The sequence below is a fragment of the Paenibacillus hunanensis genome, from assembly GCF_034055775.1.
Classification (GTDB): domain Bacteria; phylum Bacillota; class Bacilli; order Paenibacillales; family Paenibacillaceae; genus Saccharibacillus; species Saccharibacillus hunanensis.
On sequence record NZ_CP139194.1, the window covers coordinates 308015 to 365685 of the forward strand.

The window sequence follows — 57671 nt, forward strand, 5'->3', positions numbered from 1 at the left end:
TGAAGCGTTGGAGGAGGAAGCTTATGAATTCAAGGTATTTAGCGAGTATTTCGCTTGCGGTGATGGCAGCCGGATTCATCGTGACGCTGTTTCTGCCGCAGACGACACTCGTTTTGCTGATTCAGGGCGGCTTTGAAGCCGGACTGGTCGGTGGGATTGCCGACTGGTTTGCAGTAACCGCGCTGTTCCGGCATCCGCTGGGATTGCCCATCCCGCATACATCGCTGTTAACCCGTAATCGCGAGAAGATTATCCGCTCGCTCATCTCGGCGATGGAGAACGAATTGCTTAACAAGGAAAGTATTGAAAATAAACTGCGTCAGTTCAAGCTATTCCCGTTTGCACTGTCTGCCATCACACGCCAGCTAGGTAAAAAGGCGATTCGACGCGAGCTGGTAAATCTGGTTATTCCACCTGTCCAACGGATGGATATGAAGCCGATCGCCCATTTTGTCACCTCCGGTCTGACAGATTATATGCAAAAAGCCGACCTGCAAGCGGCAGGCAATAAGGTGCTAACCCATATGCTGACCGAGCGCTACGATGAAAAAGCGCTGGATCATATTCTCAAGCAGGTGCATAACTGGGCAAGCAAGCCGCAAAATCGCGACACGCTTGGTAAGCTGGCACTGGAGCAATTAGAAAATATTAACCTCGGCGGCTTCAAGGGCTTCGCCTTTCAAGCATTCGCCGGTATGATCAACGAGGAAATGGTCGGCGGTATTTTGCAAAATGCGATCACATCCGCGATGGATAATTTACAGGAACCAGGCAATGAATACCGTGAATCCCTGCTACGTGAGCTGCGTGTGCAAATGTTCCAGGTCATCGACGACGAAAATACCTGGGTTCGTGTCAAAGACTGGGCAGGCGACATGCTGCGCGGCGAAGCCGCTCACCTCTTCATCATGGAGCGTCTAGAAGAAGTACGCGGCATGGCCATCCGCATGCTAGAGCAGGAACGCGATACAGGCGGCAAAAACTTGTTCCGCGTCTACCGCACCGTCGTGCGTGAGCTAGGTAAGGACGAGGAGAAGGTGCACAGCTGGGAAGATCGCCTGCGTAACGGCATCATCCACGCCGTCAGCCGCAACCACTATCGTCTCGGTCAACTCGTCAAAGAAAACCTCGACCAGATGGACAACGACACACTCGTCCACATGCTAGAGGAAAAAGTCGGTCAAGACCTCCAATGGATCCGCGTCAACGGCGCCATCTGCGGCTTTATCGTCGGTATCATCCTGTCGCTGATTCATCTGAGCTTAGGTGCACTGTAACGCTTCGCATATCATGATTTATAACTGCAAAAGCCCATCTGTATAGGGGATTTCTCTCCCTATGTCGCAGATGGGCTTTTATATTTTGTTAAGTCAAGAAAATGCTACAATCACCACATAACGAAGGCAAGGAAATAAGGGAAAAGGACGACTTTGGAGGGGCGGGAATCTTCAATGTACTCCTAATCCAAAAGATTCCCGCGGCTCCACCCGAGTCCGTTCCCTTATTCCTTGCCGGAGTGCTGTAACTCAAAAGCACCCAATTTAACAAACTCATCATTCAGCTGTCCAAAATCGAAATCCCCCTGAACACCAACGATTCATAGGGCTTCAGTGTCGCCGGCTGCTCTGAGATCAACGCCCGTGCCACTTCACGCGAATGATCCTCATGCGTACACAGGATCAACTCCGCCGTTTCCAGCCGCGATGCCAGCTCCTGCGGAAGCTGCAATTCCGTCTCCGAGCGCGAGAAGTTCAGCACGATCAGCCAATGCTCATCATTCCACTCCCGTGTGTACGCGAAAATATGATCATGTTCGGATAACATACACTCATATTTCCCATACAACAGAGCAGCACTTTTGCGGCGCAAATGAATAAGCGTACGATACAGCGTAAAGATCGAATGCGGATCATCCGTTTGATCCTTTACATGAATTTCTGCCTTATTCGGATTCACCGGAAGCCATGGCTCATGCTTGGAAAAGCCTGCATAGGTGCTATCATCCCACTGCATCGGCGTGCGCGCATTATCGCGAGCTTTGGTACGGATTCGCTTCATAATCTTCTCCGGGTCTTCGCCATGCTCCTTCACCATCAGCTCATAATACATTCGCGCTTGCTGCTCGGTCACATCATCGATCGTATGCATATGAGGCGAGTTGGTCATACCAATCTCATCACCCTGATAAATGTACGGCGTTCCGCGTAGCGTCAGCTGGAAGATACCGAGCATTTTCGCTGATTCTACCCGATATTCGCCCTCATCACCCAGATAGGAGACGAGCCGTGGATGATCATGATTACTCAAATACGTTCCCATCCAGCCTTCGCCGTACAGATCATTTTGCCACTTGGCGACAATTTCCTTCAGCTCGTGCAGATCCCAGGATTTACTTTTCCACATATCGTCCGGATCATCGCAGATTTTGGAGGCTTCAATCATGAGCACCATATTCATTTCCTCGCGCTCTGGATTGGTATATTCCTTCACATCCTCCAGCGAGACGTCAGACGCCTCGCCTGTAGTGAACATTTTATAATGAGAAAATACCTCGGTGTACATTTCATGCAGGTATTCGTGAATATGCGGCCCATTTTTATAAAATTCGGACGAATTCGCCTGCATTTTATGCGTATCGGTTGCGGGTGGAAAGCTCGTATCCTTAGAAATAGCATTGACCGCATCAATTCGGTAGCCGTCTACACCTTTGTCCAGCCAGAAGCGCATCATCTGATGCATCTCCCGCCGTACCTCAGGATTGTCCCAATTCAGATCCGGCTGGTGCACACTGTAGGAATGCAGGTAATATTGCTCGGTTTCTCGATCATATTGCCACATGGAGTCGCCGAGAAAGGACGTCCAGTTATTCGGTGGCCCTCCATCCGGTGCAGGATCGCGCCAGAAGTAGTAATCCCGATATTTATTGTCACGGGAAGAACGAGCCTGCTTAAACCATTCGTGCTGATCCGAGGTGTGGTTAATGACCAGATCCATAATCAGCCGCATATTGCGTTCGTGGAGCTCTTCTAGCAGCTGCTCCAAGTCCTCCATCGTGCCATATTCCGGGTTAATCGCACAGTGATCGATCACATCATACCCGTAATCCACATTCATCGTCGTATAGATGGGAGACAGCCAGATCACATCCACACCCAGATCCTGCAAATAATCGAGTCTGGATATGATTCCTTGCAGATCCCCAATCCCGTCATTATTGCTATCTTGAAAGCTGCGCGGATAGATCTCGTAAACTACACTTTCCTTCCAAAATTCAGGCTTCATAATTTTTTTCATATACGCTTCTCCTATTCCTATGTGAATGACGTCAGGGTATTAGCTCATGTAATGTGTGATGTATGTGCTTGGACTGGTGGTGGTCATTTTTTAAGACGAGGTTCAATGAAAAAGTGATGTTGGCGAAAGCAAAATAGCTTACCCCATTCCATGAAGCCTCACTCACGATTGCTATCCAATGTATTGTGCAAAATGTAATAGAGCTTCTACTTTCTACATACCCGTATCAAGGTGACAACAATCGGTAAGGCTAGATTCGAATCTATATCTATAGGTATTGATCTTACAGATACGAATGCGGGATACAGGGAATATGGTTATATAATAAACAGATGTGATCGGGGGAGATGATCGGAATGGTGAGTCCAGAACTTGAGGTTATACGTTCTGAGCATGAATGGACATGGTATCGGCTACAGGACAGCAGGCAATTGATTGAGCACGAGGATTTTGATGAGCGTATGCAGGAATGGGCGGCTGAAAGTGTGATGTGTCGGCATAATCATATTTCGACGATCTCGTATGTTGAGGGCAATAATGCGATGAATGGCACATTGATTGCTCGCTTGGCAGATAGTGCGGCAGACGGGTGGATTTTTCATTATTATGTGAATGGGGATAAGCTGATCACGACAGGCGATACCGACTGGTTAGAGCAGGTGATTGGTGTGACCGAATGGGAAGAGTATGTACGCAAGCAGCAGACACCGATTGAGGGCTTTATTTTTATTATTAATTCCTTCATTCGGGCACTCTTCACACGGATGGATGCGATCGAGCAGAATCTAATGAAGATTGAGGAACGGATGCAGGGCAATAATGGTAGCCGCTTGCTCAAGGAAATTATCGATCTGCGTAATCAGCTCACTCGCTGGAATATGCATACAGTCGCTCTGCGCGAGATTGAATACGCGATTGAAGAGACGTTTCCCGATACGATAGAGCATTCGAATACGTGCCGAATTATGGAGATTTACCTGAAGCGTATTCGTATGCTACAGCAAAATTATGAGCATGAGATCGATTCACTGCTCAAGGTTGATGATAATATTGGCAATTATCGTTCTAATATGATCATGAAGACGCTGACCGTATTTACGGTGCTACTCACACCGATGACAGCGCTGGGCGCCATCTGGGGAATGAACTTTAAAAATATGCCCGAGCTGGATTGGTCATGGGGCTACGCTGGAGCGCTTGGCTTGATCGGTCTGACCACGTTAATTACGTACCTGTGGCTGAAGAGTACCGGTCTGACAGACGATATTCTGAAAATTAACATTAAGGATGAGGAAGAATCCGATAACTAAACACTCCTACATTCACATACAAACCAAACAGCCTTTCTGCGGAAAGGCTATTTATATTGCGCGGAGGATGTAACATTTTAGCTTATTCGAGTGTTATATGTATAACACCTCTAGTGTTAGCGATCTCCTAACACGGGGTGCAATGAAAAAGTGATTTTTGCAAAGCAAAATATCTTACCTAATCAGTGTTAGCGATCTCCTAACACGAGGTGCAATGAAAAAGTGATTTTTGCAAAGCAAATATTTCACCGTTTTAGTAAATGAATTGTTTCTATTTGTAACCTTCCTCAGGTTGTTCGCCGATAGTAACGATGATAACGTACATAGAGTCCGGGCAGCAGCATGTCGACAAGAACCGCTTTAATGACGTATTGGCAGTACATCATCGATGCAAAAGCGCTCGATTGCGGCATACCCACTCTAATGTGATCGATAGCGTATCCATATAAAGCTGGATAGAGATAGGAGCGCTTGATGCGAAACGTTATGGAGATCAGCTTGCTAGAGGACATCGGAATAGGGAAACAAGTTTGTAATCAGGGGACAAGGGGATGACAAAGTGAAAAAGAAAGTTAGCATGGCAGTGCTGGCAGCAGCACTAACTGTAAGTGGGGGCGTACATATACCGTACGCGGTTGCGGCAACGCCGATTCAAATTGTGATCAATGGAGTACAGCTGAGCACAGATCAGCCTGCTGTCATGTCGGGAAGTCGCACGATGGTACCGCTGCGAGGCGTATTTGAGGCGATGAATACGAATGTAGACTGGAAGCAGAGCACGCGTACCGTAACCGCAAGCAAGAATGGAACAACCGTTATTTTACCAGTAGGCTCCAAAACCGCCAAAATCAATGGCAAAACAACGACACTGGATGTACCTGCCAAGGTGATCAAAGGACGTACGATGGTGCCGCTACGCTTTGTAACCGAAGCGCTCGGTAGCAAGGTTGATTGGAACAAATCTACACAGACCGTCACCATTGCGACCACGACGCCAACACCTACACCAACGCCTACGCCAACACCGGCTCCGTCAGGTGCTGTGATGCCTGTAGCGTTTGTGAATGCGAGCGTGATTGGACAGCAGGGCAATGGCGGCGATATTCAGGTGATTTTTCCATCGTCATCAAGTAAGACAGGATTAAGCCAGTATCGTATTTTTGTAGCGAAAACATCCGATTCGAATTCATTCACGCTGTCGCGTGCGCTTACTGTACCGGCAGCGAACTATCAGGCTATCCCGGCGGGTAGCACAAGTGCGTATACGATTTCGCTAACCCCACAATCGCGTGATATTGACGGTGCCTTTATTCAAAAGGGTACATCGTATCGTGTATATGTGATGGCTGTCGGAAGTGCAGGCTATACGAGTGCGCTGACTCCAGCTCAATCCTCGATCACGATCGGTGGAACCGTGTCAGCCACAGCTACCGCTAGTAATGTGAAGCTGGTTGATGTAGCTGACTTCAACGATGGACGCGATCTATCGGTATCGTTTGACAAAGCATCCGATGAAAGTCTGGTATCCGGCTATCGTGTGTTTATCGTGAGAACGAATAGCGCGAGCAGCTTCAATCTGTCGCAAGCGACCGCTGTACCTTCAGCAAACTACACCACCGTAAGTAAAACAGGCTCCAATCAAACGGTGCGTCTGCAATCGACAGCACGTGATACATCCGGCACGATCATCCAAAAGGGAATTTCGTATACTGCCTATGTTATGGCAATCAATACAGCCAATGACGGTATCGGTCTGTCTGCGATGTCGAACAGCATTACACTGGGCAATGCTGCACCGGTAGCAACGATTACGAAGGTAGCCGATGTGAGCAATTTTGGCGATTCCCGCGATCTTCAGGTATCGTTTGATAAAATATCCGACGAATCTCGTATTAGCGGCTATCGTATTTTCGTCGTACGTAGCAAGGATTCGAGCAACTTCGATCTGTCGACTGCCAGCTCACTTGCTTCTTCCCGTTATATGGATGTGTCCAAAACAGGCGATTCCCGCATCATTACGCTGTCCTCGGGTCTGAAGGATAGCAATGGCGATGCGATTGTGAATGATGTTCCTTATCGTGTATTCGTGATGAGCCGCGGAACAGGCTCCTATGGAGACGCATTGTCCTCGTCATCATCGACGATCACATTGTCTTCCAGCAGCAAAACTGTAGGCAGTCCGAGCAGTGTGACATTAAGCGATGTGAGTGATTATGGAGATGGACGCGATGTACAGGTAAGCTTCACCAAAGCTAGTGACGAGACGCTTGTCAGCCAGTACCGCATCTTTATTACCAAGTCCTCCAGCTCTCTGTCACTCAGTCAGGCACAGAGTCTGACCAGCTCCCGTTATACCTCGGTGAGCAAAAATGGCTCGAACCAGACGGTTACACTCACATCGGGCGCGCGCGATACCGATGGTGATCTGATCAAAAATGGTGTGACCTACCGTGCATTTGTAATGGCAGTGGGAACAGGTGATGCATCGGATACGTACACGCTGTCCTCTGCCTCCGGTACAGCAGCATTGTCCGGTAGCACCGCTGCACTGGCTGTATCCGGTGTAACCGCAACGAATAGTGGTGCACGTGGTGATGCGTCTGACATTACAGTAAGCTTCACGCCTGCGAATGATGCGGGTGTATCGGAATACCGTATTATCGCGGTACGTAGCGATCAGGCAGGTGCATTTAATCTGGCAGCCGCGAATGGTGTAGTCGCCGCGAATTATACGCGTGTTGCGAAGACAGGCGCGGCGGTTACACAGGCGCTTACTGCGGCAACACGAGATAATAACGGCAACGCGATTGTGCGTAATGTCGGCTACCGCGTGTATGTGCTGACAGTAGCGGATGGACTAGTTCGTTCGGTTAATGCTCTGTCCGCTGCATCCGGTGAATTCAGTCTGACCGAAAAAGCAGTCGCAGCAGCGACTTCCGTATCCGCTGATCTGGTGAGCAACAACAGCGCGATTCGTGTAAGCTTCACACCACCAGCGAATACGACAGGGATTAGCTCCTATGCGATCATGCTCGTGCCATCCGGTAATGCGACCAGCTTCACACTGGCAGATGCTAACCGTGTGACTGCGCCGAACTACCAGACGGTAACAGGCTCGACTTATAATGAATGGTCATTTACAACGTTGAATACCGATGCAACGGGGAATGCTATTCGTGCCAATGTGGCATATCGTGCATTCGTGCTGTCCGTTGCCAATGGCAGCACAGCAACCGTGAACGCATTGTCTGTCGCTTCACGCGAAGCAACGATCATTTCGCAATAATCACCAACGCATCGATGTGCTCAAGCCGTTCAGCTCTAGCTGGACGGCTTTTTGCTGACCTCTGTTGACTGCACACACTGGGAAAAGGGTAAGATAGAGACAGGTCATATTATCCTGTGCCCCTGTGGCGGAAAGAGGGAATCACATTGGAATATGTTAAACTGGGCCATACTGGTCTTGAAGTATCGCGACTCTGTCTGGGCTGCATGAGCTATGGTATCCCGGATCGTGGCGCGCATCCGTGGACACTGGATGAAGAAACGAGCCGTCCATTTATCCGGCAGGCACTGGAGCTGGGGATCAACTTTTTTGATACGGCAAATGTATATTCAGACGGAACAAGTGAGGAAATTGTCGGTCGTGCGCTCAAGGATTATGCGCACCGCGATGATATCGTTATCGCTACCAAGGTACATGGGAAAATGCGCCCCGGCCCGAATGGCGGTGGCTTATCACGTAAGGTGATTATGAGCGAGATTGATAACAGTCTGCGTCGTCTGGGGACAGACTATGTGGATTTATACCAGATTCATCGCTGGGACCCGCTCACTCCGATTGAGGAAACGCTGGAAGCGTTAAATGATGTCGTACGAGCCGGTAAAGCGCGCTATATCGGCGCTTCATCCATGCATGCATGGCAATTTATGAAGGCGCTCGATATTTCACGTCAGCGGGGCTGGGCGAGCTTTGTATCGATGCAGAACTATGTGAATCTGATCTACCGCGAAGAGGAGCGCGAAATGCTGCCGCTCTGCCTGGAGGAGGGGATTGGTGTCATCCCATGGAGTCCACTGGCACGCGGACGCTTGACCCGGGATTGGGAGGAGCAGACCGCACGCTCTGAAAGTGATGCATTTGGCAAAACGCTCTACACCGCTGCGGTTGACGCTGACCGCGAAGTAGTAGGGCGTGTAGCTGAGATTGCCGCAGAGCAAGGCGTTCCACGCGCACAGATCGCTCTCGCCTGGGTATTACAGCAATCTGCGGTCACCTCACAGATCATTGGTGCTACCAAGCTGCATCATCTGGAGGACGCTGTGGCTGCCCTTGAAATCAAGCTAACAGCGGACGAGATTGCGCGACTGGAAGAGCCATACGTACCGCATCCAGTGACAGGGTTCCAGTGATAGCTAACCTGGTCACAGAGAACGCTAGCGTCTAGCTCACTACCTGTTGATGATTGAAGCGTCCTGTATCGTTTACAGGTCTAATCCACCATATCTTATGTGAAGTTAGGAATATCCATTGTGAGCTACACTGCGAAGTCATTGGCATGCGATATTTTGCTTCAACGAGAATAGATTGCAAACCAAAAAGCACCGCTATGCTGCTATGCATAGCGGTGCTTTTGAGCGTTAGCTTGTTCATTTCAGGCGATGCTACCCACACTATGGGACGTGATCGTCTTATTTTTACCCGAGCGCTTCGCATGATATAAATACTGATCCACCTGCTCGAATAGCTGCTCCTTATTGAGTCCAGGCTCACAGCTATGCAGCCCGATACTGATTGTGACCGTCTGATTGTCCAGCTCCGCCCAGTGAAGCCGAGCCAGATGTCGTCGTATATTTTCAACGAGTGCATAAGCTTCATCAAATGTCTTGTCAAAAATGAGCAAGGCAAATTCCTCTCCGCCATAACGTGCTGCAATATCGCTAGAGGAGATATGATCCTGAATAATCTGTGCCACCGTGCCAAGCACTTTGTCGCCAACCTGATGACCATACGTGTCATTGATCAGCTTAAAGTTATCGATATCGAGCAAGGCAAGATGCAGCGTCACACCCTGGCTGGCATAATCAAAGGCGGTATCGTAATAGTCTTTGAACGACACCTGATTATACAGATTGGTCAGACCGTCCGTTTTGGAAATCTTACTCATAATTGCATTTTTAACGATGAGATCCTGCTTGGATTGCATCGTATGATGCAGATGGTTTAAAATCTCGCTGCCACTTGAAACGATAACATGAGCGACGAATGTTCCTCCCAGTATAAATGCAGGTATGGAAATAACATCAAAAGGAGTGAGGAACGTACGAAAGTGGGGATCGGCGAAATATAAGGTCAGGAAGGCGAACATCTGCAACAATGCCGGAATCCAGAGCAACCTCTTATTAAAAAAAATCACTGCCGAGAAAATGGGCATCAGGCAGAGGGCGGTTATAATGCGGATATCATAGTTGAGATAAATAATCGTCCATGTAATGAACGTACTTGTTAAAAATAGAGCATAATACGAAAGTTGTAACCGAGTACGATGAATCCAATCAGCCCATACGATCATCAGCACCATACACGATGTCGGAATCAACAAAATATGAACAAAAAAGTGATAAGCAGTTGCTGGATAGTCCAAAAATAAAAAAGCCCCGAGCTGGGCAAAAAAGTGAATGAACACAACCACCCAGTAGGACCTCAGAAAATTGCGAATCCATTTTTGCTGCTTATTGACATGCTCCAGATGGTCAAACACAGAATCTGAGGATTTCATAACATCACCATACTGCCTCATTAGATAAATTACCAAACGATATACGTATTCACCTAGTTATTATAGATCATTATTTGGACAGAAAGAAGGTAATTTTTGGCACGATAGACAGGATAAACGGTAGGAATGAGTGCTTTTTTGACAATATTCTGATAATTTTATTCACACCCTGTCACTCTATACATACAGATTACCAACGATGGAACTATTTGTTGTGCATGCTAATGATCAGAGTGTCTACAATAAAACGCGAATCATGCCTCAATGCGTAGAAATAGGAGCGTTTGCATAGTCCCATTTTCCTGATTAGTCGAAAATCGACAAACGCAATAGGGACGCAAGTAAAAGCGGTTTCTTTTTTTCAAATTAAATTACAAAAATTCCCTTCCGGTGATTGTATTTAAGAGAATCATGAGTTATAATGAGTATAACGAAATCGTGACCTGAACTCACATATTGTAGAGGGTTATTGGTTTGTAAAAATAATAACCTTGTACAATATGTGATTTTTCATTTTATCGGATGTTTTTTTCTGAATAAAGAAGGTCATGTAAATTTAATTTTTGGAGGTACCCCACATGCAAACAGGTACAGTTAAATGGTTCAACGCTGAGAAAGGTTTCGGCTTCATCGAAGTTGAAGGCGGCAACGATGTATTCGTACACTTCTCCGCAATCCAAGGCGACGGTTTCAAAACTTTGGACGAAGGTCAACGCGTAGAATTCAACGTAGTTGAAGGTAACCGTGGACCACAAGCTGAGAACGTTGTAAAACTGTAATTCAGCTTATAAAAACGCCCTTAACGTCAGTTAAGGGTGTTTTTTTGTGTTTATAACTTGTTGTGTACAGCCTTAATATCGAGGGTATAGCCCAATTTTGTCGCGATCTTCTACCTGCAACGACGCATACGTCGGAAACGCAATTTTTATTGTGATTTACATAAATGATATAACATATTATAATATATGTTAATATTAAACATAAATCCTAATCCAAAGGTGATATTATGCCAGATAGCCCATTGTCTTTAAAACCAAGGTATGAACAGATGTATATTGAGCTTCGTTCACGTTTGCGAAAAGGGGTATACGGAGTCGGCGATAAGCTCCCTTCCGAAAAAGAGCTGATGAAGCAGTTCGATGTGAGCCGTATCACCTCGAAAAAGGCGCTTGATATGCTGGTGCAGGAAGGCTATATTGTTCGCCAGCCAGGACGGGGATCGTTTGTCATTCATGCGGGTGATCCGCCCGGTGAAAGCTATTCCGCTTCAACAAAGGCACCAGAGCCGCAGGAGCAAACAGGCGTCCAGCGTCGTCTGGCGAGCAAGCAGATCGTGATCGGTCTGATTATGGAGGACTTTAGCGACAGCTACGGCAAGGAGATGCTGGCAGAGATGGAGCGTACCGCACAGCGTCTGAATGTGTATCTGCTGATGCGGATGTCCTTTTCACAGCCGGATATTGAAGAAAATGCGATTCGTAGTCTGCGTGAATACGGAGTGGACGGACTGATTATTTATCCGACACGTGGACAGAGCTTTAATCCAGAGATTTTACGGCTGGTCATTGATCGTTTCCCGCATATACTCGTGGATCGTTATTTTAAAGGCACCGAATCGGCTTCGATCAGCACGGATAATGTAGAGGCAGCGCGCAAGGGCACGAATCATCTGCTCGATCTGGGACATCGACATATTGGTCTGCTCGCCTCCAAGGTGATGGACAATGTGGCGATTGAGGAGCGGATCGAAGGCTTTGTGCGTGCGCATGCGGAGCGTGGAGTCATACTGGATCGATCATACTGGCTCACCGATATGACGTGGAATGGAGAGACGGAAGCGGAAGAGCAGGAGCGTGTGCGCGTTAATGTGGATACGATCCAGCAGATGGTAGAGCATCAGCCGCAAATGACAGCGATCTTTGCGATGCAGTACGAGCTGGCGCTATTTGCCAAGGAAGCGCTGGAGCATGCTGGGGTGAAGATACCGGAGCAGATTTCGCTTATTTGCTTTGATAGCCCACAGGCGAGTGCAGCGCTGTATCCGTTTACACATTTGCAGCAGGATCAGCATTCGCTCGGACGACTGGCTGTAGAAAATGTGCTCAAGCTTATTGCTGGTGAAACGCTACCGGGACGGATCTCGCTTACTGCCGATCTGATTCATGGTCTGTCGACAGCACCGGCATTGTCTGAAGCCACTCAGGTGAAGCGTGCGACTGGAACCGATTAAATGACCCGTCACGATTGGTTAGAGGGAGCGATCAGCTAGCAGTTCAGATAGGTGAATACATGAGCATATTATCGTTCGATTGAACGTTATTGTCATGTAATAAATGGATAATATCATAGCTTATTCAAAACACCGGATGATATGACAATATTATCCGGTGTTTTGTGTAATTTAAATTAAATATTATAATATAATATATTGACATGTTATTTAGAGTGCATTATGATATTGCCATAAATGAAAGCGCTTTACATGAGGAGGGATGTTATGAACGAACAGGAGGAAGCGATTGTCCCCTTTTCAGTGGAACAACTCATATCCAGTGTTGCCAGCAAGCTAGAAGATCGACCCAAGCTGGCGCATATGTTCGGCAATTGTATTCGCAATACGTTAACAACGACACTCCGACCTCAGCAGGACGGTACGGTATTCGTCATTACCGGCGATATTCCGGCAATGTGGCTGCGTGATTCGGCAGCACAGGTTAGACCTTATCTGCTGCTTGCGAATGAAGACGAAGGGCTTGGCGATCTGGTGAGCGGTGTGGTGAAGCGGCAGATTCGTTATATTTTGCAAGACCCGTATGCGAATGCCTTCAACGAAAGTGCAGATGGTAGTGGGCATCAGGATGATAAGACGGAGATGACGCCTTGGATCTGGGAGCGTAAGTATGAGATCGACTCGCTCTGTTACCCGCTCCAGCTCGCCTATCTGCTCTGGCAGAAGACAGGACGTACCGATCATTTTGACGAAGAATTCCGTCAGGCATGTCGGACGATTCTGGAAGTATGGCGCACCGAGCAGAATCATGATGAGCATTCCACGTATCGGTTTGAACGGTTTGACTGTCCAGCTTCGGATACGCTCCCTAATGACGGGAAAGGTAATCCGGTTGCAGTTACCGGCATGACCTGGTCGGGCTTCCGCCCAAGTGATGATGCATGCGAATATGGCTATCTGGTGCCAGCGAATATGTTTGCGGTTGTGGTGCTGGGCTATATGCAGCAGATTGCGACTGAAGTATACAGCGATCAGGAACTGACCGAATCAGCGGCTACCCTACAGGAGGAGATTCGGGCAGGAATCGAGAAGTATGGCATCGTTAATCATCCGAAGTTCGGCCCGATGTATGCCTACGAAACCGATGGGTACAGCAACTATAATCTGATGGATGATGCGAACGTACCGAGCCTGCTTTCCCTGCCTTATCTGGGCTATTGCAAGCCGGACGATGAATATTATCTGAACACAAGGCGCTTTATCCTGAGCAAGCATAACCCATATTACTATAGTGGCTCTGCGGCGCAAGGCATTGGCAGCCCGCATACGCCGCCAAAATACATCTGGCATATCTCACTGGCAATGCAGGCGCTCACATCACTCGATTCGGAAGAGCAGGAACGGCTGCTCACGCTACTGGAGAACACCGACGCAGACACTGGATTTTTGCATGAAGGCTTCCACGCCGATAACCCGGCAGAATATACTCGGGAGTGGTTTTCCTGGGCGAATTCATTATTTAGCGAGCTGATCTTGACCCATTGTGGCTATGATGTGCCGAGCAGCAGGCTGAAGTAAGAATAGGATTCCCCTAACAAGGGATTCGGAAATGTAGGAAGCGAGACTTACTGGATTACCATTTACACAAAGGGGCGATCAGTATGAAAAAGCAAAGCTACAAATGGGCAGCAGGTATGCTACTCAGTCTATCCGTATTCACCGCAGCCTGTTCTTCCGGCGGCACAGCGACAACAGGCTCTGCCGATGGTGGTTCAGCTTCTAGCGGCAGCAAGGTGGTCAAGGTAGCCTACGGCAAATGGAACGACACCGATGTATGGGGCAAATGGCTGGCCGACGTGAAAACTGAATTTGAAAAGGAAAATCCGGGCGTAACCGTAGAGCTACAGCCGATCCAGGGTGCACAATATGCAACCAAAATTCCGCTATTGATGTCCGATCCAAAGACAGCACCTGAAGTACTGGCAGAGGATTCCTTCATGATCAATGCCGATAGTGCTGCTGGTTATCTGGAGCCACTGGCAGTCGATCAATGGAGTGACTGGAGCAAGTTCAATGACGGCATCAAGGCAGCTGTCAAAGGTAAAGACGACAAGAGCTATGGCGTACCGTTCTCCACTGACGTTCGCGGTCTCTACTACAATAAAGAGCTGTTCAAAAAAGCAGGTCTGCCTGTACCTTGGCAACCGAAAAACTGGCAGGATATCCTGACAGCCGCTCAAACGTTAAAAGACAAACAGCCGGATATCATCCCATTCTGGATGAACTCCAGCAAAGCCGGTCAGGAAGCAACAACGATGCAGACCTTTGAAATGCTGCTGTACGGAACACAAAACACACTGTTTGAAAACAACAAATGGGTGACTCAAAGTCCTGGCGTACTCAGCTCCCTGCAATTCATCAACGATATCTATAGCAAGGGTCTAGGTCCACAGCTATCTCAGGTAATGACTGCACAGGCTGGACAGGTGCTTGAAACAGACCTGATGCCGAATCAAAAGGTCGGTATCGTGCTGAATGGTAGCTGGTTGCCATCCACATGGGCATCTACTGGTAGCAAGCCATGGCCAGAAGCGCTCAATGTGTATGATTTCGTGAAAATGCCAACACAAAACGGTCAGGACCCAGGCTACACTTCGATGTCTGGCGGTTGGACACTGGCTGTAGGCGCGAAGGCGCAGCAGAAGGATCTGGGCTGGAAATTCATCCAGATGGCAGTGAATGAGAAGTACAACAAAGAATACGCAATGCTGGATAGCGCACTGACTCCACGTACTGACGTAGCCAAGGATTCGGAATATCTGAGTCAGCCAGGCACACTGTATGCAAAAGCAGCCGATTTCATTAAATATACTCACGTTCGTCCAAGTAACTCTGACTATCCAGTTGTATCCACAGCAATTCAGCAAATGGTCGAAACGGTTGTTACAGGTGGTGCAAGTCCACAGGATGCGATGAATCAATTCGCACAAAGTGTGCAGCGAAGCCTCGGTGCTGACAAAGTAGCACCAGCAGCTAACTAACGACAAAGTCATAGTAAGGTAGCCGATTCAGACAGGTAGCCGGTCGCCGGGAATACAGGGCAGCCCGGCTGCCTGACTGTTTACGTATAGAGCGTACAGGAACGATAGAGAAACCGTGATGGGGCTTAGCAAGCTAGCATGAAGGTGCTGGTGAAATGATCCAGATCGCGTGATGGAGGAGGAGACTGAAGATGGAGGCTGTACAAGCGCGCACTACTGCGAGCAAGCGTCGGAATAATGCTGAACAGTGGCGAGCATTAGTATTTTTGTCGCCAAGCTTTGTTTTGCTGCTGGCGTTCTTTTTCGTACCGACCATTCTGACGTTTTATTTTGCTTTTACGAATATGGCATTAACCGGTGCTGCGGCAGCGGATACGCAATTTGTAGGCTTTGAGAACTTTAAAAATATGTTTCAGGATGCCAGCTTCCGTACGTCGGTCTGGAATACGATCATTTTCCTGATCTTTTCCGCCGTGATCGGACAGCAGGTGATGGGCTTTATTATTGCGGTATTGATGAACGGACGCAGTCGCGTCTTCCGCAGTGTGATCGGCTCGATCGTTATCGCGGGCTGGGTGGCACCGGAAGTGGTGTGTGCGTTTGTATGGTTTGCCTTTTTGAATGACACGGGTACGGTGAACACCTTTCTCCAATCGGCGAATATTACGCCGATCGCCTGGCTGTATACGTTCCCGATGGTATCGGTCATTATCGCCAATATCTGGCACGGTACCGCCTTCTCGATGATGGTGTTCCAGGCAGCGCTTGGCGACGTGCCTCGTGAGGTGGAGGAATCCGCGATGATCGACGGCGCGAACGCATGGCAACGCCTGACACGAATTACGCTGCCGATGATCGTCAGCTCGGTAACGACCAATATGGTACTCGTAACGCTGCAAACACTCGGTTCCTTTACACTGATCTACGCTCTAACTGGCGGTGGCCCGGGTCTTGCGACAGAGACGCTTCCGATCTATATGTATCACCAGGCTTTCGTGAATTATCAGTTGGGCTATGGAACAGCGATCTCGCTAATGCTGCTGTTGATCGGTATTATTGCCAGCCTTATCTATATGCGCATGCTAAAAGTGAAGCTGTAAAAGGAGGAAGAACAGATGAGCACTGTACATGATGTCCCTCGCACTCGAACACGCAAGCGGAAGCTGAATCGGTTCGCGGTTGCGCGCGTTTTGCCTTATATCATTTTGACCTTTATTGGTGTGCTGTTTTTGCTTCCACTGTTATGGCTAATTTTTGCATCTTTCGATAAGGACGCAACACTGGCACTCAAGTTTCCCGTTCACTTTACACTCGATAACTATCGGGATACGGTAACGAATCAGGAGAATCAGCTGTCCTTTGCAAACGGTCTGATTCTGGCGCTGGGGCAAGCACTGCTCGTCGTCATTGTGGCGGGTCTGGCGTCGTATCCGCTGTCCCGTTACCAGATGCGTTACAAACGCCCGTTTATGTATGTTATTTTGTTCGCGACTGGCTTGCCGCTGACAGCGGTGATGGTGCCGGTGTATCAATTCTTTCTGTATTTCGGTATGCAGGATTCCCTCTTTTTCACGATTTTGTTCCTGACTGCATCGGCATTGCCGTATTCGATCTGGATGATGAAAAACTTTATGGATTCGGTACCGATTGAGCTGGAGGAAGCGGCATGGGTCGATGGTGCATCGATCTGGACGACGCTGCGCCTTGTCATCGTACCGCTGATGCTGCCCGGTATCTTCACCGTCGGAATCTTCGCCTTTTCCGGTAGCTGGGGCAACTTCCTCGTTCCGTTCATCCTGCTACAAAGCGCTAACAAGCTGCCAGCCGCGGTAACGATCTATCAGTATTTTGGACAAAATGGCATGGTGCAATATGGCATGCTCGCATCGTTCTCGGTGCTGTATACAATCCCGGCAGTGGCGCTGTATATTATCGGTCAACGCTACATGTCGCAGGGCTTTAGTTTTGGTGGTGCAAGTAAAGGTTAAGTGCGCGCAGTGAAATAGTAAGCCGACGCTTACACCTGAAGCGTATACCCATCCATCTATTATGCTCGATAGAAATAGCAGAAATCGATAGCAAGAAGTCGAACATGGAAATAATTGGTTATACAATGGATCAGCCTGTAGTGCAATGCACTGCGGGCTTTTTCATGTTTGCTTGCATAAAATTTACGAAAATCGCTTGGTACAACCGCGCTCATATTGTATGATATAGGTTGTTCCGAGGCGTATGGAAGCATTTTTCTTATACCAGCGCACACGGGAACTATCCTATGATGAATAAAGGTGAACATAGATCATGAAACCAATCGATTTGAAATATATGATGCCTGCCGAATGGGAAGCACACGAAAGAACAATTCTTGCCTGGCCAGTGATCGGTTCGATGTCGTATCCAGACGATTATGCAGATGTATGCAAGGGCTATCAGGAGCTGATCAGCGCGATTGCTGAATTTGAGCCAGTAACGCTTGTTGTGAACCCAGATGATCTGGAAAAAGTACAGGGACTGTTTGCCGGACAAGCGGTTGAATTCCTGCCACTGGAGCATGACGATGCATGGATGCGCGATAATGGGCCTACCATTGTAATGAATGAGCAGGGCGAGCGCGCTGGTATTAACTGGGGCTTCAATGCATGGGGCGGTAAGTACAAGAACTGGGATCTGGATAACGCTGTGGCACCAGAGGTGCTCAAGCATCTGGGCTTGCGTCAATTCGATGCACCGCTCGTACTGGAAGGCGGCTCGATTCATGTGGATGGCGAAGGTACACTGCTGACGACAGAAGAGTGTCTGCTGAACGTGAACCGTAACCCGGAGCTCAGCCGTGAGCAGATTGAGCAGTATGTAAAAGACTATACAAATGTAGAGCAGATCATCTGGCTCAAACGTGGTCTGTCCGGCGACGAAACAGATGGTCACGTCGACAATGTGGCATGCTTTGCTGCACCAGGTAAAGTTATTCTACAGGTATGCCATGATTCTGCCGATGATAACTATGAGATCACACAGGAGAATCTGCGTATTCTGGCAGACGCAACCGATGCTAAGGGGCGCAAGCTGGAAGTGATCGAGATCGAGCAGCCACCGCTGGTGATGCATGAGGATCAACGTCTGACGTTGAGCTATCTGAATTTCTACTTTGTGAATGGCGGCATTATTTTACCGGTATTCGGCGGCACGGCTGAAGAGACGGATCGCAAAGCGATTGACGTACTGCAACAAACGTTCCCGGATCGTCGTATCCGTACGATCAATGGCATGGCGATTATCCGTGAGGGTGGTAACGTACATTGCACGACCCAGCAGATTCCTGCGGGCAAGTAAGTATTGATCTGGGCATTCACTTTATGATTGTCCTGACATAGTAGCTGTCTGTATTCATTAGATATCGATTGCTAGCTAATGGCATACAATAGCTGTAGTTCGGTATCTATTTATCGGGTATGTATAATGTTTGTGAAACTTTATTTATCATTCGAAGCGAGCAGGTCGTGCATAGATAAAATGCCACGACCTGCGCTCGCGTTCATATAGGAAGGATGACTACACCACATGAGAAACGTAAAAGTAGCAGCAACTCAAATGAGCTGCTCCTGGGATATTGAAGATAACATCCGTAAAGCAGATAAGCTCGTACGCGAAGCTGCGGCACAGGGTGCACAGATTATTTTGCTGCAAGAGCTGTTCGAAACGCCATATTTCTGCCAGAAGGAAAAAGCGGAATATTATCAGTACGCAACCGAGCTGGAGGAAAACAAAGCAATCAACCATTTCCGTGAGGTAGCGAAGGAGCTTCAGGTTGTATTGCCGATCAGCTTCTATGAGAAGAAAAACTATGCTCGCTACAACTCGCTTGCTGTGATCGATGCAGATGGCGAAGTGCTGGGCAAATACCGCAAGAGTCATATTCCGGACGGCCCGGGTTATGAAGAGAAGTTCTATTTTAACCCGGGTGATACGGGCTTCCAGGTGTGGAACACACGTTATGCGAAGATCGGCGTCGGCATCTGCTGGGATCAATGGTATCCAGAAGCGGCACGCTGCATGGCACTGATGGGCGCTGAGCTGCTGTTCTACCCGACAGCGATCGGTTCCGAGCCGCAGGATGCAGGTATTGATTCCAAGGATCATTGGCAAGCGTGCATGCTCGGTCATGCTGGTGCGAACCTGATTCCCGTCATCGCTTCCAACCGTATCGGTAAAGAAGAGGACGAGGATTCCCTAATCAACTTCTACGGTTCTTCCTTTATCGCTGGCCCACAGGGCAACAAAGTACAGGAAGCCGACCGCAGCAGCGAAGGCGTACTGGTGGCTGAATTCGATCTGGATCAGCTCGAAACACAGCGTCTGGAATGGGGCATCTTCCGTGATCGCCGCCCGGATCTGTATGGCATGATCGCGACTTATGATGGCGAGCGTCGTTTCAAGTAAAGTGTCGCTGTTGAGTTTGTAAGGCGGTTGCGTATGTAGGATGCAGAAAATGAGTATACTCATGCTGTGTATTTTTTGCTCTGTGTAGACATAAGTTCTTTATACTGAAGCTTAGATACAAGGTACTGATGAATTAGAGGCACGAATGAATGAAAGGCTCATTCTTCTATAACGGAGAATGAGCCTTTTTTTGGTAGAGGCTATTTTATGAGGAAATGCGTTATCATTTAGTTTATGTAACAGATTGGGGCCTATAAATAAAGCAGGCATCAAGGAAATAGTAGACTATCTCTAGTTTTATAACTGCAATTTTTTGATTTATATACAAAATTAGTCACCTAGCAACCGATATAAATTATAAGGAATATTTCAATTATTTATGTGATTTGAGGTGAATATTCTATGCTTAATGGCTTTTTCACCGCTTCAGATAGGGTAACTGAATTTGGATGGATAATAAAAAACCTGATACATAACGGAAAAATGGTAGGGCAGATATGGATAGAAGGACTGAGTCAAACAGATCCCATCACAAGATATCTTTCGTGGATCATCATACTCACGGTACTGCTGATAGTAGCTTTACTCATCTTGCGACTGCTGGTCTGGCTAATCTATGCTACTTTTCCAAGATTGTACGAAAGAATCGATTTATTAAAGTTAGATTATAGATATCGCAATAAGAAGTGGGAATTACCGGTCATATGGACGGCGGTTCTTTGTTTGTATAATCGAGGCATAATTGGTATACAGTCCCCACTTCAAAATAGTGGAGAACGTGCAGTGGATCTTACTTTTTCAAGAATTCAGTATGATCCTAATCTATTGAACAGCGATGAACAATATCTCATTCATTGGCTATTCAATAAGTCGGGTGGTTCTACATTTGCTGCGCGTTCAATTGCTGGACCAGATTTATCTAATGCAAGCCATAGGTCAAGATTATTTTACTACCGCGCACGTCTGGATATGTTATATTCGCGATTATGTACTTGGAGTGTACTTGTTAGCAAAAGATACAGGCTGCGTAGTCAGAAGCGATATGAAATTCAACGTAAAATCAGTTTTATGATCGGGATTATTTTGGCAATGCTCATGCCTTTACTTTTATTCATTGATCATGATCCCAGCGGAAGCATTATTTTTCCTTCGCTTGATCAGATTGTTTTTATCGTTCTTCTCGCTTCATTGTTCATGCTCATCATCTCTACAGCTAGTTTCTTCTTATTTTTAGGGTATGTCGGTTCAATTCGACAAAAGACATTGAGATCAACTGTAATAAAACGGATACCTGCTTTGATTGTTGTTGTGTATGTGGCTCTACTACTACTATTACGACAAGATCAGATTGGATTGTTCGATTCATCAACAATGGTGATTATGGGAGTAACATTCATATTTCTGATATCCAGTTATGTGTTTCCTATCGCTATTATCAAGGTACCTTTAGCTGGCTTTAGACACCGATTATCTCATGGAGCTTACCGAAAAGTTAAGCATCCTGACAGATTAGAGCGACTGCTACAGGCAAGTATGGTATTGGAATGTGGAAATGATTTTTTGAAAACTCATCCACAGCTTAAAGCGTTTGCTAGTCAATACCCGGAGTATGCTATGTTGCTTTATGCTGAGAGAGTGATAGCTGCCAAGCATACCGTGTTTCAATCTCAAATTGAGTTTGGAAAGTATGATACTGAACATCCATATGAAAACTATGATAAGCAGTATTCAGGGGGATTTAAATACTCCAGTAATGATTCGTACGTTAGCAATTCCTATAATTCTTATTCCAACAGTGACTCGGATAATTCTTGTCTTAGCGATAACCCGGGTAGTCATCATATGGACTTATCAAGTCATGGTTCAGATTCTAATGATTCTGGCAATAGTAGTGATTCTAATTCAAATTGAAGGGTGGACATTCATGAAAAAGTGCTTATTCATGCACATATTCTGTATCATAGCTATCTTTTCGATATGCTTGCTGTTCATACCGAGCGCATCAGCTAATGCTTTGGCTGGAGACATAATAAAAAATTGGGGATTGTTAACTAAAATTTCTGCGCTGATTATCGTTTTGTTTGTCATTGTGATTGTGCCTCTCATTGTATGGCGTAGAATTGTTGTGCCTTTTCGTTATCGTCAATCTCCGGAGCATTACATGAAGATGGATTTGCTCAGGTTACAAGCTGTCTATTTCGATAACAATTGGAGTTCGATATCTATTTTGGCAGGGATATTATCGTTGTACAATCGTGTAATCGTAGGTATTGGATTTAAAAAATTATCTAAAAGACAAGGTAGGTCTTCTCTCACGTTCTCACTATTGCAAAATGCTGCTCAACCGCTGCGTAAAGATGAACAGTATTTTATCCAATGGTTATTCAAGCAAGATCACGATCGTGCTTTTACTATGCGTTCAATTGCTCTACCTGATCTGGATGAGGATGATAGCTTGCCTCAACGGAAATTATATCAAGAGCGTTTAAATCATTTGTATCCTCAGATTCATCATTGGATCAATGAGTCGAAGAAAAAGCATGGCGATATAGCTTATACATCAAGGAAGAAGTTACCTGCCATCATTGGATACGTGTTGGCAACCTGTTTATTTGCAGCTCTGTATATGTCTATGGGATTAATGATACTGTGGGCGTATATTCCCTTCCTGTGTTTATGGTTAGGATTGTGGATGGGCATTGCGATCTTATTCATTGTAGGACGCACAGTGAAATTTATAAGTGAATGTATATTCGGTGAAACGCCTTTCTTAGATAAAATCCCACAATGGTTTCTTGGGGATGATTTTTTTGAAAATGTAAAAAAGGCATTGGCTATTTCCTTTATTTTAAATATCTTTTTTCTTTTCTCTGATAACTTATTATTTCAATTCATGGTGCCGTTGATAGATGGTTCGTTGAATGAATCATGGGCGATAGTTGCATGGGCTATATTAGCCTGTGTTTTTACTGCATGCTTGTTTCCCACTCATTATCTTGAATTTCCGGTAAAACAATTAAAGCGACGACTTGCACAGGGTAAATATGAGCATGTTGAGGATCCAGAGTTGCTGGAGTGGTTATTGCAGGCAAGTATCGTACTCAATTGCGGAGATGACTTTTTGAAAAAACATCCGCAGATTGAAGAAGTAACAGATCGTTACCCGGAATACGTAATGCTATCCAATGCAAAGCAAATTGTGGAGGAAATGTATATGGTATGGAGGTCTATATTTGAATACGAACAGGAATGGGCTCGTATACAAGAAGAGCGTAGGCTTGAGATTCAACGCGCTTATAAGAGTAACGATTAACTGTAACTATACCAGTTGATATAGCTTGGCTGTATTAAGGCTATATCAACTAGACTAAGCTTATTCACGCTTGATTGAATAAAGTGTGCATTTCAATTTCTCAACAACTCAATCAAGAGGTGAACACGAATGCAGCAAAGATGCATACTAATTTATACACTTTTAGTGATTATTATGCTGACTGTGTCGTTACAATATATTCCGGTAGCAACAGCAACCAGTCATATATCCAATCGTTCATTTACAATTGATCGCGTCGATATTCAGGCGCAGCTTCTAGCGGATGGAGATATGGAGGTAGAAGAATTATACACATATACATTTGATGGTACATATCATGAAACAATTCGTACGATTGGTAAGGAAGGATATGAGGGGGTTGAGTTTTTTCAGGCTTATTCGGTCGATGATGCATATGACATGAATGAATGGGATCATACACAGCTTCATCAGCTCTTAGCGTTGAAAGTACACAAGACCACCTCGGATGATCTGTTCAAATATGCTGCGACGCTCTCAGCAAAAAATGAAACTAAAAAAGTACTGTATCATTATCGTTTACGTGGCGTGATGAAAAGCAGTAACAGTATAGGGTATTGGAATTGGAAGTTTTTTGATTATCGCAATCCCAGTACAATTGGCGATGTGCATATTCGGATGGAATTGCCGGAAGCTCTTGCTGATAGTGAAGAACTACAAGTTCATGCTGATACCTATTTTCCGGATACAGGAAGCCTGAACGTACAGAATCATAGAGTGATAATCTATGATTACCCCATGCTATTCGCAGGAGAGCCTTTGGACATGCGAATATCGTTTCCTTTAGCTGAACAACAGTTGGAGAATCATAATATGAGCAAGCTGGACAATGCAGCGCCGTACTTTTCGCTCAATCATGACGCATGGACATATGTGGGTAAATGGAACAGTTTGACGAAATGGTCAGCTATCATTATCGCTTTGTTGTTAGCTGTTATTATGCCAGTGTTCTTATGGTTCATTGTTATTATTCCTACGTACTATCGAATATTGATACACCGATATATGCGAATGGATATGCTTGAACTTAAAGCGATCTATTCTCGTGGTGAATGGGATTCATGGTCTATTTTGGCAGGTGCATTGTCGTTGTATAGACGTGGGATTATAGATGCGGATTTTAAGAAAGCCACTATATTTGATCGTACACCTGTATTAACTTTTTCAAAGCGACACCATATGTCTGAGCGATTGCGTACAGACGACAAGTATTTGATGGATTGGTTATTTACTCAAGGTGGAGGAAATATGTTTGCGATAAACTCCATTTTTATGATCGCCATCTCTAAATCTGCTTCAAAATACCAACAAAATCAGAGTCGGCAGCGTTTGAATAAAATACATTCTGAGTTACCTCAATGGGGAGCACTGGTGAGCAAAGAGCTTAAATTACCAGATCCATCCGTATATGAACTAATCAGATTAGTGAGGGTATTAGTTGGATATGGATTAGCCACTATTTTATTTGCTAAATGTCTGAATATAGATGATCTGGATATTGTTTATTTTCGGAGCCCTATAAAGTATTGGCTTACAAGGGATTTTGACCCAACAGGTGATTTTTTGGGGCGCTGGTTTGATCCATTTTTTTATCTTGGCATTGGTTCATTTATAGGGCTTTGGATTGTGATTGGTTTGGCTTTTTTAATGTACGGTGTCTATGCCGTTATCATTGCACTAACGAATCGTTCAGTCGATGGAGAGCCTCGTTTTCTAGAAAGGGTACTTTTCTGGTTTATCGATAAAGACGGGACTCATATATTAAAAAAAGGAATTGCAATCTCATTTCTATTAAATGTACTCTGGCTTTGTGCATTTAATCCTCCTAATGCACAGTTATGGATGATCAGTTGCGCTATAGTTTTATGCGTTGCTGTATGTTTTTATCCATTACCAATGCACAGGCAAGAAATCCCGATTCAGCAATTGAGATACCGTCTGATGAATGGGAAGTATAGTCATGTTATGGATGCAGCCTTATTGGAATGGTTGTTTCAGGCAAGCTTAGTATTACAATGCGCTGATGAATTTTTGGGATCCCATCCTCAGATTAAAGCTATAGCAGAGCAACATCCAGAACATGAATTATTATCTAAAGCACATCGGATTGTATATGCAGTAAATACGGTATGGGGATCAATCATAGAGTTTGAGAATAGAGAACGAGAGATAAAAGAAAGAAAGGAACGTAGTAGGTTACAACGCGAACAAGCGCGTGCCCGTAATGACTATTACAGTAGCTCAAGCAGCAGTGACTCCACTAGCTATAGCGCCGATTCTTCTAGTTCCAGTTTGAGTGATTCCAGTGATTCTGGTGGGGGTGGTGGATCTAGCTCGGATTAAGCTGTAGGTTAGCTTTTGTAATCCATGGTGGTATAGCAATAGACAGAGTATAAATATAGTTACCGAAAAGCCCTTGCCCTGGCAGAATAGCTAGCGCGGAGGCTTTTTCCTATTTTTAGCAAGTTAACTTTCTCTCACCACATACTATCTATAATTATTTATTGCATTCCCTTTATTCTTACAACCCCATAACGGTTAATGGGTAGTTAGAAATACACCATAACTGCTCATATGCCGATCATCGAGATCTATGAATCACTTATCCATAAACATCGGTTCGATAAGTAGTGATGTCTTCATCTACAAATGTGATCTATTCACTCTATGATTTATTAACTGTAATTTAACTGAGAATAACTTTAAATCACCTTCCATCAACCAATCTCACCATACCGAAAGGAGAACCATCATGCTCAAACAAACCGTCACACTACCAGACGGAACGTTACTACCTGCGATCGGACAAGGCACGTGGAATATGGGTGACGATGCTTCGCGTCGTACCGAGGAGATTGCCGCGCTGCAAGCAGGCATTGATGCTGGGATGACGCTAATCGATACCGCGGAAATGTATGGCGAAGGACGCTCGGAGGAACTTATTGGCGAAGCGATTCGCGGACGAAGAGACGAAGTGTTTCTCGTTTCCAAAGTATATCCGCATCATGCAGGTGGGAAGAAGCTGGTACAGAGCTGTGAGCAAAGTCTGAAGCGACTGGGCACCGATCATCTCGATCTGTATTTGCTGCACTGGCGCGGACGGATTCCACTACAGGATACGGTAGAAGGGATGCAGCGTCTTATCGAAGATGGGAAAATACGTCGCTGGGGCGTATCCAATCTGGATGTAGACGATATGAACGAGCTGATGCGTATCGAAGGCGCGGAGCAGTGTGCGGTCAATCAGGTGCTGTATCATCTTGGTTCACGCGGTATTGAATATGATCTATTGCCCTGGCAGCAGGAGCATCGTATGCCTGTGATGGCGTACTCCCCACTGGCACAGGCTGGCTCGCTACGCCGTGAGCTGATTCAGCATCCGATTGTACAGCAGATTGCGGATGAGCAGGATGCGGAGCCTTTTCAAATTATGCTGTCCTGGTGCATTCGTAGTGGCTCCGTGATGGCGATCCCAAAAGCCTCCACTGTCGAGCATGCGAGAAGCAACGCGGAGTCGGCGAACATTAAGCTGAGCGAGCAACAGCTACGGCAGCTAGATGAAGCATTTCCAGCACCACAGCATAAGGTGCCGCTAGACATGATATAACAGCAATATAACGTACATGAAGCCTATATCTGCTTAGGCTAGCATCCCTTCATAATATAGCAGCTATTCATCCTAGAATCGTACGATAGAAAGGTGGAGACAGCGTGCAGCATCATTACTTATTCATTAGCAGCTGGACAGTAGGCACTTCAAGGGACAGGCTATGGGAAATGGCAGATCATATTGAAGAGATCGATTGCTGGAATAATGTCGTTTTTGAAAAGGTACAGCAAGGGCATGGCTCAGATGGAATTGGCGATGTGTTTCGCTGCACCTTTAAAACGAAAATGCTGTTTCACCTGTCGATCTACCTGAAGGTTACCGACAAGCGTAAGCCAGACCAATTTACGCTAGAGGTGGAAGGGCCACTGGCTGGAACTGGCACCTGCTATATGAAGGAATCGCCAGATGGCAAGCAAACAGAGCTGCGCTGTGAATGGAAGGTACGACTGCATCATCGGGGGCTACGAATGATGAATCCGGTGATGCGTCCGGTCTATACGTGGAGTCACGATAAAGTGATGGATGAGGGTGTACAGGGCGTCGCCGCCAGTCTGAATGCTGACGTCAGTGCACCACACCATGAAACGATTGTATATCGCTAAGCCGCATCAGAGTATCGATCATGCACAGGATGGAGGATCTGAGATGGGGAAGTACCAGTTTACACATAGTTGGCGACTGCAAACAACGGCTCAGGCGGTCTGGGAGCGTATTAGTGATTTTGAAGCGATTGAGGATTGGGAAGGGGTCACCTTTCAAAAGGTCTATCATCATGGACATCCGCACGGTGTAGGCGACCATTATCGGATGCATATTCGGACGCGGTTCGGCTACCGTCTGGCGTTTCAATTTAGCATTGTGGAGAAGCAGGAATGTGCACTGATTCGTCTGGAAGCGACGGGTGATCTGCATGGTTATGGCATTTTCCGATTGGAGCAATGTGGTGATTGCACCGTGCTGCACTACTACTGGGAGGTACAGACGACCAAGCCGTGGATGAAATGGTGTGAACCCTGGTTGCGCCCCTTTTTCATATGGAATCATAATCAGGTAATCTACCGCGGTATTCAGGGGCTCACGCAGCATTTGAAGCTACAGTTACCCTAAAGATACACGCCGCATAGTATGATGATGAGATAAGCACTACGTATAAATAAAGCTCGTTAGAATGGAGATACCTGCAAAGCCATTGTTTATTTTCGGCGGCTACGGGTAATCTGTAAATAAGACAACATCAACAACAACGTAATTCCATATCACTTACACATCAGAGGAGGATGAACAACATGACAGGAAGAAAAGCGTTATGGACGACAATTGGACTGGGTGCTGTATATTTGATGCGTAACAAAAATGCACGTGATAAAGTAATGACTCAGGTGCGTAATATCTCCAGCTCGTTGCGTCAGCGTAAAAGTGAAGCGCCAGGTACAACTACCGGCACAACGATGAATTCAACGCTGCGTTAATTCAAGTACCTATCCTGCGAGCCGGTTGTAAAATGTCTGTTTGAGTCCGCTATGGAACAACAACAGACCGCAACATCCGGCAAGCGTCAAACACCGGACTGCAATTCAGGCAGTCCGGTGTTTTTTATGAGCAGCGAAGGGTAGAAAAGGGTAATATTTTAGAGGTAGAAACGATACATATGTATATTTTGCGGTAATCTGAGTGATGCCGTATTCGGCGCTTGATTTAAAGGGTAATTGGCAGTATATCAGCGTGAGTACAGCATGATACTACAGCGTATACATCATCTGATGTAAACAGTATGGAATATCGTAGAGAAGCTAGAAACGATTCGTTTTATACACATACAGGGCAAGTGGGTTTTCATTGGAGGGGAGTAACATGATTAACCAATCAGGGCATGACCGCATGCTATATGAACATATTTATCGGGCTGCCTCTGTCGGGATTGCAATCATTGAGCCGAAGGAGGGGACATGGCTTAGTGTCAATCCGGCACTGTGCCTGCTATTCGGCTACGAGGAAGAAGAATTGAAGCGATATGGTGATGCTGGGCTGCAATCAGAGCAGCAGGGGACGGCATCCTTGAGCGATATGACGATTGCCGAGCAGGTATTGCATACACCGGGCGAGCATTATTGTATGCAGCGGGATTTTTATCATCATAATGGACAGTCGATACGGACAGGGATCGAGATTACAGTCATTCGGAATGAGCGTGCAGAGGTGCTCTACTGTATTGCTCAATTTCAGCAGCTTGAGCCGCTACATCGACATGCCAATACGAATATATCCGAGGCGGATCGGGAGATCTACCATCTAATTACCGAAAATGCCAAGGATCTAGTGTCCTACAGTAACTCGGAGGGCATTTTGCAATATGTATCCGATTCATTTTATACAGTGCTGGGCTACAAGCCAGAAGAGATGGTCGGTCAGACACGGATGCTGTATTACCATCCAGATGATGCCAGAGATATGATGAATAGCGGACAGGCGTATCTGGATCAGGGTACGATTACACGCCGTCTGAAGCATAAGCAAGGGCATTATCTATGGTTCGAGATTTCATTTCAAGTGGTGCGTGATGAGCAAGGGCGTATTAGTAAGGTGCTCGGAATTGGTCGCAATGCCAACGAGCGGATTAAGTATGAGGCAAGCCTGCGCGAGGTACAGCGTATCGCTCGGATTGGCTCATGGGATTGGGATATTCCATCAGGTACGATTTGCTCCAGTAAGGAAGCACAGGAGCTGTTTCCATATTTATTTCAAGAGTCGGAGGTGCCCGTGCAATCTGTTGCGGCGCTCATTTATCCAGCCGATATGGATGGTCTGATGGCTGCGATTCGGTTATCGTTTGGCGAGCAGCGAACCGGTATGCATATTTTCCGTATCGCTTTGCCCAATGAAGAAATGCGTTATCTGCAATCACACTGGCAGGTTGTTGCTGATCATGATGGTAAGCCACTCCAGGTGATTGGTATGACGCAGGATATCACCTCTCGTATTGAAATGGAAGAACGTCTCAAGGAAAGTGAACGTCAGTATCGCCTCATCTCGGAGCAGTCGCTGGACTTTATCAGCCGGCTGTCCGTTGAGCATGCGGTCTATCTCTATTGCTCTCCAGCTTGCCATACGATACTGGGTTATCAACCTGAGGAGCTGACAGGAACGTCAATCATGGACTATGTGCATCCAGATGATCTGGACGCGATTCGGCATTATATGACGATGTATACGACAGATGAGCAGCCTAAGCCGGTCAGCTATCGCCATCGTCATCGTTCCGGCGGATATGTATGGCTGGAGGCTTCAGGACGCTTTATCGGTAGCGGCGATAGTGGAGCCGAGCAGCTTCTATCGATCGCACGTGATATTCAGGAGCGTCGCCAATCCGCACAGCTGATTCAGGAAAGCGAGCAGCGATATCGCTCACTATTTGACTACAATCCTTCAGGTGTATTTTCATTTGATACACAGGGACGTTATACGACGATCAATGCCGAGATGGAAAAGCTATTTGGGCGTAAAGAGGATGAGATGATTGGGCGCTCCTTTGAGTGCTTTATTGCACCGGAAAATGTGTATGATACGGTGGAGCATTTTGAGCGTGCGCTACAGGGAGAGCCGCAATCTTACGAGTCACGTATCGTAGTGAAAAATGGTGATATCTGCGACGTGAGCGTCGTCAATCTGCCGATTGTCGTCGATGAACAAATCGTAGGTGTGTACGGTATCGCCACCGATATTACCGAAATGAAGCGGCATCTGGAGCAGATCGAGAAGCTCAGTAATGAATACACACTCATCCTCAACTCCGTCTCTGAAGGCATATTCGGTCTGGATAATGAAGGGCGTACTACATTTATCAATCCAGCGGCAACGCGGATGCTCGGCTTTAGCACATTGGAGCTTGCTGGACAGCCGCTACTGGAAATGTTCCAGCTTACGCATGCAGACGGTAGCGCCTATTTGCCACAGGATCATCCGATTGATCGGGCGCTACGCGAAGGAACCTCGTATGAAGAGCAGGAGGCGGTCTTTTTACGTAAGGATGGCTCCAGCTTTATGGTATCGTACCGCATCACTCCGATCTGGGATCGTGGCAAGCGCAAGGGCGCGGTGGTGGTCTTTAACGATATTACAAATGAGAAGCAGATTATTCGTGCGAAGGAGCTTGCTGAGCGCGCAGATCGCGCCAAGTCGGAGTTCCTGGCCATTATGAGTCATGAGATACGAACGCCGATGAATGGCATTATCGGCATGACAGGATTACTTGCAGATACAGAGCTGGATGAGGAGCAGCGTAGCTATATCGAGATCATTCGGGATAGCAGCGATGCGCTCTTGCATATTTTGAATGAGATTCTGGACTTTAGCCGCATCGAAGCGGGTAAAATGTTGCTGGAGCATACCCCGATTAAGCTATTGCCACTGCTGGATGGTGTGCTCGATCTGTTCACCTCGCGGGCAGCGGAAAAGGGCATCGAGCTTACCTGTCATACCGATGAGCATATCCCAAAAGCGATTATTGGCGATGCTTCGCGTCTGCGTCAGGTGCTGGTGAATCTAATCAGTAATGCGATCAAGTTCACCGATAATGGCAGCGTGAATGTAACGGTGCGTCAGGCGGAGCGTCGAACGAATGAATGCGTGCTGGAGTTCGAGGTGAGCGATACGGGGATCGGGATTTCCAGTGATAAGCAAAGCCTGCTGTTCCAGTCGTTCTCCCAGCTGCATCCTTCGATTAACCGTAAATATGGCGGAACCGGACTGGGCCTTGCCATTTGCAAAAAGCTGATTGAGCTGATGGGTGGCACGATCAATGTGGAAAGTGAAGAAGGCAGAGGAGCGACCTTCCGTTTCCTGTTACCTGTGCATTATCTGCCAGATGAATATAAGACAGATAAAGGGAGGCCAGAGTCCAATAAGCAGGAGCCTCCAGCAGAAGGGTTGATCGATGGCAAATATGGGCCAATGCGCATTATGATCGCTGAGGATCATCCGGTGAATCAGAAGCTACTACGCGAAATGCTGCGCAAGATGGGTTACCGCACCGATATCGCGCATAACGGTCAGGAAGCTGTTACGATGGCAACCGCTCATCCCTATGAGCTGATCTTCATGGATATCCAGATGCCTGAAATGGATGGGATTGAAGCGACACGCGAGATTAGAGAGCGTCTGCCAGAGCATGAGCAACCGATTATTGTAGCGACGACTGCATTCGCTCGTAGCTCAGATCGTGAGATGTGTCTGGATGCGGGCATGCAGGATTTCATTAGCAAGCCGCTTCGTTTGCAGGAGGTTGAGCGAATTTTGAAAGAGTGTGCGTTCTATCTTCATCCACTCGATTAAAAGGAGGAGCATCATGACACGCAAACTATTGATTACAGGAGCAAGTGGCGTTATTGGGAGCGTATTGCTGGATGGCTTGAAGGAGCATTACGACGTGATCGGCACAGATGTAGAGGGAGATGCATCCAGAGGCATCGTTCCACTTGATGTGACGAATGAGCAGCAATTACAGCAGCATATGGAGGGCGTGGATACCGTCCTTCATATCGCCTGGAAAAAGGACGAAGACGACTTTCTCGGTGTTGCTCTGCCTGTTAATGTGGGCGGCGCGTATCAGATCTATGAAGCCGCTCGTAAGCACGGTGTGCGCCGTGTCATCTTCGCTAGCTCCAATCATGCGACAGGCTTTTATCAGGTGGGCGAGGAGATTGATGTGAATGATCCGTATCGACCGGATAGCATCTATGGATTGAGCAAATGCTATATTGAGCTGCTCGGTCGCTGGTATGCTGATCGCTACGGTCTGTCCTCATTTAATGTGCGTATTGGCAATTTTCCGGGCGATGATCGTCCACATTCCGAGCGCTCGATGCATATCTGGATTTCGGAACGGGATATGATCCAGCTTATGCGCTGCTGTATCGAAGCGGATGATGATCGCAAATATATGAATCTGTATGGAACCTCTGCCAATACCGATAATTATTACGATATCGGCTATCTGGAGCAGGAAATTGGCTATAAGCCGCAGGATAACGCAGCCGATGTGCTCGCCTCAGCGAAAGGTCAACTGCCGCTCAAGCAGGATGAAACGATCTATCAGGGTGGTCAGCAGCCGTAACAGTAATATATATCAGGTATAAACAAAAAGCCTATTCCCTTCGCATGTGTAGCGAAGGGAATAGGCTTTTTAGTAGTGAAGCATGAATCGTTATCGTATATACATGTTCTAACTCAGTAGCATGCCATACATCAGCCTACAAGCCTGAGAATACAAGCTAAAAACAAGCCATGACGCGCAGTCGCTTATACTCTGAAACGAGATACCGAGTCGTTCAACTCTTCAGCGAGCTGGGCAAGAGAATGCGAAGACGCAGCTGTTTCTTCCGCAGAAGCTGCCGATTCCTCACTGGCAGCCGCGATATTTTCAACAGACAGCATGACTTGATTCGCTTGTGCAGATTCTTCTTCACAGGCAGCCGCAATATCGTTCACCTTGAGCGCGGAGTCATTAACCATACGCAGGATATTTTGGAATGCTTCGCTCGTCTGATTCGACTGTGCAGTGCTCTGCTGAACTGATCTTACGCTATCTTGTGTATTACGCTGCATCGTTTTAATAATGCTGGCGATCTGCTTGGTCGCATCCATACTGCGCTCAGCAAGCTTACGTACTTCATCTGCAACCACGGCAAAACCTTTACCCTGTTCGCCTGCACGTGCCGCTTCAATTGCGGCATTAAGTGCCAGTAGATTCGTCTGGTCGGCAATATCATCGATCACATTCGTAATTTCACCAATGCGCATCGAATCCTCTTCCAAGCGTCGAATCGATTCGTTTACAGCCTGCATACTGATCATAGATTCATTAATGATGCCACTTCCTTGCTGCGCGACATCCATCGTGTGGTTCGACAATTCGGCAGCATCGCTTGCACTCGTAGCTACAGCCTCGATCGCAGTCGAAAGCTCACGGAATAGTTCATTAATCGTTGTGGCAGATTGGGCCTGATTAGTGCTTGCATTGGCAATTTCTTCGGTCGTCGCAGAGATTTCCTGAGAAGACGCAGCGACACTTTGCGCAGACATTGTAATTTGGGCAATCAGATTACGCAGGTTTTCTGCCATAATATTTACAGAATTAGAAAGCTGTCCGACTTCGTCTTTACGATCAATATCGGATTTACCGCTAAGGTCTCCATCGGCAAAATGAGCAATGAGAGTAGATAGTTTTTTGAGTGGAGTGGCAATACTTCGTGTGATCACATAGGCAAGCAGCAAACTAAGTAAAATAGCGGCAGCAATTACGATGATGGTGACGAGGCGAGTCGATTGATAGGATTGGTTGGATTGGTCATTAGCTTGCTTGGCGAGTGTATTATTGACTGCGATCAGCTTATCGATCTGATCGGATGCCAGATCACCTACTGGTTTAAGCTCGGTATCTTTAAACGTGATAAATGCTGTCCGACCCTGTTCACCAGGAACTTGAGCGAGTTGGACGGCTTGATCAAATACGGTTAAGTATTTAGCGTATGTTTGATTAAACAGAGCTAGCTCCTGCTGTTCCTGTGGAGAAGTAGCAAGTGCATTATAGACAGCCAGACTTTTGTCGATACTTTCTTTTAACGATTCGATCTTATCCAGATAAGATTTCTGAACAGTCTGATCGGTATTCATATTCACATCGCGTAGATTCACACGCAGACGCTGATAATAAATCTGTATTTCAGAAAGCGCTCGTACAGAGACAAGGTTGTTGGAATATACTGTATTCGTCTGCTGGCTACTATTATATAGATTTTGCAGACTGTATACACCAAAAGCGAGAAACGTCAAAATAAGTACGAAAAACGCGGAAATAATTTTGGTTGCAGTGTTTAAGTCACGGAACCATTTCATAAGTTCATCCCCCAGTTTTAACCATGTTATATAATATATGTCGTATATTTTTTAGAAAAAATTATAGTCAGATGGATAAAATGGTAATTTTTTATATTCTATATTTGTAGAATACACAGGTTTGCCCTATTTTTACAAGCATGAATAACAGGCTTGTTCAAGATGGAGCGTGTTTCGTAACGTGGTATAGCGGGGATAAAGGAATAGATATATGATCCAGCGATCGATCATTATTTCACTCAGAAAAATAACGTCGATCCGAAAAAAAATTTCCATATTGTCTATGATTTTGATTCCAGAAGGAGTGAAACCGATGCATAACATCGTCGAAAACGAAAATGGATTGGCTGTACAGGTGGATGGAGAGCAAAAGGCAGAGATCGGCTTCGGCCCTTATGACGATCAATCGATTATTATCGATCATACTTTTGTAGCTGAAGAACTGCGCGGACAAAAAGTAGGCGAAGAGCTGGTCAAGCGCGTCGTAGATATTGCACGCGAGCAAGGCAAAACGATCGTACCTGCCTGCTCTTATGCGCTGGCACAGTTCAAACGCCATGAGGAATATCACGATATCTGGCGCAAAGAGTCCTAAGTGATCCTGCATCCGCAAAAAGTTCAAACTGTTGTCACCAAAAGCGTGGTTCGTGTCCAATATTTAAAATATAATGTACATTGAGGATGTACCATATCCTGAGTCTGAATCGCAAGGATGGGAGAATACCTATGGGCAAAGGCACACAAACTGGCAATCTCAAGCCGACAACAAATAAAAACTTTGCGGGGCTGATCATTACCGTATCGATTATTGCCAATGTGATTATTCTGCTGCTGTTTTTCGCACCTGGAATTGGTTACAAGGGTACGCTCGATTTCGATATTACGATTCTGCCACGTATGAACGCGATCTTTAACAGCTTTACGTTCATTTTCCTGGTGGCGGCATTGATCGCGATCCTTAAAAAGAACATCAAGCTGCATCGCGGATTTATTCTGGCGGCGTTCTCGACTACATTATTATTTCTAGTTACGTATCTGTCGTTCCATTATCTATCTCCAGAAACGGCACGTTATGGCGGCGTAGGCATTATTCGTCCGATCTACTTCTTTATTCTGATCACGCATAGCTTCCTAGCTGCGGTTGTCGTTCCACTGGCGCTGTTCGCGCTCGTATGGGGCTGGACGATGCAGATCACCAAGCACAAAAAGATCGTTCGCTGGACGATGCCGATCTGGTTATATGTTAGCTTCACCGGCGTTATCGTCTATCTGATGATGGCACCATACTATTGATAGCTAGCGCGAAGTAAGGATCGATATCAATCAAAAGATACGATAAATACAAAAAGTATAAGCAAAAACCCGCAGCGGATTAGCTGCGGGTTTTTCATATTAGTAGATGTTCAAGTGTGTAGAATACATACGATGACTGGTTGGATTAAAGGGTAGATCCATCTATTTGAACTGCTTTAGCCCGGGAAGGGCAGAAACAGCTATCTAGGGTAGGGGTCAAGCCGGTCAGCTACTAGAGATCGCTAAAGCTTGAATACCTGAATGCATCGAATCGGATACGGCGTGATTACTTGATACCGTCTTTGTAGTTTTTAGTCCAGTTCTTGTCCCCTACGTGCATGAAGTCTTCTACTGTTCTTTCGAGTGTTTCCAGCAATTGTGCTTTGATCTCGGATACAGTGTCACGGTATACGCGTTCTTCGTTGCCGTTGATTTTGTCGCCGTAGATTGCCATTGTTGCATTGTATTGACGGTGTTTTTCAACCAGTTCGTCGATGGATTGCAGTGCATGCTCAACATAGCGGGAAATTGCTTGTTGATCTTGTGGAAGTTGTTGACGCAGTTGAATCAGTTTAGTTTGGTTTGTCATGATCATTCACCTCTGAAGTTTTAATTGTAAATTTACATTATCATATTTTCACAGAATGTTCATTAAATTTAGCTTAAATATGTTAAATTTTTTATATGAACCGTAAGACTCTTGTGAAAATATGCTGGTAAAACCTATATATCATCAAGATCAAGGACGAAAGTCACTCGATGCTTGTTTGTTGAAAAAATGATGTGTCTAATCTGTGACTTGTGCTCCATATATTATTTTTCGGACGGTATGTTTGCAAACTTTATAGGAAATGAGACTTTTGTCGGGGAATTTCGACAAATAGGTAATTGTTCCTATGTATCGGAGTTGGAGCAGACGAAGTACTAGATTGTAGGAGTTATGTTAAATGGATGTTAACAGACTTTATTTACCACCTCGGACGAAATAAGAAACAGTGGCTAAGTTAGCCAGTAGGAAGGAAGAGGAGCGAGATGTAGTGGATTTGTCGATAACATCAGTCACAATTGATACCTTGGGAGGGCAGGGTTTTGAGGTTGAGAAGCGAAAAGAGACATAGAGCACAGACATTGTAAACGTGTACGTAGGAGATCATGGGCTACTGATGTACATATGACGATGGAGCTGTGAAGTGAGTCCAACATAAGTGGAGGTGAACGCATGGAGGTTCATTCTTTAAAGCAGGTAGAAAAGCTAGCCCTTGAGAAAAATATGATTTATAACCAGAGTAAGCTGCGTTATGTATCTCGTTCGATGCTCGCCAGTATGTTTATCGGCTTCGGCGTGATTGTTGCCTTTAAAACGGGCAACTTCTTTTATGCGGTCGAGTCCCCTGCTGCTTATCCGATGGCTGCGCTAACGTTTGGTGCGGCGATTATTCTGATCTCGTTAGGTGGCGGCGATCTATTTACCGGGGATACGTTCTATTACTCGTATGCTGCACTGATTCGCAAGCTCAGGTGGATGCAGGTGGTCAGGCTGTGGGTGACGAGCTATATCGGCAACATTATGGGCGCGTGTGCGTTTGCGCTGCTGATCTATTTGACAGGGCTATATGCGGATCATTCGGTTAACGGCTTTTTGCTGGGGGTGGTCGAGCATAAAATGCAGGCACCTACCATGCAGCTGTTTTTTCGAGCGATTTTGTGTAACTGGCTGGTATGTCTGGCATTTTTTATCCCGATGGGACTGAAAAATGAAGTTGCCAAGCTATTCTGTATGATGCTATTCGTATTTTGCTTCTTTATATCCGGCTATGAGCATAGTATCGCGAATATGTGTACCTTTGCGATTGCCCTGGTTGTGGACCATCCAGAGACGATTAACTTTGCGGGTGTGATTCATAATCTCGTGCCAGTTACTATCGGCAATCTGATCGGCGGCTCTGTATTTATGGCGATGATGTACTATTATGTGAATAAGCCATTTATGAATGATCCCGAGCATGATCCGTCTGCTGTGAAGCATGAGGAAGAATAGAGGCTAAAGCTATATCGTAAGATGTTCATAGAATATAGCTGGCTCAGCAATGATTCGTAGAGTAACTAGAATGAAGTAAATGAAGTCGATAAGTTGAGCAGAACAAGTGGAATGGCTACGATTGAATAGGGGTTAGTAGCATAAATGAAATAGATCCGAGTCAATCGGTTCAAGGCGCTGAGCGATCAGCGCTTTTTTCTATATATAATCCATATAAATGGATAATCTACTTGAATTTGAGTTTTGAGTTAGTATATACAGGACTTTTTGCTTATTTTTCGACAAATTTCACTAAATCTTTAGTTTCAATTACTTAGTTACTTGGGTACAATAGGATAGGCAACATTACTATTGCATACAAGGGAGACGAGCAGAATAACGATGAGTGTATACGAATACTCCGCTAAAGCGATGAATGGACGAGATATTTCGTTGGAAGATTACCGTGGTAAGGTCGTTTTGATTGTGAATACAGCAAGTCAGTGCGGCTTTACGTTTCAATATGAAGACCTGCAACGCCTGTATGATCGCTACAAAGAGAAGGGCTTCGTTATTTTAGGCTTCCCTTCCAATCAATTTGCAGATCAGGAGCCAGATGGTAACGATCAGATCAATGCATTTTGTACATTGAACTATGGCGTTTCGTTCCCAATGTTCCAGAAGGTAGATGTGCGCGATCGCAATGCGCATCCATTGTTTACTTATCTGGCGAACAGTAAGCCGTTTGAAGGATTCGATACTACACACTCTGTCGCTAAAATTTTGCTGCCACTTCTGCATGAGCGTCACCCTGAGTATTTGCCAGGTGATTCGATCAAATGGAACTTCACTAAATTCCTGATCGATCGCGATGGTCAAGTTATTCGTCGCTTTGAATCGACAACTGATCCATTCGATATGGAGCAAGATATCGAAGCATTGCTGTAAATCACAGCTTTGTTATCGAAGCACAGCTGTACAAGCAGAATATTGTCCGGCTGTGTGGAGCAGGTCGTGCTGCACGGACCACATCTCTGATCTACGATAAGCACACACGACCTGTCCCATACAGCCGGACTTTATTATATATGTGCAGGGCATGTGATCCCAGCCGTAACACTGGAAGATCGATGTATAACCGCATAGATGGCTATTGGAATAGCACAAATTGCAATAGCACAAAAAAAACCGACTTCAGCTTATGAGGTCGGTTTGTTCTATATGGATATTGCTGAATAGTTTGCGAGATACGTTTGTCGGTCTTCGCTCGATTCTACGTGCAAGTGTATGATTTGGATAGGATGCTAGTAGCGGCTACGGGAAGCGGTGGCACATTGCTTCAAATATTCCAGCTTGCGAATAATTTCTTTTTGCCATTTGCGATCACCGATATGCACAGCCAGATTGAGCAGATCGAGATAATCGTCTATTTGAAGTGTAGTCTTTTGTGTCATTGCGTTCATCCAGATTCCGTCTCCTTTTGAGGCGCGATTCAGCGCGGCATTCATATTGTGTACAATCTAAGGTGTTCCTATAAGCAGTAATCTATAGATGGCTGCCGAATAGCAAGCCAGCGACTATTATCATTCCATTCTCAAAACATCAGGAATGATAATCATTATCATATATGTTCATTGTAAGCATTAGGTTAACGAATTGCAAACGATTTGTTTCAATTTTTAAAAAAATTAGGGGCTGTTCACGTATTTTTCAAACTTAGGATGGGATGGAGCATCGCTACATTTGTAAACTGTAGACCGAAGGGGTGCTTTCCGGTAGTGTGATGATTAAACATGACCAATCTGGCGTATATTTGGATGTAAAGGAGAATACGATGTCTTATCAGCATATTAAGTGGATGATTCTGTTTGTGCCGACACTGACAATTGGAATCTGGGAATACGTGCGACATCAGTTTTTGATGCCCTATTTATCAATGGATGCGGGAAACTGGTTATCACCGCTCATCGTGTATATTGTGAGCATTACACTGCTACGTGGCCTGTTCACAATGATGGAGAATACGCGTGAGGCGCTGGATCATGAGCGTATTGCCAAGGGCAAGCTGGAGGAGCGTCAGCAGCTGGCAGGTGAGCTGCATGATGGGGTAGCGCAGTCGCTCTTTTTGCTCGGAGTGAAGCTGGATCAGGCGAAGCGCAAATTCGATGATCCCGAAGTGATGCAGCTACTCCATGATCTGAGTCGTACGGTAGGAGAAGCGAATCATGATGTGCGACAGGCGATTGCCGATCTCAAGCAGCCGCCAAGACAGGAGGATGCACATCAGAGCACGCTGGAAACGAGGATTCGTGAAATGGTTCCGCTTGCAGGCGTAAAGGTTGAGGTGGATTGGCAGCTTGCGGATACCTGCTTCAATACCGCACAGCAGGCAGAGCTACTGGCATGTATTCGAGAGGCACTGCTGAATGTGCACAAGCATGCGGGTGCGCGTAGTGCGGCCATTAGAGGAACGGGCGATGAGCAGGAATGGTGTGTGATCGTGGAGGATGATGGCACCGGGTATGTGGAGGAAGCGTTACAGCAGCCAGGGCGCTTCGGATTACGGATTACTGCCGAGCGTGCTGCGCAGCGGGGCTGGCGCTTTGAGTTTCGCCGTAAGGATGAACGGACACAGTTTATACTGACAGGAGGCAAGATTCATGGATAAAGTGCGTGTACTCATTGTCGATGATCATGCGCATGCTCGCGAGGCGACGAGCGTGATTTTGTCGGAGGAGCCGCTGTTTGAGCTGGTAGGTACAGCGTCCAGCGGACAGGAAGCGCTTGAATTTACCGAGAAATGGATGCCGGATCTGATCCTAATGGACATTTCGATGAAAGGTATGGACGGATTAGAGACGACCGGACTGATCAAATTACGCTTTCCTTACGTAAAAATAATTATGATGACCGTATCGGATGATGCGGCACATCTATTTCAGGCGATCAAGCAGGGAGCGCAGGGCTATTTGCTCAAAAGCTTACCGCCTTCGACATGGCTGGAATATTTGCGTAGTGTAGCATTTGATCGGGAAGAGATGAGTCAGGAGATTGCCCAGCGCATTTTACAGGAGTTTCCGTTTGGCAAAACGCGCAGTGATCCGGCGGCAGACACGCTAACACGTAGAGAGCGTGAGATTCTGCAATGGGTATCCTCAGGCATGACCAATCGTGAGATCGCTGCCGCACTTGGTATCTCCGATCAGACGGTGAAGAATCATCTGAAAAATATTTTGCAAAAGCTACAGCTGGAAAATCGGGTGCAGCTGACTCGATATGCGCTGGAGCAGGGACTGGCTACCGAGAATAAGCGGCATCGTCCATAATTCATTCAAATTTGAATCGTAAACGCAGGATTTATAGCCCGATGTAGTCATTTTCACGCGGCGCTGTTATTTGTATCATAAATGGTAATCCACATGGGACGGAATGGCTAAATACAAGCCGCAATAGAGTATTTAATCTAACATAAAGCAGGTGAGACGCTATTATTCACAATATGGCTCGTTCAACATATACGGCGATCAGCCAACCTTATGGAGCAGGTCGCCTGCGTGCAGTCGTTAAGCTACTGCTGGTAGGGATTCTGCTGTTATTGACAGTGGGCTTTCCGCAGCAGGTGCTTGCCCATGCGTCTGTGACCGAATCGTCACCCGCGCAAAATGAAGTGTTACAGCAGTCACCGAAGCAGATCATGATTCGCTTCAATGAAGATATTCAGCGTGCGTATTATGGGATCACACTGCATCGCTCGTCCAGCGAAGAAGTAAGCGGCATTAAAGCTTATATCGATCCGAAGGATGGCACGCGCTTGCTCGCCGATCTACCCTCTGCACTGCCAGAGGATATCTATACGGTATCGTGGAAAGCGATCTCTGGTGATGGGCACCCGGTAGAGGGAGCGATTATTTTTCAGGTTGGCAATGGGGCTGGTAAGTCGCTCAAAGATGCAAGCAGTGTCACACTGGATGACAGTCGTCCGCTCAGTCCGTTACTCGTTACGATGCGCTGGGTGCAATATGCCGCACAGGCGATTGTACTGGGTGCGCTCTGTCTGCCATTATTCCTGCTGCCGTTAGCTGCGCGCAGTGAGATGGGCTGGCTGCGAGAGCGTCGTTATACGTGGTTTGCGCTATCAGGTGCAGTATTGACGGTGCTGGCGCTGGCGGCACAGCTACCGCTCCGTATTGCATGGACAGCGGATATTCCGCTATCTACTGTAGGAGGAGAGCTGGGCAATACGTTTAGCGGAACGGTATTCGGCAAGGTCTGGTTATTGCAGATGATCGCTGCCGTGATTGTACTGCTCATCGTTCTTGTCCGTCAGTTACCAGGCATGAAGCCAGGTGTACAGCGTGTGCTCGGTCTGAGCGCCTTGATCGTACTGGCACTTGGCTTGCTGGCAAAGGCATTTGACGGACATGCGTATGCGGCAGAGATTGCAGGTGTTGCGATTACAGCGGATTATTTACATCTGCTGTCGGCACTGCTCTGGTCAGGCGCTTTGCTTGCACTGGCGTTGTTCCTGCCGCGTATCGTTAGGGATCAGGCAGGGGATGAGCGACGCAAGCTGTACTGGAGCGTGGTACGACGCTTTTCGTGGCTCGCTATCGGCTCGGTGGCAGCGCTGCTTGTGACAGGCATTTATGGCAGTCTGATTTATTTGCCAACTATCAATGCTCTGTTTAACACAGGCTATGGTCTGACCCTGTTGTCCAAAATGCTGCTATTCCTAGTGATGGCTGGCTTTGGCGGGATGAACTATGCGAAGGCGCGCAGTCAGAAGGGTGAGATTGGCAAGGATATGATCTGGGAGGTACTAACCGGATTCGTCGTGCTGGTGCTTGCCGCGCTGCTGGTGCATCTGTCGCCTTATGCGGCGCCGCTCGGTAATGGCGGTGCACCGCGCGAGGTACAGGCTCAGGTTCAGCAGGTAAACGGCTACCAAATTAGCCTGCGTGTACCACCTAGTCGGATGGGAATGAACACATTTGAGGTGATGGTTACCGACAGTCAGGGTAAGCCTGTCGATGTGGAGCAGATTACGATGCAACTTCATCATCTGGATATGGCGATGGCACCGACCGATATCACGATCACCTCGAAGGATGGCAAGGATGGCATGTATGAAACACAGGGCATGATCAGCATGAATGGGAACTGGCAGGTGGACATGACCGTGCTCACCTCCAAGCTAGAATCATTGCAAGCCAAATTTGTACTGAAGGTGCCTGGCTCGTAGAAGGATACCCTGAACAGAGGATGCATGCGATCAGCTCGCTTCTTCCGCGTTGTAAGCCATATGCGAAACAGGGCTGTACCTTTAAAAATGCGATAATCACCTACACGTAACAAGATGAACACAAGCAGGACAGATGTAACCATACCACTCGAAAAGGGGCATTTTATCTATGAAAAAGAATTCATTTTGGACGCGCCTGGCAACCGTAGCTTCGGCCGTTACACTAACAGGTATGATCGTATTTACAGGAGTGGCGAGTGCACACGTAACGGTGAAGCCTGCTGAATCCATGACAGGTGCATGGGAAACGTACACGATGAAGGTACCATCAGAGAAAGATATTCCGACGATCAAGGTAACACTCAAAGTGCCGGAAAACCTGTCCTTCAAGCAGTATCAGCCTGTTCCAGGCTGGAAGGTAACGACAGAGAAAAATGATGCAGGTGAAGTATCGACAGTTACATGGGAAGCGGAAAGTGGCGGCATTGAAGCCGGTCAATTCCAGCAATTTGTATTTGTAGGTCAAAATCCGGACAAGGATAGCGATCTCGTATGGGACGCTTTCCAATATTACAGTGATGGTAGCATCGTACAGTGGACAGGTGATAAAGGCAGTGACTCTCCGCATTCGATCACGGTAGTTAGCAAGGATGGCGCTACAGGCGCAGCTGCAACTACTGATCATGGACATGACAGTGCAGGCACCGCAGGTAGCGGAACCGAAACGTCGGCAGCTGGTACGGAAACAAGTGGAAGCATAGACAATAGCGCAACTACTGGCACAGAGACAAGTACGGATACGACGACAACTGGAGAAGCAACAGATACAATGACAGCTGGCAATAGCGCAGCTCCTGCTCAGGCGGCACCTGCTGCGAGCAGCGGTATGCAGACCGCGACACTGGTCATTGCGATTGTAGCTCTGATCGCTGCGATTGGGGCATGGGTAACAGCTGCACGTAAGCGTGGTACGAAGTAAGAAACAATCAAGAAAGAGGCAGAAAGTGAAAATGCGCTGCACAATATATAGTGTGTGGCACATGTATTAGCAAACCGGTACGAACAGTGAATCGCTATATCGAATCATCATACAAAGTGGAGCAGCAGAAATAAATATCACTTTGTCCAATATGAGCTTGATAGGAGAAGGGAATCTAATTCCTTTCTCATGTCAGGCTTTTTTTATTTTGAGCTCAACATCATTCCAATCTGTACAGTGAATTGATACATAACTGCCATCGAGTGATACAAATATGCATAATTATAATTTTATTTGAATATTTTCGTAAAAATAGCTGACATATCTATTGCTTCACTCCAACTCTGTTTCTATAATCAATTAAACGAAATTATCGTTAATAGTTCTTTTAATAGGGGGAAGGCTAGTGAGTGGAGCAAACGAGTTGGCGTTGAAGCAGCATAGTGGCGAGACGGGATTGTTTGGATGGGTTGAGCGGGTTGGTAACAAAATTCCGAATCCGTTTTTGTTGTTCATTTATCTGATTGCGATTCTGATGGCAGCGACTGCGATATTGTCATGGCTGGACATCTCGGTTATCGATCCAACTAATGGCGAGCAGGTCACGGTGAAAAATCTGCTCAGTGCAGAAGGCATTCAGTGGATGCTACCGAATATCATTGCCAACTTTAGCGGCTTCAAGCCACTCGGCTCTATTCTAGCGCTAGTGCTGGGGGCAGGGCTGGCGGAGAAGGTTGGTTTATTGCAGGCACTGATGCTGAAAATGGCTTCGCGTGTTAGTGCGCGCTATGCCAGCTATATGGTGCTGTTTATCGCTTTTTTCAGTCATGTGTCGTCCGATGCAGCGCTCGTCATTATGCCTCCACTCGGTGCACTTATGTTTCTTGCGGTTGGACGCCATCCTGTGGCAGGGCTGCTGGCAGCGATTGCAGGGGTCGGCTCAGGCTTTACCGCCAATCTGCTGATCGTTACGACAGATGTACTGCTGTCTGGCATTAGTACCGAGGCGGCAGCGGCGATTAATCCAGCGGCTAGCGTGAGTGTGCTGGATAACTGGTTCTTTATGGCGGTATCGGTCGTTGTGCTGACAATTGCAGGGGGACTGTTAACAGATAAATTTGTCGAGCCACGCTTGCCAGCCTATCGTCCACATGAAGAAGAGGATCGCCTTGAAACGCTAACACCACAGCAAAATCGCGGTTTGCTCGTGAGTGGTCTGGCTGTGCTCGGTGCACTGGTGATTCTGGCGGTACTGGTATTGCCATCCGGTGGTCTGCTGCGTGATCCAGAGCTGGGTACGATTGTGCCTTCGCCATTCATGTCGGGTATTGTGCCGATTATTATTTTCCTCTTCTTCGTTGCCGCGATTGCGTATGGAATTACGACCAGACAGATTCGCAATCAGAATGATCTGCCACGACTGCTGACCGATCCGATGAAGGGAATGGCTGGCTTTATCGTCATGGTATTTCCACTGGCTCAGTTTGTCGCATTTTTCAACTGGAGCAATATGGGCAAGTTCATGGCGCTTGGATTGACGGATCTGCTGGAAAAGACGAATATGACGGGCGTACCTGCTTTTCTCGGTCTGATGTTCCTATCCGCATTTCTATGTATGTTCATCGCCAGCGGCTCGGCGATCTGGTCGATTCTGGCACCGGTGTTTGTACCGATGTTCATGCTGCTCGGGTATCATCCTGCCTTTGCACAAATGATCTTCCGGGTAGCAGACTCGGCGGTCATTCCGTTTGCACCGATGTCGCCATTTCTGCCGTTATTCCTCAGCTTTCTCCAGCGCTATCGTAAGGATGCGAAGCTGGGCACATATTACTCGCTGGTATTGCCGTATCCGATCGTATTTCTCGCGGTATGGTCGCTACTACTGGTCGTATGGTATTGGCTTGGTTTACCGATTGGCCCGGGAGTGTATCCAAAGCTGGCAGGCTAATCGTTCCACGGATCGATTTTATATTATAACAACAGGAGCTGAACTTTTATGCTAGATATCATTGAAATGAGACGAGATTTGCATCAACATCCCGAGCTTGGGTTTACCGAGTTTCGTACAGCAAGTAAGGTCGTCGAGACGCTGCAATCGCTTGGCTACGAGGTGATCTATGGCCACGATGCGATCGATGGGCCTTCACGTCGTGGCTTGCCGTCAGAGGCGGTGCTGGAAGCTGCCTATGAGCGTGCGCTGGCTCATGGCGCGAACCCGGATATTGTAAAGGAAATGAAGGGCGGCTATACCGGTGTGGTTGGTATTTTGCGTGGTCAGCAGCCAGGGCCGACGCTAGCGTTTCGTTTTGATATGGATGCATTGCCGATTACGGAAAGTACCGATCAGGAGCATATGCCACAGGCAGGCGGCTTTATTTCGCAATTTGTCGGTAATATGCATGCCTGTGCGCATGATGGGCATACGACGATTGGGCTGGGTGTAGCGGAGGCGCTGACGAAGCTGGACTTTCATGGTACGATCAAGCTTATTTTCCAGCCTGCCGAAGAGGGTGTGCGTGGTGCCTATGCTATGGTCGAAAAAGGCATGCTGGATGATGTGGATTATCTGTATTGTGCGCATCTGGGCTGCGATGTCCCAACGGGTCAGGTGCATGGCGGAACACGTGGCTATCTGGCTACAACGAAGCTGGCTGTGCATTTTCATGGCGTAGCTTCTCATGCAGGTGCTGATCCGGAAAAGGGACGCAATGCGCTGCTCGGAGCAGCAACGGCATTGCTGAATATCCACGCTCTTCCACGCTTTAGCAGTGGGGATACGCGTATTAATGTAGGGCTACTGGAAGGCGGAACAGCGGCGAATATCATTGCAGAGCATGCACGCATGATCGTGGAGACGCGCTCGGAATCGGAGGAAACGAATGCAGAGCTGGAGCAGCGCGTACGGCGCATTGTCGAGCACAGTGCGGGCATGCATGAGCTGACGTACGAGATCGAAGTGACCGGAGCAGCGATTCCGATCACCTGTGATGTGGAGCTGGTCGAGCTGGCGAATGCTGCTGCACGTGAGGTGAAGGGCGTACACACCGTGCCGGATGAATATGCGTATTCCACAGGCAGTGAGGATGCCAGCTATATGATACGGCGTGTGCAGGAGCGTGGTGGTAAGGCGACCTATATGATCATTGGCGCGAGCAATCCGGCGCCGCATCATCATCCGCACTTTGATATTGAGGAGGATAGTCTTCGCATTGGGGTAGAGGTATTTAGTGGGATTGCCAAGCGTATGCTGCGTGAGCACGCCGTACCTGTGTCGGTATTGCCTTCAGAGAAGGCGGGGGTAGAGGAATAAATCTTAATAGTGCGCAGAGGGATGCACATCCGTCATGATGTATAGGATGAGATGAGGTCAAAATGAGCCGCATAGCGTTGCCTTTGATCCTTTTTATTCGGTTGCTTGTATTCATAAGCAATCAACGTCCCATGTGTATGTAAATTGCTCATGGAGCATAAAGGGTGGTCTGCGTATCGGCAGTACCTGCATCTGTAAAGCACAGTCTTCGCTTCTTTTGTGCCGGGAAGTTGGTATAATGAATCTGAGTATCGGATAACAGATTCTATCTTCAATGAAATAACCATATACCGATGTCCGGGGGATTCACCTGCGGGCATGATGGCACAAAAGAATGAGCGAAGGAGAATAAGATGACGTATCGTTTTGGTGTGATCGGACCTATGCCCTCTGTGCAGCACATTATGCAGATCGCAGATACGCTGCATGAGGACGTTGTTTTTGTGCCACTTGTGTATAATCATCCACACGAAATTCCAGAATTGATGGAGCAGCATCGCCATGGCTTGAAGGGCTGGTTCTTTTCCGGCCCGATTCCACTGGCGATCGCACGTCCACATCTGAAGGAGCATGAGCTGGCGGTTTATTGTAAACCAGCAGGCTCAGCGCTGTACAAGGGCATGATTGAGATGATGCTTGCTCACGGGATTACCGATGAGCCGTATTCGGTCGATATGATCCGTTCAGAGGATCTGGATCTGACCGAATCACTGGGAGAACTGGGCGTATCGCTTGATCCGCAGCGGATTCATATTTTTGACGGCTGGGAAGATCCGATGGAGATTGTGAATTTTCATCTGGGGCTATGGAAGGCAGGCAAAAGCAAAGCGGCGCTAACCTGTATGCATTTTGTATACAGTGAGCTGCAAAAGCATGGTATGCCTGCATATCGTCTGACGATTACACGGCAGGATATCCGGCAGGCTGCGCAGCTGCTTATTCAGCAGGCACGCAGTTCTTATTTTAAGGAGACACAGATCGGGATGCAGATGATCGAAGCTGATCTGCTCGGGCATAATTCGCGCGGTGGACGCTATTCAGTGCAGCATGCCGAGCTGAATATGCAGCAGCGCATTTTGAAGCTGTGTGAGCAGGTTGATGGCATGATGGTACACAATGGCGTGGGGAGCTACCAGATTGTGAGCACACGCGGAGCGATTGAGCGCGAGCTGGGACGCGTCGGGCAGCTGATCGGACAGATGGAGCTGGAAATGGATGTGCAGATTTCCGTTGGCATCGGCTATGGCAATACCGCGTTTACAGCGAGCGACCATTCGATGCGTGCGCTACAGCATGCCCGGCATAATCGTCAGCGCTTGCTGGTGATCGTGCAGGATAATGGCGATATCCGCGAAATGGATCGGGATGAGGGCGAATGGGGCTATGCTTCGCGCTCGCTCGATGCAGAGCTATTGGAGCTCTTGAATAGCGTGAACATTAGTGCACGCACGTATCGCAAAATTGAAGCCTTGACCCGTCATATGAAATGGGATGGCTTCACCACGGTTCAGCTAGCTCAGCATCTCTCGATGACGATTCGTAATGCACAGCGCATTATGAGCAGTCTCTGTCAGATTGGCCTGGCTGAGGTGGAGGGCGAGGAACAGCAAGCGGTGCGCGGACGACCGCGGAAAATCTATCGTTTGCGAGTGAATCGTTAGACACCTTGCACAGTCTGAATAGGAAGGGATGAATGGCAGTGAAAAGTGGAAAATGGAGCACGCTCATTAAAGGATATTATGTACTGATGGCAGTACTGGTGGTCGGTCTGGTGACTGCCAAGCAGCGCTGGTTAGAGCAGGGAGCTGCTGGAAATGCGGCAGGTTGGATTTTTTATGGTGTCGTCCTGGTCGGTGTGCTCATCATCGTACCGGCACTGGTGCTGTTATGGCTATGGCTGCGCCGCTGGATGGAGCGCTATGGTGTGGAGCGACAGCTACGGATGATTTTGCTCATTGTGACCGTGCCGATGATGCTGGTGATTGGCTACATGCTGGAACTCGTGTTTATTATGCTCTTTATCGGGCTGGGAGGGAGTTGACCGGATATGGATGCAGAGACGATTCGTACGTCGATCGCATCAAGACGGGAGCGACTAATTGCGATTAGTGACCAGATCTGGGAATACGCGGAGACGAGATTTCAAGAGCAGCGCTCGGCAGAGCTAATCTGTCTGGCACTGGAGGAAGCGGGCTTCCATGTCGAGCGTGGAGCAGGTGGAATCGATACTGCCTTTATCGGAAGCTATGGTAGTGGCCATCCGGTAATTGCTGTATTAGGAGAATATGATGCACTCTCCGGCTTGAGTCAGATGGCTGGACAGGCAACTTATGCGCCGCTTGTTGAAGGTGGTAATGGTCATGGCTGTGGACATAATCTGCTAGGTACGGCTTCACTGGGAGCTGTACTGGCGCTCAAGGAGCAGATGGAGCAGCATGGATTAGAGGGCACGATTCGCTACTACGGCTGTCCGGCAGAGGAAGGCGGGTCGGGTAAAACCTTTATGGTTCGTGCAGGCTTGTTTGACGATGTCGATGGAGCGGTGACGTGGCATCCATTTGATTATCATAGTGTGATGTCCGTACATACACTGGCGAATTATCAGTATTATTATCGTTTCAAAGGGCGCAGTGCACACGCGGCGGCAGCACCGCATCTAGGACGCAGCGCGCTCGATGCTGCCGAGCTAATGAACGTAGGTGTGAATTATTTGCGCGAGCATATCGTGCAGGAGGCGCGCATTCATTATGCACTGACTGATTCAGGCGGACACTCGCCTAATGTGGTGCAAAGCCAAGCCGAGGTACTGTATCTGATTCGAGCACCGCATATTCGCCAGGCGGCGGATATCGCGGAGCGTGTACATAATGTAGCACGCGGTGCGGCGCTGATGACGGGGACGGAGGTCGAGATCATTTTCGACAAGGCATGTTCGGAAATTGTGCCTAATCGTACGCTAGAGCAGGTAGTGGATGAGCAGTTCCGTCGTTTCTCGTTACCGGAGCATACTGCGGATGAGCTGGCATTGGCTGAAGCAATCCGCGAATCGCTGACCGATGAAGAAAAGCAGGCATCCTGGCAGCTTCCACCATCTCAGCGCGAGCTGGCGCTTGCGAACGAGATTCTGCCCTATGAGCACGGCAAATGGTTATCCGGTAGTACCGATGTAGCAGATGTGAGCTGGGTCACGCCAACGGTGCAATGTACTACGGCGTGCTTTGTAAACAGTACTGCTGCGCATAGCTGGCAATGGGTGGCGGTAGGCAAGACGAGCATCGCGCACAAAGGTATGCTGTACGCGGCAGAGATTATGGCAGCCACTGCGCTGGAGATGCTGACACGTCCCGAGCTGCTTGCGGCAGCAAGGCAGGAGCTTGAGGAGCGCTTGCATGGGCAGGAGTATGTATGTCCGATTCCAGCAGAAGTGCAGCCGAATATACCCGTAAAATAAAATCCATACAACATAAATGGGACTTTAAGAAGACATTGTAGATACAGCAATAAAGGGTTCTCTCACCATGTAATGAATACATGATGAGAGAACCCTTTATGCTATATATGGGTCATATTCATATCGTATTGATGTCGATGATTCGACTACATTTGTTGGCAACGACTGGATCATGAGTAACCATAATAATGGTTTTCCCTTTATCGTTTAGGCTACATAATAATGCTAATACTTCATCTCTTGAGTCAGGATCAAGTGATCCCGTAGGTTCATCCGCTAAAATTAATTCAAATGGTTTTAGTAATATTCTTGCAATAGCTAAACGTTGCTGTTCACCGCCTGAGAGCTCATATACTTTTTGATGAAGAGGGATGCTTAGATTTACTTGCTCGAGTGCTTGTTGTTTGAGCTTTTTCTTTTCTTGCTTACTTTGATGGGAATAAGCGAGTGCAACATCGAGATTAGCATCCACCGTTGACTGATCTATTAAGGCATAATTTTGAAATAAGTATGCGATTTTGTGACGTCGTAGAATGGTTGCTTGACGTGATGAAGGATGGGGCGCTTTGTGTCCGAATAAAGTAATCGTTCCTGTATCGGGCTTTTCTAAAACTCCCATCATATTAAGTAACGTTGTTTTTCCAGAACCACTTTTTCCTGTAATAGCAATCATTTCAGATGCATTGATCTGCATATTTACATTTTGCCAAAGGCATGTGCTCCCATATGATTTTGTAATATTATGAATTTCACAAATAGGTTGCATTTATATCATTTCCTTTCCACCTATAAACACGCCACTTCTTTTTTCTAATTGGATAATCAAAGCTATACTTGCTAAACATTCAATACATATAAAAAATCCAATCGAACCAAACCATATCCAATTGATTGATTCAATGTAAAGCAGGATTGCAAGTTGGATTATCCACGTTATAGCAAACAATAGCCAAAACTCACGATAAGTTTTAATCCAGCCTGTACCGAATAGTTTGCGAACCACGAATTTTTGCTGGAATTTGTTTATAACCATGATTAAATTTTGAGACAAAATGAATATAAATACGATCAATAGAACAATACATATTGCTATAGCTAGATACAGCGATTCTTCCAAATCATGCATAGTGATAAGCATATATTGATCGACCGTGACTATATTTTTAAGATTATCGTCGATTTTTAGATTTTGTAGTAAAGGCAATAGTTTATTGTACGTAGTGGCTGAATTCTTCCCTACTAACTTTATTTTTAAAGGGTCAGATGCTCCATTTCCCAGGATCAAGTTCAGATCAGATACCAAACTATTTTTCTCGGTTACCACCTCAATAATTGGATCCAAAATAGTATTGCCCTCTTGCGGGAACACATCAGGATTAAAGCTGAATACTTTTTGTTCATTTTTCAACCATACTATTTTTAGCTTTTGATGCGTCATATAATCTGGTACAGGTTGATTGTAATGATATTTTTGATACAATGCCCATTGTTTTCGATCATTGGTGAAAAAGTCTATAATTCTTTGTTGCTGAGCTTTATATTTCTCTGGAACTAACAGAATATAGTCTTTTTCACTCTCGGAAAAGGCTACTTTGTTGCCTGTATCATCTATGATAGGAAACTGACTCAAGTAATTATTATTTACTTTGATAGTACGTATACCTTTGTAATCTTTGTTAAGGCGTAGTGCAGTTTCTTCATATTCTCTAGCATTAATCAGAAGGGAGCCTTCCCGGTTAAGTATAGGATAGAGCTTTTGTGCAACAGTTACATTGAATTTGGCATTATCAATCGCATCTTCTTTGTCGTAACCGGTAAGTAGAGGATAGAACATTCCATAATTTTGAGATTGTTCCCATCCTTTCAAACTCGTTTTAGTCTCTCTGATTTCTTCATACTGCCTGATCATAGAGATGCTTATGCTAATGAGTGCAAGTAAACAAGCTACTTTGAAAACAAGATTTGTTATAAAAACTAGATTTACTTTGGTTTTGTTTTTTATAGCAGAATGGATTTGAATGCATGCAATATACACGTATAGAATTGCGGATACCACAAAAACTGTCCCATACGTATAAAATAGAGTGATACAGCATTGTACTAAAAATTGATAATCTCCATCGCCCCATATCCAAGCTGCGCCAATATACATTACGATCGATAGACCAAATAAAATCACAATCGTCTTCCCTAAAATTTTGTACCATATTATTCCTATAGATAAGCCGTTTAATTTGTAAATTCCAATCGTTTTTGATTCACGAAATCCATAATAAATCAGCAACAAAAGAGTTAATAATACGATAACGATCTGCCCATACGTTAAATAATCAATATAAAGTGTAGAAGTAACATCAGCATTGTCTACATTTGATGCCTTAAATGATGCTAGAGTTAATCCGTGATCAGTCTGTATATTTAATTCTTTATTGATATGAGTTATAAATGCGTTCAGAAAAGTGTTACGCATTTGTGGATTTTTGCCTTCTACGAAATATTGACCAGCTACAGGAAGATGCTGATAAGATAAATGTAAAGGTTGCACACTCAATAAATCATTATGTCCAAAATCATAAATTCTACCCTTTTGTTTAGCGTTCTTTGAGTCGATCGATTGTGATGAGAGATAGTAATCACCAGCTTGAGTATCGTGTAAACTCAAATTTTGTCCAGATGATAAGCGATAATGATCGATAAGCTCACTGTTTGTCGTCATTAATACATATTTTATGACTTCAACTTGTCCATCAGCTCTATAATTCAGTCCTGCCCTTAAAATATTAGTATGTGTTTCTTTTGCTGATTGCAGTAATAACTTGTATGTTTGCTCAGGATTAGCTAATAACAAATTGTCGGGAATGGAAAAAGGGATACCTATTGTTTGCTCTATATTCTGGAATTCATTCATTTCTTGTGAGTCGGTTTGCAGATAACATTTTAAAAATGTGAGTGTGGATAAAAGAATCAGAAAGACAACAATCAATTTTTTCAAGGTCGAAATTCTCCTTTTAAACAGTAACTTGATTTAAAGCTGTGACTCAAATACAAAGGAGATCATTTTAGAATGATCTCCTTTTTTTATTTCTCTTATCATTAAAGTAAATAGTGTTAAGTTAAGATTTTGGTACCCAATTGACTTTCCAATATGCATGTGTCTCGTCTGTCAGTCCGCCAGTGGCACTTGAGTAGGAAGTTAAACCAGCTTTCGTATCGCCACTATGGCTACTTTGTGTACCTATCGTACAACTGGAACTATGAACGTAAGTATTATGATTGTAGTTAGAGTAAACTTTTTTGTGAATACCGGATATTGAAGTACCTTCATCCCAGCTTCCACCACCTGTATCAGTAGCAGCTAAGCTAACTGAGAATGGCGTTACATTGGCGTTGTTTGGCACAGTATTAGTAAGATCGATAGAGCCGCTTGTTACTGGTGCACTGCTACTAGCCATTACTTGTCCTGAAAATGCTAATAATAAGCCGGTTGATAGAGCTACACTAAGTATTTGTTTTTTCATGGGTTCGTGCTCCTTGTATTTAGTTATGTATGCTCCGGAGGATACCATTTAATGGTAAGTCTTTAAATAGAAAAAATATATAGAACTTTTTACATGTTTCTTATTTCATATAAAAACCTGAAATTCATTTTAATTGTTTTACCAATATTTTAATTTGACGAGAAAAAAGTGCCGATATTTTATGATTTAGTAGCCGTAATGTCAATAAAATAAGGAATATTTTGGTGGAAAAGAAACTCTTTAATAACAAAATATGATAAATTAGAAATACATAAATTGATTTTGATTTGAAACATCTGAGAAAAATGTCGAAAATAATTAGGTATATAGATATAAGGAAATAAAAGGAATACATTTTATAAATGTATTCCTTTTATCCTTTAAATCGTGCATACTTTATTTGAAATTATTTACCTTTACTACTAAAACAGTCATAGAATCAGGAATGAATATATTTTTAATAGCATCATTACGTACTTTTGCTGGACTGCTAGCTATAATACGAGCCGTCATATTGCTTTTTTCATCTAATACAGTTCGATCTTCAATGTTGCTATGACATTCGCATCCTAATGTAAGGCAACTATAAGCAGCTAAGCCTAAAACTCCACATCATTATTGAATAGACTGCACCTCAACAACCGGAATACGTTCATTAACAGCCGGACGGTTATCCGGCAAGCCGTTCTCATTACCGAGCCCGTATTGCGGCTCGAATGACTCGTCAGGTGTGCCATTCGTTTCTGTAGCTTCATCAGTAGCATTCTCTGCATCCGTAGATGTCGCATTAGAAAGTGGCGGCAAATTCAATGAAGCTGGACTAAACTCCTCATACTCTCCATTAAAGACACCGTATACCTTTACCGTACCCGTATAAAAGTTAACACCACCACGCAAACGCACATAGCCTCGCTCCGTGCGCATGATCGCTCCGCTATCATCCACAGCCACAATCTCAGCTGTAAATGCAATCGGCTCGTTGGCATGTCCCTCAATCTCACCAGCATCGATCTCCCTATACGCACTATCATCAGCACGGCTATCGGTCTGACTGTACACCCCATCGGCATTGGCAGTATACGTATTCAGCTGCCCTGCGCCGCCACCTTGGGGTGCCACATGAACGATAATACTGCGATCAGGCAGTACCTCATAGCTCGACCCAGCTAACGAAGCAATCGCCTGTAGCCCATTGGGCGTGACGGCGTACAGCGAGAACAGACGATTCGAGCCTTCCACTGCATCCGCTGGTGATTGCACAGTGATCACAGGCTTATCGGCGGTGCTAAGTGCTGTATCCAGCGATAATTGCTGAATTTGCGCCGCATTTTGTTCAATTTGACCTGACCATACGCTGACTGCACCATCCCGATCCATATGTCCGAAAAATAGTCGATTGTTGTTGTCTGTAGCCATCGCGTACACCGGAAATGCCTGCCAATCTGTCCCACCAACTGTATGCTCATACGCGACCGAGGCGTTCGAGCTTTGCAGTAAATAGACTGGCTGATCACTTGCCCAGGCAAGCTTGGTACGGGCGATACCCGAGGTCATATCACCGAGCGGTGACAGCGTCTCGTACAGCTGTAACGCTTCGCTGAATTTCTTTTCCGTTGTCATGGTAAACGCCTGCTCCTGCAAAGAGCTCAGCTGCTGATTGATCGTAGCCAGTACAGGCGAGGATGATAGCGCTAGCTGGGTAGCAGCGTTACGGAAGCTAACCGAATGTCGGACAAAATTCGCCGTTTGCTGAGACTGGATATCCTTTGTGATCACATTTTGCGCACCTGTATTCATCAGCGAAGCAATCCAATCCTCATCGCGATAAGCATGCTGCTCATACGCTTGCCTTGTGCTGACTGCATTACTGAGAAAAGCATCAAAATCGCCAGCCGCCGCCAGCCGTTTTAGCTTGGTCGTATCATATTGCTTGAATTGTTGCTCGATGCCAAGCTGCTGCCGATCCGCCGCTGTTCCTTTTCTAGAAGAGTCGGGTGTCAGCCAGTAAGCTGCCGGAATCCGTAGCAGATTCCATTTGGCAGATTCATCGGTATAGTTGCCTGTGTCCAGATTATGCTGAAGTGATTCGGTAAATTGCGTACGAAAATCTGAAAAGCCTTGACCGATCAGTAGCTCCATATTGTATTGCTTGGTCATTTTGGCATATTCGTTCTCAAAACGATCTTGACGCGCCTGTTGCTGCTCCTGCTGCTGTAGCCAGATCGCATACGCGCTCAGATAAGCGTCAAATTGCCCGGTATCTGCCGCTGCTTGCAGACGGCTTGCACTCGCGGATAAAGTATCATTCCACGCCGTGATCGGCTGTAGCTCATCCAGTCTTGCCTGAATATGAGCTTCCTCGTAGTGGATATATGAATTGTCACGAGCTGCACGGTACAGCGATTCCGCCTGCATCCATTGCTGCTGTGCATAATAGCGGTCGGCGTCTTGTACCGCCTGTATTTTATGATACATCCCGATGCCCTTCATCACGAGCAGCACCAGCAAAATAGCCAGACCGATGAGCAGGAGGTTACGCAGCGCCAACCACCGCAGAATGCTTCTCATGACTGTACGGCTCCCTTACCATCCAGCTCCGGGTCATTCGGATACAGCTCCTGCCGAATCACTTCCAGATCCTGTGCCAGTGCATCCTGTAATAGTTCGGCATCCGCCTGCACAATCCGGTATAAACGTACAAATCGTTCCTTCGGCAAATGACGTGCATAGCGGCGAATAAAGCCCGGATATGTCGCAATGTAACGCTTCATCCGTACCATCGCAGAGGTTACGCTGACCAGAATGCTCCAGCCCTGCTCCATCTGCAAAATTTTCGGCTCATGCGCAATGATATAGCGGATCGAGCGCTCCTTGATCCTATCGCGCTTGATGCGTGCCATTTCTCCAATATATTCAG

The 57671-nt window shown here is 46.3% G+C and carries 44 protein-coding genes (1 of these 44 cut by a window edge); 34 read left to right on the top strand and 10 right to left on the bottom strand.

All coding sequences use genetic code 11. From position 1 onward, the window contains the following. Window positions 1-23: 23 nt before the first annotated feature. Complete coding sequence (locus tag SK066_RS01260) at window positions 24-1277, top strand: DUF445 domain-containing protein (RefSeq protein WP_320543326.1); 1254 nt, start codon at window positions 24-26, stop codon at window positions 1275-1277. Window positions 1278-1557: 280 nt separating this feature from the next. Here the strand turns inward: SK066_RS01260 and SK066_RS01265 are convergent, their stop codons facing one another. Continuing rightward, on the bottom strand, window positions 1558-3294 hold the full coding sequence (locus SK066_RS01265; RefSeq protein ID WP_320543327.1) for a glycoside hydrolase family 13 protein: 1737 nt from the start codon (window positions 3292-3294) through the stop codon (window positions 1558-1560). A gap of 356 nt (window positions 3295-3650) precedes the next feature. On the opposite strand from SK066_RS01265, the gene SK066_RS01270 reads away from it, so the two are divergent. The 3 genes from SK066_RS01270 to SK066_RS01280 all read left to right on the top strand — a co-directional run bounded on the left by SK066_RS01270 (window position 3651) and on the right by SK066_RS01280 (window position 9017). Then, entirely contained in the window at window positions 3651-4604 is a 954-nt protein-coding gene (locus SK066_RS01270; protein WP_320543328.1) for a CorA family divalent cation transporter, read from the top strand. Between the two features lie 559 nt (window positions 4605-5163). Beyond that, on the top strand, window positions 5164-7890 hold the full coding sequence (locus tag SK066_RS01275; RefSeq protein WP_320543329.1) for a copper amine oxidase N-terminal domain-containing protein: 2727 nt from the start codon (window positions 5164-5166) through the stop codon (window positions 7888-7890). Window positions 7891-8036: 146 nt separating this feature from the next. After that, window positions 8037-9017: an aldo/keto reductase gene (locus SK066_RS01280; protein WP_320543330.1), complete on the top strand. Its 981-nt coding sequence runs from the start codon at window positions 8037-8039 to the stop codon at window positions 9015-9017. A gap of 242 nt (window positions 9018-9259) precedes the next feature. Here SK066_RS01280 and SK066_RS01285 read toward each other — a convergent pair whose 3' ends face one another. Further along, window positions 9260-10384: a GGDEF domain-containing protein gene (locus tag SK066_RS01285; RefSeq protein WP_320543331.1), complete on the bottom strand. Its 1125-nt coding sequence runs from the start codon at window positions 10382-10384 to the stop codon at window positions 9260-9262. 578 nt (window positions 10385-10962) lie between these two features. Between SK066_RS01285 and SK066_RS01290 the strand changes: the two genes are divergently transcribed. From SK066_RS01290 to SK066_RS01370, 17 genes are all read left to right on the top strand, one after another. Beyond that, window positions 10963-11163, top strand: coding sequence for a cold-shock protein (locus SK066_RS01290; protein WP_017813974.1), 201 nt, complete (start codon window positions 10963-10965; stop codon window positions 11161-11163). 269 nt (window positions 11164-11432) lie between these two features. Next, window positions 11433-12614, top strand: a complete 1182-nt coding sequence (locus SK066_RS01295) for a GntR family transcriptional regulator (protein ID WP_320543332.1) — start codon at window positions 11433-11435, stop codon at window positions 12612-12614. Window positions 12615-12881: 267 nt separating this feature from the next. Further along, on the top strand, window positions 12882-14192 hold the full coding sequence (locus SK066_RS01300; RefSeq protein WP_320543333.1) for a glycoside hydrolase family 125 protein: 1311 nt from the start codon (window positions 12882-12884) through the stop codon (window positions 14190-14192). A gap of 83 nt (window positions 14193-14275) precedes the next feature. Beyond that, window positions 14276-15655: an extracellular solute-binding protein gene (locus SK066_RS01305; RefSeq protein ID WP_320543334.1), complete on the top strand. Its 1380-nt coding sequence runs from the start codon at window positions 14276-14278 to the stop codon at window positions 15653-15655. Window positions 15656-15846: 191 nt separating this feature from the next. Then, entirely contained in the window at window positions 15847-16755 is a 909-nt protein-coding gene (locus tag SK066_RS01310; protein ID WP_188774465.1) for a carbohydrate ABC transporter permease, read from the top strand. Between the two features lie 15 nt (window positions 16756-16770). After that, window positions 16771-17643, top strand: coding sequence for a carbohydrate ABC transporter permease (locus SK066_RS01315; RefSeq protein ID WP_188774464.1), 873 nt, complete (start codon window positions 16771-16773; stop codon window positions 17641-17643). 313 nt (window positions 17644-17956) lie between these two features. After that, a complete protein-coding gene (locus SK066_RS01320) occupies window positions 17957-18985 on the top strand; it encodes an agmatine deiminase family protein (RefSeq protein WP_320543335.1) in 1029 nt (342 codons plus the stop codon). Between the two features lie 228 nt (window positions 18986-19213). Continuing rightward, on the top strand, window positions 19214-20092 hold the full coding sequence (gene aguB, locus SK066_RS01325; protein ID WP_188774462.1) for an N-carbamoylputrescine amidase: 879 nt from the start codon (window positions 19214-19216) through the stop codon (window positions 20090-20092). Between the two features lie 402 nt (window positions 20093-20494). Then, on the top strand, window positions 20495-22003 hold the full coding sequence (locus SK066_RS01330) for a DUF2207 domain-containing protein (RefSeq protein WP_320543336.1): 1509 nt from the start codon (window positions 20495-20497) through the stop codon (window positions 22001-22003). A 13-nt stretch (window positions 22004-22016) separates the two neighbouring features. Next, a complete protein-coding gene (locus SK066_RS01335; RefSeq protein ID WP_320543337.1) occupies window positions 22017-23405 on the top strand; it encodes a DUF2207 domain-containing protein in 1389 nt (462 codons plus the stop codon). A 129-nt stretch (window positions 23406-23534) separates the two neighbouring features. Then, window positions 23535-25787 (top strand): DUF2207 domain-containing protein, encoded by a 2253-nt coding sequence (locus SK066_RS01340; RefSeq protein WP_320543338.1) that lies wholly within the window; start codon window positions 23535-23537, stop codon window positions 25785-25787. A 409-nt stretch (window positions 25788-26196) separates the two neighbouring features. Next, window positions 26197-27051, top strand: coding sequence for an aldo/keto reductase (locus SK066_RS01345; RefSeq protein ID WP_320543339.1), 855 nt, complete (start codon window positions 26197-26199; stop codon window positions 27049-27051). A 104-nt stretch (window positions 27052-27155) separates the two neighbouring features. Further along, window positions 27156-27656 carry an SRPBCC family protein gene (locus tag SK066_RS01350; RefSeq protein ID WP_320543340.1) on the top strand — a complete coding sequence of 167 codons (501 nt, stop codon included), beginning with the start codon at window positions 27156-27158 and terminating at the stop codon, window positions 27654-27656. A gap of 43 nt (window positions 27657-27699) precedes the next feature. Then, window positions 27700-28161 carry an SRPBCC family protein gene (locus tag SK066_RS01355; RefSeq protein ID WP_320543341.1) on the top strand — a complete coding sequence of 154 codons (462 nt, stop codon included), beginning with the start codon at window positions 27700-27702 and terminating at the stop codon, window positions 28159-28161. Window positions 28162-28340: 179 nt separating this feature from the next. Further along, a complete protein-coding gene (locus SK066_RS01360) occupies window positions 28341-28523 on the top strand; it encodes a hypothetical protein (RefSeq protein WP_188774458.1) in 183 nt (60 codons plus the stop codon). A 382-nt stretch (window positions 28524-28905) separates the two neighbouring features. Next, on the top strand, window positions 28906-32382 hold the full coding sequence (locus tag SK066_RS01365; protein WP_320543342.1) for a PAS domain S-box protein: 3477 nt from the start codon (window positions 28906-28908) through the stop codon (window positions 32380-32382). A 13-nt stretch (window positions 32383-32395) separates the two neighbouring features. Further along, window positions 32396-33163 (top strand): NAD-dependent epimerase/dehydratase family protein, encoded by a 768-nt coding sequence (locus tag SK066_RS01370; protein ID WP_320543343.1) that lies wholly within the window; start codon window positions 32396-32398, stop codon window positions 33161-33163. 185 nt (window positions 33164-33348) lie between these two features. Here SK066_RS01370 and SK066_RS01375 read toward each other — a convergent pair whose 3' ends face one another. Beyond that, a complete protein-coding gene (locus SK066_RS01375) occupies window positions 33349-34944 on the bottom strand; it encodes a methyl-accepting chemotaxis protein (protein ID WP_320543344.1) in 1596 nt (531 codons plus the stop codon). A 313-nt stretch (window positions 34945-35257) separates the two neighbouring features. Here SK066_RS01375 and SK066_RS01380 point away from each other — a divergent pair, with 313 nt between their 5' ends. Continuing rightward, window positions 35258-35539, top strand: coding sequence for a GNAT family N-acetyltransferase (locus tag SK066_RS01380; protein WP_188774455.1), 282 nt, complete (start codon window positions 35258-35260; stop codon window positions 35537-35539). Between the two features lie 131 nt (window positions 35540-35670). Further along, window positions 35671-36237 (top strand): DUF420 domain-containing protein, encoded by a 567-nt coding sequence (locus SK066_RS01385; RefSeq protein WP_188774454.1) that lies wholly within the window; start codon window positions 35671-35673, stop codon window positions 36235-36237. Between the two features lie 286 nt (window positions 36238-36523). Here SK066_RS01385 and SK066_RS01390 read toward each other — a convergent pair whose 3' ends face one another. Further along, window positions 36524-36826, bottom strand: coding sequence for a restriction endonuclease subunit S domain-containing protein (locus SK066_RS01390; protein ID WP_188774453.1), 303 nt, complete (start codon window positions 36824-36826; stop codon window positions 36524-36526). A gap of 630 nt (window positions 36827-37456) precedes the next feature. Here SK066_RS01390 and SK066_RS01395 point away from each other — a divergent pair. Then, window positions 37457-38275, top strand: coding sequence for a formate/nitrite transporter family protein (locus SK066_RS01395; RefSeq protein ID WP_320543345.1), 819 nt, complete (start codon window positions 37457-37459; stop codon window positions 38273-38275). 381 nt (window positions 38276-38656) lie between these two features. Further along, window positions 38657-39202, top strand: a complete 546-nt coding sequence (locus SK066_RS01400; RefSeq protein WP_320543346.1) for a glutathione peroxidase — start codon at window positions 38657-38659, stop codon at window positions 39200-39202. 356 nt (window positions 39203-39558) lie between these two features. Here the strand turns inward: SK066_RS01400 and SK066_RS01405 are convergent, their stop codons facing one another. Further along, window positions 39559-39717, bottom strand: coding sequence for a hypothetical protein (locus tag SK066_RS01405; protein WP_320543347.1), 159 nt, complete (start codon window positions 39715-39717; stop codon window positions 39559-39561). Window positions 39718-40088: 371 nt separating this feature from the next. Here SK066_RS01405 and SK066_RS01410 point away from each other — a divergent pair, with 371 nt between their 5' ends. From SK066_RS01410 to SK066_RS01450, 9 genes are all read left to right on the top strand, one after another. Then, complete coding sequence (locus SK066_RS01410; protein ID WP_320543348.1) at window positions 40089-40922, top strand: sensor histidine kinase; 834 nt, start codon at window positions 40089-40091, stop codon at window positions 40920-40922. Next, window positions 40915-41580, top strand: coding sequence for a response regulator (locus SK066_RS01415; RefSeq protein ID WP_250344324.1), 666 nt, complete (start codon window positions 40915-40917; stop codon window positions 41578-41580). The genes SK066_RS01410 and SK066_RS01415 overlap by 8 nt, the downstream gene beginning before the upstream one ends. Window positions 41581-41753: 173 nt before the next feature. Further along, window positions 41754-43496: a copper resistance CopC/CopD family protein gene (locus SK066_RS01420; RefSeq protein ID WP_320543349.1), complete on the top strand. Its 1743-nt coding sequence runs from the start codon at window positions 41754-41756 to the stop codon at window positions 43494-43496. Window positions 43497-43665: 169 nt separating this feature from the next. Continuing rightward, entirely contained in the window at window positions 43666-44475 is an 810-nt protein-coding gene (locus SK066_RS01425) for a YcnI family copper-binding membrane protein (RefSeq protein ID WP_320543350.1), read from the top strand. A 406-nt stretch (window positions 44476-44881) separates the two neighbouring features. Then, window positions 44882-46423 carry a p-aminobenzoyl-glutamate transporter gene (gene abgT / locus SK066_RS01430; protein WP_320543351.1) on the top strand — a complete coding sequence of 514 codons (1542 nt, stop codon included), beginning with the start codon at window positions 44882-44884 and terminating at the stop codon, window positions 46421-46423. 48 nt (window positions 46424-46471) lie between these two features. Further along, complete coding sequence (locus SK066_RS01435) at window positions 46472-47785, top strand: amidohydrolase (protein WP_320543352.1); 1314 nt, start codon at window positions 46472-46474, stop codon at window positions 47783-47785. Between the two features lie 353 nt (window positions 47786-48138). After that, window positions 48139-49446 (top strand): helix-turn-helix domain-containing protein, encoded by a 1308-nt coding sequence (locus tag SK066_RS01440; protein WP_320543353.1) that lies wholly within the window; start codon window positions 48139-48141, stop codon window positions 49444-49446. 32 nt (window positions 49447-49478) lie between these two features. Further along, window positions 49479-49826, top strand: coding sequence for a hypothetical protein (locus tag SK066_RS01445; RefSeq protein WP_320543354.1), 348 nt, complete (start codon window positions 49479-49481; stop codon window positions 49824-49826). Between the two features lie 6 nt (window positions 49827-49832). Next, window positions 49833-51236: a M20 family metallopeptidase gene (locus SK066_RS01450; protein ID WP_320543355.1), complete on the top strand. Its 1404-nt coding sequence runs from the start codon at window positions 49833-49835 to the stop codon at window positions 51234-51236. A gap of 118 nt (window positions 51237-51354) precedes the next feature. Here the strand turns inward: SK066_RS01450 and SK066_RS01455 are convergent, their stop codons facing one another. The 5 genes from SK066_RS01455 to SK066_RS01475 all read right to left on the bottom strand — a co-directional run. Beyond that, the gene (locus SK066_RS01455) at window positions 51355-52002 is read right to left on the bottom strand and encodes an ABC transporter ATP-binding protein (RefSeq protein ID WP_320543356.1); all 648 of its coding nucleotides are present in this window, start codon (window positions 52000-52002) and stop codon (window positions 51355-51357) included. Beyond that, entirely contained in the window at window positions 52003-54228 is a 2226-nt protein-coding gene (locus SK066_RS01460; RefSeq protein ID WP_320543357.1) for a bacteriocin-associated protein, read from the bottom strand. Window positions 54229-54349: 121 nt separating this feature from the next. Continuing rightward, entirely contained in the window at window positions 54350-54754 is a 405-nt protein-coding gene (locus SK066_RS01465) for a lactococcin 972 family bacteriocin (protein ID WP_320543358.1), read from the bottom strand. A 615-nt stretch (window positions 54755-55369) separates the two neighbouring features. After that, entirely contained in the window at window positions 55370-57322 is a 1953-nt protein-coding gene (locus SK066_RS01470) for a hypothetical protein (RefSeq protein ID WP_320543359.1), read from the bottom strand. Next, on the bottom strand, window positions 57319-57671 hold the 3' end of the coding sequence (locus tag SK066_RS01475) for a hypothetical protein (RefSeq protein ID WP_320543360.1). Its footprint extends 601 nt past the window's final position; the window shows 353 of its 954 coding nt (coding positions 602-954); its start codon lies off the right edge, out of view — the gene reads right to left on this strand; its stop codon occupies window positions 57319-57321. The genes SK066_RS01470 and SK066_RS01475 overlap by 4 nt, the downstream gene beginning before the upstream one ends.

Coding starts and splice junctions, on each gene's coding strand:
- SK066_RS01315 (WP_188774464.1), top strand. CDS start 16,771: ATGAGCACTGTACATGATGTCCCTCGCACTCGAACACGCAAGCGGAAG.
- SK066_RS01445 (WP_320543354.1), top strand. CDS start 49,479: ATGGCAGTGAAAAGTGGAAAATGGAGCACGCTCATTAAAGGATATTAT.
- SK066_RS01385 (WP_188774454.1), top strand. CDS start 35,671: ATGGGCAAAGGCACACAAACTGGCAATCTCAAGCCGACAACAAATAAA.
- SK066_RS01330 (WP_320543336.1), top strand. CDS start 20,495: ATGCTTAATGGCTTTTTCACCGCTTCAGATAGGGTAACTGAATTTGGA.
- SK066_RS01420 (WP_320543349.1), top strand. CDS start 41,754: ATGGCTCGTTCAACATATACGGCGATCAGCCAACCTTATGGAGCAGGT.
- SK066_RS01355 (WP_320543341.1), top strand. CDS start 27,700: ATGGGGAAGTACCAGTTTACACATAGTTGGCGACTGCAAACAACGGCT.
- SK066_RS01415 (WP_250344324.1), top strand. CDS start 40,915: ATGGATAAAGTGCGTGTACTCATTGTCGATGATCATGCGCATGCTCGC.
- SK066_RS01265 (WP_320543327.1), bottom strand. CDS start 3,294: ATGAAAAAAATTATGAAGCCTGAATTTTGGAAGGAAAGTGTAGTTTAC.
- SK066_RS01450 (WP_320543355.1), top strand. CDS start 49,833: ATGGATGCAGAGACGATTCGTACGTCGATCGCATCAAGACGGGAGCGA.
- SK066_RS01425 (WP_320543350.1), top strand. CDS start 43,666: ATGAAAAAGAATTCATTTTGGACGCGCCTGGCAACCGTAGCTTCGGCC.
- SK066_RS01405 (WP_320543347.1), bottom strand. CDS start 39,717: ATGAACGCAATGACACAAAAGACTACACTTCAAATAGACGATTATCTC.
- SK066_RS01375 (WP_320543344.1), bottom strand. CDS start 34,944: ATGAAATGGTTCCGTGACTTAAACACTGCAACCAAAATTATTTCCGCG.
- SK066_RS01370 (WP_320543343.1), top strand. CDS start 32,396: ATGACACGCAAACTATTGATTACAGGAGCAAGTGGCGTTATTGGGAGC.
- SK066_RS01395 (WP_320543345.1), top strand. CDS start 37,457: ATGGAGGTTCATTCTTTAAAGCAGGTAGAAAAGCTAGCCCTTGAGAAA.
- SK066_RS01320 (WP_320543335.1), top strand. CDS start 17,957: ATGAAACCAATCGATTTGAAATATATGATGCCTGCCGAATGGGAAGCA.
- SK066_RS01455 (WP_320543356.1), bottom strand. CDS start 52,002: ATGCAACCTATTTGTGAAATTCATAATATTACAAAATCATATGGGAGC.
- SK066_RS01295 (WP_320543332.1), top strand. CDS start 11,433: ATGTATATTGAGCTTCGTTCACGTTTGCGAAAAGGGGTATACGGAGTC.
- SK066_RS01360 (WP_188774458.1), top strand. CDS start 28,341: ATGACAGGAAGAAAAGCGTTATGGACGACAATTGGACTGGGTGCTGTA.
- aguB (WP_188774462.1), top strand. CDS start 19,214: ATGAGAAACGTAAAAGTAGCAGCAACTCAAATGAGCTGCTCCTGGGAT.
- SK066_RS01410 (WP_320543348.1), top strand. CDS start 40,089: ATGTCTTATCAGCATATTAAGTGGATGATTCTGTTTGTGCCGACACTG.
- SK066_RS01470 (WP_320543359.1), bottom strand. CDS start 57,322: ATGAGAAGCATTCTGCGGTGGTTGGCGCTGCGTAACCTCCTGCTCATC.
- SK066_RS01290 (WP_017813974.1), top strand. CDS start 10,963: ATGCAAACAGGTACAGTTAAATGGTTCAACGCTGAGAAAGGTTTCGGC.
- SK066_RS01465 (WP_320543358.1), bottom strand. CDS start 54,754: ATGAAAAAACAAATACTTAGTGTAGCTCTATCAACCGGCTTATTATTA.
- SK066_RS01285 (WP_320543331.1), bottom strand. CDS start 10,384: ATGAAATCCTCAGATTCTGTGTTTGACCATCTGGAGCATGTCAATAAG.
- SK066_RS01335 (WP_320543337.1), top strand. CDS start 22,017: ATGAAAAAGTGCTTATTCATGCACATATTCTGTATCATAGCTATCTTT.
- SK066_RS01270 (WP_320543328.1), top strand. CDS start 3,651: ATGGTGAGTCCAGAACTTGAGGTTATACGTTCTGAGCATGAATGGACA.
- SK066_RS01390 (WP_188774453.1), bottom strand. CDS start 36,826: ATGACAAACCAAACTAAACTGATTCAACTGCGTCAACAACTTCCACAA.
- SK066_RS01300 (WP_320543333.1), top strand. CDS start 12,882: ATGAACGAACAGGAGGAAGCGATTGTCCCCTTTTCAGTGGAACAACTC.
- SK066_RS01400 (WP_320543346.1), top strand. CDS start 38,657: ATGAGTGTATACGAATACTCCGCTAAAGCGATGAATGGACGAGATATT.
- SK066_RS01435 (WP_320543352.1), top strand. CDS start 46,472: ATGCTAGATATCATTGAAATGAGACGAGATTTGCATCAACATCCCGAG.
- SK066_RS01260 (WP_320543326.1), top strand. CDS start 24: ATGAATTCAAGGTATTTAGCGAGTATTTCGCTTGCGGTGATGGCAGCC.
- SK066_RS01440 (WP_320543353.1), top strand. CDS start 48,139: ATGACGTATCGTTTTGGTGTGATCGGACCTATGCCCTCTGTGCAGCAC.
- SK066_RS01305 (WP_320543334.1), top strand. CDS start 14,276: ATGAAAAAGCAAAGCTACAAATGGGCAGCAGGTATGCTACTCAGTCTA.
- SK066_RS01380 (WP_188774455.1), top strand. CDS start 35,258: ATGCATAACATCGTCGAAAACGAAAATGGATTGGCTGTACAGGTGGAT.
- SK066_RS01340 (WP_320543338.1), top strand. CDS start 23,535: ATGCAGCAAAGATGCATACTAATTTATACACTTTTAGTGATTATTATG.
- SK066_RS01310 (WP_188774465.1), top strand. CDS start 15,847: ATGGAGGCTGTACAAGCGCGCACTACTGCGAGCAAGCGTCGGAATAAT.
- SK066_RS01365 (WP_320543342.1), top strand. CDS start 28,906: ATGATTAACCAATCAGGGCATGACCGCATGCTATATGAACATATTTAT.
- SK066_RS01345 (WP_320543339.1), top strand. CDS start 26,197: ATGCTCAAACAAACCGTCACACTACCAGACGGAACGTTACTACCTGCG.